Consider the following 56,849-nt stretch of genomic DNA (forward strand, 5'->3'; position numbering starts at 1 on the left):
AGCCATAGACGTAATCCAGCGCATCGGCGGCGGCGATGTTGCGCCCGCCCTTGCCGATCGCCAGCACCAGCTCGGCTTCATAGTGGAAGTTGGCGGTCTCGCTCGGATAGGCGACCGTCGTGCCGGTCGGCACCACGGTCTCGGCCCATTTGGTGAAGAAGAAGGGCGGCTCGCGGTCAGGGTCGCGACCCATCTCACGGGCATGCGCGGCATAGTTGCGGCCGATGCAGAAGACGCGGCGCACCGGGAAGAGGTTGCCGTCGCTGGTCGCGGCGAGCACCGGATCCTGGGGGGCGAAGAGAGTCGTCACGAATTCTGCTCCTTGTAGAGGTTCAGCTTTTCCTGCGCGGCCTTGTCCGAATAGCCGAACAGCACCAGCGTGCTGCCGGCAAGCAGGCGAAGCTCGTGCCACGAAGGCACGGTGAAGATGTCGCGCGGGTTGAGGGCGATTTCCTGCCCCTCGATCACCGCGGTGCCATTGCCTTCGACGACGACGAACACGGTGCCGTCGGTGCTGCGGCGCGGGCGCGTCTCGAAGCCGGCGGGCAGCAGCCGGACATGCGCCGCGATCGTCGGCATCACCGGGCCGCCATTGGCCGGGTTGAGGAATTCGAGCGCATGGCCGAGATGCGGATCGATCTCTGCCGACGCCGCCATCGCGTCGAGCGCCGGGCGCCACTCGGCATAGGGATAGTGGAACAGCGGCTGGTGCGCCGGGCGGCGATCGGCCAGCGATCCGCGCATCGGGCGCATGTTGTGGCCATAGCGCGCCAGCGTGTCGCCGGGCTTCACCGTTTCCGGATGCGCCTTCTCCTCGCCCTTCTCGGCGAAGCTGGCGTCGAAATGGCGGACGGTGGGGATGTCGAGCCCGTCGAGCCAGATCATCGGCGTAGTCGTCGGGTTGCCGTGGTCATGCCACTGCCAGCCCGGCGTGAGCACCAGGTCGAACGGGCGCATCACCGCCTTCTCGCCATCGACCGCGGTGAAGGCGCCGTCGCCCTCCATCACGAAGCGCAGCGCGGACTGGGCATGGCGGTGGCTGGGTGCAACTTCGCCGGGGAGGATCAGCTGAAGCCCGGCATAGAGGCTCGGCACGATCGCCGACTGCCCCTCCAGCCCCGGATTCTCGAGAATCAGCACGCGCCGCTCGGCCTGCTCGGCCGAGATCAGGTCGCCCGCGCGCAGCAGATAATCGCGCGCCGCGTCATAGCTCCAGCGATGCACCTGCGCCGGCGACTTGGGCTGCGGGCGCACCAGCTCGGCAAGCGATTCCCACAGCGGCGTCAGATGCGCGGGCGCCATCTCCGCGTAGAGCGCTTCGAGCTGGGTTCGCTGATCATTGGCGAGAGACATGCCCGATACTCACAAAAGAAGGTGTGCGGCGGGAGAGGGGTCCGCCGCACACATTCTCCATCAGGCAATCTATTGCATCATGTCAAACGATTTATCCGCTCCAGCCGAGCCTTTCGCTGACCTCGCGACAGGCCGCTCCAAGCTTGTCGAGCACTGCGCCGCTATCGTCGGCCCGGAACGCGCCAGGCACCAGCGCCGTGGCGCTCAGGATCGCGCGGCCCTGCAGATCGAAGATCGGGAAGGCGGCGGCGCGCAGCCCCGGGATCATCGTGCCTTCCACGCAGGCGCGTCCCTCGGCGCGGACCTGCGTCTTGATCGCCTCGACCGCTTCCATCGTCATCCCGCTTTCGGGCAGTTCGCGCGCGAGCAGCGGATCGATCTCTACCTCGGGCACGAAGCTCAGGAAGATGTGGCCGGTCGCCGAATAGAGCAAAGGCAGCACCGCGCCGACGCCGAACGAAGTCATCACCGCCGGCCGCCCCATGTGCCAGCGCACCACCGTGGGGCCTTGCGGCCCGAGTGCTGCGACCTGCACCGTGCGCCCGGTCTCGCGGACGAATGCCTCGATCGCGGTGTCGGCGACGCGGAAGGCATCGGTGCGCGACAGCGCGCTCAACCCCAGCTTGAGTGCGGCCGGGCCGAGATCGTAGCGCCCGGTCACCCGATCCTGCTGGGTCATCCCCGCCGCGGTCAGGCTGGCGAGATAGCGGTGCGTCTGCGAGCCCGAGAGCCCGCTCGCCTGCGCGATCGCGCCCAGCGTCGATGCCTCGCCCAGCGCCGCCAGCGCCTCGAGCACGCCGAGCCCGATCTCGACCGATTGAATACCCCGCCGACGCTTGTCGGCCTCGCCCTCTGTGCTTTCCGTCATTTGCGTAGTTTAGGGCGCACGATCAGCGATCGAAAGCCGTCGATTCACGCTCGATCACATCGAAGGGCATGCGGACCGACTGCACCGCGCCGGCATCGTCGCGCCCGGTGACGCGCGCGACCAGCAATTCGGTGGCGCGCTCGCCGATCAGCTCGACCGGCTGGCGCACGGTGCTGAGCGATGGCCAGATCTTCACGGCGATCGGCGCATCGTCGAAGCCCGCCACCGCAATGTCCTCCGGGATACGCAGGCCGCGGCGATGGACCACCGCCGACACGCCCGAGGCCATGTCGTCGTTCGAGGCGAAGATCGCAGTCGGCTTCTCCGCCAGGGCGAGCAGCGCCTCGCCCGCCTCCAGCCCCGATTCGAACGTGAAGCGCCCCGCCTGCACCAGCGCTTCGTCCCAGGGCAGGCCGGCAGCGACCACCGCGTCCCGGAAGCCGGCGAGGCGCAGCGGGCTCGAATCATGGCTGGGCGGCCCGGTGACGAAGCCGATCCGGCGATGGCCGCGCGCGATCAGCCGCTCGGCCATCGCGCGGGTGGCGGCGCGGTCGTCGACGCCGATCGTCGCCATGTCGGGCAGCTCGCCGCCATGCGCCACCGCGGCGACCGGCACGCCCAGCTCGGCGATTAGCCCCGAACCGCTGACCAGCTCGCCATAGGGCGGGGCGAGCAGGATCGCATTGGCGCCGCCGCGCACCAGCTGCCGCATCGCGCGCTCGGTATCGGCCATCACCGGTGCCTCGACCTTGCCGATCATCAGCTCGGCGCCGAGCCGCGAGGTGGCGTTGAGCGCGCCGACCAGCATCGCGCTGAGGAACGCGTTCTGCGAATTCTGATAGACGATGCCGATCCGGCAGGTGGCGGCGCTGGCCAGCGAGCGCGCGGCGACATTGGGCTGGTAGCCAAGCTCGCGCACCGCGGCGAGCACGCTCTCGCGCGTCGCCGCGCTCACTCGCCCGGTGCCGTTGACGACATAGGACACCGTCATCGCCGAGACACCCGCATGCTCGGCTACGGTCTGGATGGTGACGCCCGTCCCCTTGCGTCGTGCCCTTGCCATGTCCCCCCTTTACTCCGCTACTCGGCGCCCTGCGCCTGCCCCATCTGCGCGTGATAGCTACGCATGCCAAGCCAGAGGGCAAGCACCGAAAGCGGTGAGGCGAAACCGGCCACCAGCGCGATCGCCTCGGGCAGCCGCTGCGGATCGGCGAACCAATAGTCGGTGCACAGCGCGATCGCGGTGGGGCCGAGCGCGGCGCCGATCAGGTTGATCGTCAGCATGTAGAAGGCCGAGATGAGCGCACGCATTCGGTTGGGCGTCATCTCGAGCAGGGTGGCGAGGCCGCCGCCGAAGTTGAACCCGGCGAAGAAGTTCATCAGGCCGATCAGCACCAGCGCACCGGTGGCGCTGGGCATCAGCGGGAAGGCGATGGTGATCGGCACCAGCGCGACGAAGCCGAACAGCGAGGCCTTGAGGCTTGCGCCCGAACGCCCCGCCGCGCGCAGCTTCGAGGCGACGAGGCCGCCGGCCAGCGCGCCGCTGGTGCCGCACAGGAACACGATCGGGCCGTAATGGCTGCCGACCTGCGCCGTGGTCCAGCCATAGGTGCGCTGGAGGAAGGCCGGGATCCACACCGAGGTGCCGTTGCCGATGAAGATCATCAGCGCGAAGCCCAGGGTGATGCCGATATAGGCGCCCTTGCGCGCGCCGATATGCGCGAACAGCTCGGACAGCGGCACCTTCTCCTGCGCCACCGCCGCGCCTCGGCGCAGCGGCTCGCGCACCGTCAGCATCAGCGCGGTGAGGACAAGGCCGGGCAGGCCGAGCAGCAGGAAGACGAGCTGCCAGCCCTTGAGCGCACCGAAGACCGGCACCAGCACGGTCGAGGAAGGCGGGATCGCCGTCGAGATCAGCCCGCCGATGATCAGCGCCGAGGCGCCGCCGAGGTACAGGCCGATCTGATAGACACCCATCGCCGCGGGCAGCTTTTCCTTGGGGAAATAGTCGGAAAGCAGCGAATAGGCCGCCGGGGTCAGCCCCCCCTCGCCCGCGCCGACCATCACGCGCGCCGCGAACAGCCCGGCGAAGGAGCGGACCAGGCCGCAGACGCTGGTCGCGACACTCCACACGAAGATCGCGCCGGCGATGATGTTGCGCCGGTTCGATCGATCGGCGATCCGCGCGATCGGGATGCCTACCGCGACATAGAACAGCGTGAAGCTGAGCCCGTAGAGCAGGCTGATCGCGGTATCGTTGATCTGCAGGTCGGCCTTGATCGGCTGAACCAGCAGCGCCATCGCCTGGCGATCTACGAACGCCAGCGTGTTGGCCAGCATCAGCAGGATCGCGACGTACCAGGCGGTCGTGCGGGCGGGCCAGGGCGTGGTGTCGGCGGCGGTGGCTGCGTTCATGGTCATTCCGGCTTCTTGGGGAAATAGGGCTTGCCCGCCTGGTTCGCCTGGTTCTTGGCGTCGCTGTCGGGGAAGATGTCGTTCATCTTGGTCGGCAAATCAGCGGGCTTGTACCAGCCCGCCGGGAAGTCTGCGGCGTGCGTGCCGCCCTCGACCCGATAGACCACGCCGGGGCTGGTCTTCTCGGTATAGGGCACGGCATGCTGGCCCCTGGCGTTCGCCAGCTGGGCGAACAGCGCCTTGCGCAGCGTGACCTTGGCCTCGAAATAGGCGGGGTCGTCGATCAGATTGTGGCGCTCCTCGGGATCCCTGGCGAGGTCGTACAGCTCCTCGGTGTCCCACACGCCCTGATACTGGATGTACTTCAGCCCCTTGCGCTCGATCGCGAAGGTCGTCGGGGTCTGGGGGAAAGTCCATTCCCAATAATATTCGTAGATGAAGTCGCTGGGGTTCCAGTCGGCGAGCTTCACCTTGCCTTCGGCCAGCCCGAGGAAGCTCGAGCCCTCCATCTGCTTCGGCTTGGCGACATGCGCCGCATCGAGGAAGGTGGGTGCCAGGTCGAGGTTGCGCACCAGCGCGGGATTGGTCGCGCCCTTCGCCACGCCCAGCCCTGGCGCATAGACGACCATCGGCACGCGCACCGACGGCTCATAGGCGTTGCGCTTGTCGATCAGGCCATGGTCGCCGATCAGGAAGCCATTGTCCGAATAGAACACGATCATCGTGTTCTTCTCGAGCTTGTTCTTCTTGAGGTACGTCAGGATCCGCCCGAGGCTGTCGTCCACCGGCGACAGCGTGCGGTATATGTCGCGCACCCGCTCGGCCAGGTTCGGCTTGCCGGTATAGGGATTGTCGGCGCCGTGCCAGCTGTTGCGCTGGTTCTGCACCCAGAGCGGCTTGCCCGCATTGTTCTCCGGCGTGTTCGCCATCGTGTCGGGCAGCTTGATATCCAGGTCTTTATACTGGGCCTTGTAGCGCTCGGGCGGCAGCGCGTCCGAATGCACCGCCTTGTGGCTCAGATAGACGAAGAAGGGCTTCGACTTGTCCCGCCCCTTCTCCAGCCAGTCCATCGTATAGTCGGTCAGCTCGTCGGTGATGTAGCCGGTACGCTTCACTTCCTTGCCGTCGACATTGAGCATCTGGCGCTCGCCCGCGGCAAGCTGCGCCGGACTCAGCCGCTCGGTGGGGAAATAGGTACCCTGCCCCTTGAAGCTCACCCATTTGTCGAAGCCGGCACGCGGCGCATCGGTGTCGAAGCCCATGTGCCACTTGCCGAAGAACGCGGTCTGGTAGCCGGCCTTCTGCAGATAGGCGGGGAAGAAGATCAGCCCGTCTTCCGAGCTGTTGTTGTTGTCGACCACGCCGTGGTTGCGCGCGGTCTGCCCGGTGAGGATCGTCGCGCGGCTCGGGCTGCACAGCGAGGAAGTGACCACGGCATTGGGGAAATAGGTGCCGTTCTTCGCCAGGAAATCGATGTTCGGCGTCTTCAGCCCCGGATTGAGAAAGCCCATCATGTCGAAGCGCAGGTCATCGACCAGCACGAAGATGATGTTGGGCTGCTGCGCTTCCTGCGGCTGCGAGACAGGTGCGCCGGTGGGACCGGAAACCGCGGGCGCCGCCAGCGCCACGCTCGCCATGGCAGCGCAACCGGACAGGATGATGCGGCGGAGCTTGCCCATGGTCTTCAGTCCTTCAGGAACGCGTCGCGGTAGCGATCGAGCTTGCGGACATAGTCCGGGCCTTCTGACAGCGGGAGCGCGCCATATTTGCGCGCCTCCCGCTGCCATATCGCCTTGAGCTCTGAGACCTTGTCCGGATTGCGACCCGAGAGGTCTTCTGCTTCGGCGAAATCTTTGTCGGTATCGAACAGCGCCCAGTGATCCTGCTCGAACGAGGTGCCGAGCTTGTGGATCGCCACCGCACGCCACTTGCCGACGCGCACCGCCCGATTGCCGCGCAGCTCGAAGAACTGCACCGGCCGGGGATCGGGCGCGGTCGCGGAGAACAGCGCGCTGCGGAACGAGGCGCCGGCGACCGGAATCATCGCCTTGCCGTCCACCACCGTGTCGAAATGCGCGCCGGCCAGATCGGTCAGCGTCGGCGCGACGTCGACCGCATCGATGCGCTGGCGACGGATCGCGCCCTTGTTCGGCAGATGGCCCGGCCAGGCGACAATCAGCTGCGTGCGAACCCCGCCGGCATTGGGCCAGGCCTTGTAGCGGCGGAACGGCGTGTTGCTTGCCATGCCCCAGGGCCGCTGCATGCCGATCTCTGCGGTGCCGATGTCCTGCATGTGCGTTGCCAGTTCGGCGGCATCGAGATGGACCGGCGGATAGAGCTGACCGATCGATCCGGTCTGGCCATGCTCGGCGCTCGCGCCATTGTCGGAGAGCAGCACGAACACGGTATTGTCATAGTCGCCGCTCGCCTTGAGCGCCGCGATCAGCCGGCCGATCTGCTCGTCGGTATGCGTCAGGAAGCCGGCATAGGCTTCCATGAACCGCGCATAGACCCGCTTCTTGACCGGATCGAGCGGTTCCCAGGCATCGTCGCCCGGATTGGCGGGCGGCAGCTTCGTGCCCGGCGGCACGATCCCCATCGCCTTTTGCCGCTCGAAGCGCTCGGCGCGGATGGCGTCCCAGCCCTTGTCATATTGCCCGGCATAGGCGTCGATATAGGATTTCGGCACCTGAATCGGCGCATGGGTGGCGCCGAATGCCAGATAGAGGAAGTGCGGCTTGTCCGGCGCCGCCGCCTTGCTCTCGGCCAACTTGGCGATCGCGCGATCGGTGATGTCGACCGAGAAATGATAGCCGGGCGTGCTCGGCTTGCCGATCTTCGTGTTGTTCTCGACCAGATCGGGGTGAAGCTGGTCGCTCCAGCCGCTGACGAAGCCATAATAATAGTCGAACCCGCGCTGGCGCGGCCAGGAGGCGTTGTTGCCCGGGCTGCCGTCCTGGAATTCGGTGGCGAGGTGCCATTTGCCGATCGCCATCGTCGCATAGCCGCGCGCGCGCAACGCGGCGGGCAGCAGCTGGACATTGGGAGCAAGGTCACCGGCATCCTTGCCGGTGCCGGGCGGCTGGAACCGTCCCGAGGGCAGATCGGCCAGCCCAACGCTGTGGTTGTTGCGCCCGGTCAGCAGTGCCGCGCGGGTGGCGGTGCAGATCGCCTTGCTCTCGAAATGGTTGAAGCGCAGGCCGTCGGCCGCGAGCGCATCGATGTTGGGGGTGCGAATCTCCGCGCCGAAGCAACCGAAATCCGAATAGCCGGTGTCATCGAGCACGATCACCACGATGTTCGGCGGCTTGCGCTTGCTGGCCTTGCCTGGCGTGGCGGCGGCAAGCGCGCTGCTGGCAAGCAGCGCGCCGATCAGCTGGCGGCGGGACGATTTCATTGGGGGGATACCTCCACGATGACGCGGCGATAGCGGGTGATCGGCGGCGCGCCCTGGTCGCGCACCTCCAGGATCAGGTGCAGCGCGGTCGGCGCCTTGACCGTCGGCGCGACGAAGCTTGCACGCGACGTCACGGCATCGGCGATTTCCACTGCCGGCTGGCCCGGAATGCCGCCCACTTCGCGATATTGCCACCAGCGAATGTCGAGCGCGTCGCCATCGGGATCGCGGGTACCGGCGGCATCGAGCGTCACCGTCTCGCCGGCCTTCGCCCGGATCCGTACCGGCGCGAGCCCGCCCATGCCGTGCGCAACCACGACCGGCGCATGATTGGCCTTGGCATCGACGCTCCACGCCATCCGCGCGGCAAAGTCATTCTGGAACGCGGCGCGCCAGCGATAGACCGATGCCTGGTTGCCCGACCAGATCCGCCCGTCGCGGGTGAAGACGTCCTTCACATCGGCGAATGGCCCGGCCCCGTTCGGCGCGGCGTGCATATAGCGCCCGCCCCAGCCGCCCTGTTCGGGATGCTCGGGATCGTTGAGGCCATTGGGGACCAAATGGAGGAAGGAGGGCGTGTCGCCTTCCATGATGAATTCCGGCAGCGGATAGAGCGCGCCGAGCGGCCCGCGGCGGATATGCGCGCTCAACCAATCGTCGGTGACCATCTCACGATCCGGCCATTGCTCGGCATTGCGCCGGTCGCTCGAGATGCCGGCCCAGGTCGCCATGTTGTACTGGCCCCAGCCATGGATGCTGGCGATCCAGAACAATGCCGGGAAATTCTGCCGCGCCCAGGGGCCGGCATCGTCCTGATCCGAGATCGAATAGACGCGCAGCTTCTTGAGGAAGGCCTGCACCTGTGGCGGGCTGCGCGTGGCACGGACATGCCACAGCGCCTGGGCGAGATCGACTGCCCCGCCCCATACCAGCACCCAGACCGGGCGCTTGTCGGCCCGGTCGACGGCCTGGACAATCAGCGACGAGGCCGCGCTGTCCTTGCCCTCGCCAACGCCGGCCATGCCATAGGCGGCACGGCCCGGGCGGAGCACGGCCCGCAGTGCGTCGGCAGTGGGATAGGTCGGCGAATGGCGCAGCAGGTTCGGCCGGACCTTCTCATAGGCGTCGATCCGCGCCTGCATCAGCTGTGGCTGGACCTTGTCGCGCTGCCAGACCGAGGTGGTGGCGATCAGCCCCTCGACGTCGAAGCTGTCGGTGTAGAGCAGGAAGCGGACGAGCGATTCCGAATCGTCGGGCTCGTTGCCGATGTCGCTGAGCACGATCACGCGCGGGCGCTCGGCGGGGGCCGGCACAGGCTCGGCCGCCTGTGCCACATGGGCCGAAAGAAGGAAGGCGAAGGGAAGCATCAGCCGATTCCCCAATGCACGCACGGAAACAAAAAAACGGGGCGGGCTAGAGGGGATCGGCCCGCCCCATAGAGGGGTCTCTTAGAACCGGGCGCTGAAGGTCGCGCCGAAGTAGCGATCGGCGTCCTTGCTGACATTGGCCCAGAGGTCATAGGGGTTGGCTGCATTGGCCAGCAGCGTCCCATGATTCAGCTGGGTGTAGTAGGTCTGGTCGAACAGGTTGCGGACGAAGACCGTCACGCCGTAGCGGTCGTCGCTGGTGTGGATGCCCACGCTCGCATCGACGATCGCATAGCCCTGCTGGGTGAGCAGCGGATCCTGGTTGAGCGCGAAGCTGGTCTTGCTCTGATAGTTCAGGCTGATCTGGGCGAAGCCCGCGATCCCGCCGAAATCATGCTCGTAGCGCGGCGACACGCCGACACGGTAGCGCGGAGTCGCCGGCAGCTGGCCGCCGACCACGTCGATGATCGCGCTCGACAGCGTCGTCGTGCCGTTCACCGTGGTGCTGCGGACATAGCACTGGTTGACCGGGAAGTTGCTCGCATAGGTGCCGGTCGAGACGGTCTGCAGCGGGCAGCTCTGGCCGGGCACGTCGATGGTGGCGTCGACCAGGGTGAAGTTCGCCGAGATCGACAGCTCGCTCGACGGGCGGAAGTTCGCCTCCACCTCGAAGCCCTGCGAACGCGACTTGCCGGCATTGCCGAGCACCGTGATGAAGGTGCCCGCCGCCGGATCGCTCACCAGCGACTGGATCTGCAGGTTGGTGAAGTCCGAACGGAACAGCGCGGCGTTGACGTCGAACTTGCCGCCGGGCGCGATCCACTTGGCGCCGAATTCATAAGCGTCGACATGCTCGGGCGCGATGCCGGTCTGCGTGTCGAAGCGGGTCTGCGCGTCGATGTCGAGCGCGAAGGCCTTATAGCCGCGGGTGTAGCTGCCATAGATCTGGAAGTTGCGGCTGAACTCATAGCGCAGGCCGGCCTTGCCGGTGAGCGCACTGTCGTCACGCGAGCGGGTGCCGCTGTTGACCGTGATGCCCGGGAACAGCGCATCGCCGGTGACGAGCGGGCCATAGACGCGGCCGCTCACCGTCTGCTTCTCATACTGGCCGCGCAGGCCGGCGATGACATGCAGGCCACCGACGATCCGCCAGTCGACCTGGCCGAACAGCGCGTAGTTGTCGCTCTTGAAATTGCCTTCGAAGCCCGACGAGTCGGCGCTGGTCACGGTGCAGGCCTGGCCCAGCGTGCCCGCGGCGCAGCGCTGGCGGCGGCGGTTCAGCGTACGATCGAGATCGAGATGGTTGTAGAAGGCACCGACGACATAGGTGAAGTCGCTGCTGCCGTTCGAGCCGAGGCGCAGCTCCTGCGAATAGTTGTTGTAGCCCAGGTGCGTGGAGTTGTTGTTCCACTGCGAATAGGGGAAGGTGCCGACATAGCGCACCGGATCCGAGGCGATCTGGTCCGGCTCGAACTGGTCGTTCTGGCGATAATATTGCCAGGCGGTGATCGAGGTGACGGTGGCGAAGCCCAGGTCCCAGTCGCCCTGGAGCGAAACGGTCGACGACTTGGTGCGATAATAGCTCAGATCGTCGTTCGAGATCGTGCGGTTCTCAGGCGAAGCGACCACCGACGAGCCGAGCAGCGTCTTCATCGCCGGCGTGACGATCGAGACCGGCACGCGCGAGCAGCAATCGGCCTTGTTCTCGCGATAGTCGCCGGTGAGCAGGAAGGTCAGGTTCGAGGCGGCATCCCATTCGAGCTTGCCGCGCAGGCCCCAGCTCTCGTTGCCGTTGACCATCTTGTCCTTGGCGGCGTTGTAGATGTAGCCGCCGATATGGTTGAAATAGCCGCTCACCCGGGCGCGCAGCGTGTCGCTGATCGGGCCGCTGACCGAGCCCTTCACGCGATATTCGTTGTGCTCGGCGATCGTCGCCTCGACATTGCCGCCAAAGGTGCGCGAGGGGCGCGCGGTGACGATGTTGATCACGCCGGCAGTGGCGTTCTTGCCGAACAGCGTGCCCTGCGGACCGCGCAGCACTTCGACACGCTCGAGATCGGCGAGGTCGCTGAAGCCCTGGGCCTGGCGCGGCGCGACGACGCCGTCGACCACCACGGCCACGGCCGATTCGACGCCGAGGCTGAACAGCTGGGTGCCGACGCCGCGGATGCGGAAGCCGCTGTTGCCGGGGTTGTTGCCCTGCTGGAACTGGAGCGACGGCACCGCACGCGTCAGGCTGGCGGTGTCGTTGATCTGCGCGCTCGACAGCGTGTCGGCGCTCACCGCGGTGACGGCGACCGGCACTTCGACCAGGCGCTCGCTGCGCTTGTTGGCGGTGACGATGATCTCGCCCTCGGAAGGTGCATCGGCGGCGGGAGCTTCCTGCGCGGCGGGCGCGACAGCCGGCGCCGCGGCGTCCTGCGCGAACGCAGCGCCCGGCAGCAGCATGGCCACCGCGACCAGTGCCGACGCGCTGATGCCGCACTTAAGCTTCGTGATAGAGACGCTCATCAGTTCCTCCCACCTCGGCGGCCTTTTCCGAATCGGCCCGCCTTGTTCTCGTTAAGGAGCCCCGCAACCTGCGACCCGGCTCCCCGTTCAGTCGCTTCGGCATGTTTGCCTTAGCGCTAAATCTAGTCCCTGCTGAAACTTTACGGAAGCATTGTCAATAACGGAATGCGTTGGCTAATGCGGATTGCACATTCAGTGCGCGAACCGTGCCATTTTGGTCGCATCTGCCCGCAACGCGGGAAACCGGGGCGCTATCGCCGGAGCCGGCCGATGTCCGTCGATGCCCGTTCGACCAGCTTGAAGCCGACGCACATATCGGCCGCCCCGGCATCCGATTCGGGGTTGGCGATTCGCTCGATCAGCGCCGAGGTCGCCCGCTCCGCCATCTCGGCGATCGGCTGGCGGACGGTGGTGAGCGCCGGCCAGGTCTTCACCGCGATCGGCGTGTCGTCGAAGCCGGCGACGGCGAGCGCATTCGGTATGGCGAGGCCGCGGCGATGCGCAACCGAGATCACGGCGGCGGCCATGTCGTCATTGGCGGCGAAGATCGCGCTGGGCGGCTCGGCGAGATCGAGCAGCCGCTTGGCGGCATCGAGGCCCGATTCGAACAGGAAGTCGCCCGCCTCGATCAGCTCGGGCGCCTCGGGAAGCTGGTGCGCCAGCAGCGAATCGCGATAGCCCGCGAGTCGCCCCGCAGTGGAGCCATGGCCTTCGGGACCGCCGATGAACCCGATCCGGCGGTGTCCCTGGCGGATTAGCAGATCGGTCATCGCCTGCGCCGCCGCGCGATCGTCGACGCGCACGGTGAAGATGCCCGGTATCGGCCGCCCCGCCGCCACCGCCGCGATCGGCACGCCGAGCTCGGCCAGGATCGGCTGCCCGGCAACCAGCTCCGAATAGGGCGGCGGCAGCAGCAGCGCGTTCGCCCCGCTGCGCACCAGCGCGCGCAGCGCCTCTGCGAGCGCTTCATATTCCAGGTCGCCGCCATGCTGGACCATCAGCTGCGCGCCGCGCGCCGCCGCTGCGTGCAGCGTGCCGACCAGCATCGCGCTGAGAAAGGCGTTCTGCGGGTTGGCATAGACAAGGCCGATGCGCGCCGCGCCCGAACTGGCCAGCGCCCGCGCCGCCGCATTGGGCTTGTAGCCGAGCGCGTCGACTGCCTCGCGCACGCGTTCGCGCGTCGCATCGCCCATCTTGCCGGTGCCGTTGAGGAAGTTCGAAACGGTCATGGTCGAGGTGCCGGCACGCTCCGCCACCGCCTGGATCGTCACACCCGAACTACCGCGCCGCCGCGCCATCCCATCCTCTTCATCAAGTCCGTTCGTCATGACTCTATTGCCGAAATGCCAGCCGCAGCAAGCAAGGCTGCGTCGGCTTGACAACGCCTCATGTTCAAGTTTAGCGCTAAACTAAACCAAATCGGACAAGGTTGGGAGAGCCGCGGATGGCAAAGATCAGGCTGGGCATGACGGGCGGCGGCATCGGTTCCTTCATTGGGCCGATGCATCATCTGGGCGCGCATCTCAGCGGCCGGTTCGAACTGGTCGCCGGCGCCTTTTCGAGCGATCCCGAGCGCTCGCGTGCCGCGGGTGCCGGATACGGCGTCGACCCCGATCGCTGCTATGCCGATCACGACGCGATGATCGCCGCCGAGCGCGCCCGGCCCGACGGCATCGAGGCGCTGGCGATCGCCACGCCCAACCATCTCCATCTGCCCGCCGCGCTGGCGGCAATTCGCGCCGGGCTGCACGTGATGTCGGACAAGCCCGCCACCACCACGCTTGCCGAAGCCGAAGCGCTGCGCGACGCGCTCGCCGAGAGCGCCAGCCTCTACGCGCTCACCTTCACCTATTCGGGCTTCCCGATGATCCGCGAGGCGCGCGCGCGCGTCGCCTCGGGCATGCTCGGCGCGATCCGCAAGGTGATCGTCACCTTCAACCAGGGCTGGCTCGCCGCGCCGCTCGAACAGGCCGGCAACGCGCGCGCCGCCTGGCGGATGGACCCGGCGCGCTCGGGCGTGGGCGGCTGCATCTCGGACATCGGCACCCACGGCTTCCACCTCGCCGAATATGTGACCGGCGACACCGTGGCCGAGATGATTTCCGACGTGCGCACCCATGTGCCCGGCCGCGCACTCGACGACGATGCCAACATGCTGCTGCGCTTTGCCGGCGGCGCCTCGGGCGTGCTCGCCTCATCGCAGGTGGCGGTGGGCGAGCGGCTCGGCTTCACGCTGCAGGTGTTCGGCGAGAAGGGCGCGCTCCACTGGTATGCCGAACAACCCGAGACGCTACGCTTCGTCGCCGCCGACGGCGCCGTCTCGCTGCTCAGCCCGATGTCGCCCGGGCTGCTGGTCCGCGAGCCGCTGCCGCCGGGCTTCGGCGGATCGATCCTCGCCGGCTTCGCGGTCCAGTATCGCGATTTCGCCAAGGCGATCGACGGCGACGCCGCGCTGATCGGCAGCGTTCTGCCGGGGATCGACGCCGGGCTGCGCACGATGCGCTTCGTCGAGACCGCGGTGCAGGCCAGCGCTGCGCGCGCGGGCTGGACGCCGCTGGCATGACCGCGCCGCTGACCATCGGCATCCTCGGTGCCGGGCCAGTCACCCAGGCGATCCACCTGCCGACGCTGGCGCAGATGCCTGAGCTGTGGCGCGTGGCGAAGGTGATGGACGTCAATGCGGAGGTCGCGGGCATAGTCGCCGCGCGCTGCGGCGCCACCGGCGTCACCGATGCCGCTTCGGTGATCGAGGACCCCGCGGTCGACGTCGTCGCGATCTGCAGCCCGCACGGCTTCCATGCCGAGCAGCTCGTCGCCGCCGCGCGCGCCGGCAAGCGCGCCGCCCTGGTCGAGAAGCCGCTGGCGGTCAGCCGCGAACAGGCGGAGGAAGTCGGCCGCGTCGTCGCCGAGACCGGGATGACCGTGCTGGTCGGCACGATGCACTGGTACGATCCCGGCTTCCGCGCCGCGCTCGCCGCCTGGGAAGCCGAAGGCGGAGCCGCGACGCGCATCCGCTCGGCGATCTTCGTGCCGCCCAATGCGCAGTTCGTGAACGCCTCGACCGAAGAGGCCTTCCCTTCCCCGCCGCCGCCGGCCCCGCCCGCCGAGCAGCCGCCCGAATTCCAGCGCGAGCGCCTGCGCGCCACCGTGCTCGGCCTCGCCATCCACCATGTCCCGCTGATCCGGCGCTTCTGTCCGCACCTCGGCAAGGTGCTGGAAGCGCGGCGGCACCCGCCCTTCGGCTATTCGATCCTGATGCAGAATGGCGACCAGATCGCCGAGCTGCTCGCGGTGATGCCCGGCCAATGGCCGCCATCGTGGAGCTTCGAGGCATCGAATGCCGAGCGCCGGCTCCATGTCGATTTCGGCCCGTCCTACATTTCCGCGGGCTCGGGCCGCGCGACGCTGAGCGATGCGCGCGGCAGCACCGGATTCAGCCATGCAGATAACGGCTATGCCGCGCAGTGGCGCCACCTGCATGACGTCGTGACGCGCGGCGTGCCGCTCGACACCCCGTTCGATGTCGCAGTCGAGGATCTCGCCTTCGCGCTCGACCTTGCCGATGCCGCTGCCGACGTGATGGAGATCGTCGCATGAACCGGCTGCATGTAACGCCGGCCGACCAGCAGGCCGTGCTCGCCACCCTGCCCAATCGCTTCGTGATCGATGCGGCGGGTGCGGACGTGCAAACCCTGCGTGGCGACGCACTCGCCGATGCCGGCACCGGCGCGGTGATGATCGTCGAGCCCGGCCTCGCCTCGGCGGAAGCGCTGCGCAGCCTTGCCGCCACCGGCCGCCCGATCGGGCTGGCGCTCGCCGCCGCCGCGGCGCTGCCCGAAGCGGCGCTCGACAGCATCCGCACCCAGGCCGGCGACGTGCCGCTGATCGTCGATGCCGCCGCCGAAACGCGCGCGCCCCTGCGCGCCGCGCTGTTCGAGCTGCTGATGCTGCTCGACACGCTCGGCTGCCGCGCCGACGGCCTGCGCCTGCTCGCAACCACGCCGAACGAGATCGCGCTGGTGATCGACAGCGCCGATGGCTGGAACGGCACCCGGGTCAGCGCCCGGCGCAGCCTCCGCACCCGCTATGCGCTGGAAACCGTCTCGCGCACGCTGCGCCGCGAGATCGTCATCAACGACATCGCCGTCTCCACCCCGGCCGAAGTCCGCCTGTTCGACGCAACCGGCACCCGCACCGCACTCCCCCGCTACGAAGGCGGCCTGCGCGCATCGTGGAAGGCGCTGCATGTGCGGCTCACCGAAGGCGCCGGGGATGGCGGGCAGATCGAGACTGCGATCCGCCTGCTCGGTCTGCTGGATGCCGTCACCGTCTAAGGAAAGGGCTCCCCGGCGAGGGCCGGGGCCCAGTTGCCACATCGTTCGAGAGGTCTGACTTCCCTCTCCAGCTAAGCCGAGACTGGGCCCCGGCCTTCGCCGGGGAACCAATCGGTGAATTCCATACGGCGACTTTCGGCCCCGATGCTGAAAGGCCACTTTGGGTAGGAAGCGGACCAGCAGCTTTCGGCACCGCATCTGCAAATGCGGTCACTACCCGGAACCACCGCTCCATCGCTGGAGCCGTTGAAGCGCCCCCAGCAATTCGGCTGTCGTAACTTGCCCGTCCTCACCCAACCCTAGAAGGTTCGCAGCAGCCTCTCGTGCGAAAATGTCGTCGGGGTCTTCGTGGAGGAGCACCTTTAGATACGTTACGGCCCGACTATCACGGCGCACTCCTAGCCCAATTATACTTTCGTAACGAACATCAACGTCGTCGTCCGAAAGGGCCGCGGCGAGGGCTTCCCGTACCTGGTCTGTATCGGCGCCGCTTTGTCGCGCGATACCGAATGTCGCCCAGTTACGAACATCCGCGTCGCGATCGCTCATCAGCCTCAAAAGCACCCCTTCGGCCTCGGGCGTATCGACGGCACAGAGCCCAAAAGCTACGGCGTATCGAATGTCCTCGTCGTCATGATCGGCGAAAGGAATGATATGCGATGCCGCCCGCTCACGATCGACATGCGCAAGTGCATATATCGCGGCACGGATGACAGTCACCTCTTCGTCCTCGAGGAGAGGAAGCACCGCAGAAAACGACTCTTGGGGGAAAGTGCGCTCGGGTAGGCCTAGCTGGCCCAGAACGTCTGCACCGCGCCCTCGCGATGTTGGATCATTTGAACGCGTTAGGGCGACTGCGCGATCTAGGACTTCCTTGGAGCCACGCCATTGAAGAGCGGCGATCGCTCCCCAAGCGGCATCATCATTGGCCTCAAACGCCGCCGCGAAGAGGTCCGAAATGGGCCGGATGTCGTCGGCAGGTCTCTTCATGGGGTGAGCTTAAACATCCCGTCCGACGTCGGCTATCGATAACGCAACATCTGGGATCGAATTGCCGCAATTAGGGCGATAGCAGACTGGCCGGTTCCAGGGCCTTCCACCCAACTGAGGCACGCGCCTACCCCACCGGATGCGCGACATAGGCCAGCCATTCCCCATCCGGCGACCAGCTGTTGACGTTGATCGATCCCTGCCCGCCGAAGAAGCGCGCGATCGTCCGCACCGCGCCGCCCTCTACCGGCATCGTCCGCAGCTCGACCGACAGGTTGGGCGGATGGCCCTCCGTCCCCTCGGGGAAGCTGATATAGGCGATCGTCTCGCCGGCGGGATCGGGATGCGGGAACCAGTCGACCCGGTTGCCTTCGCTCCGCCGCTCGATCGCGCTGCCGTCGGGCCGCATCCGAAACAGGCTGGCATCGCCCGGCACGCTGGCTTCCAGCTCGCCATTGAACCAGATCCACGCGCCATCGGGCGACCATTCCGGCCCGTCGACCGGCGCCGGCCCTTCGAGCAATTGCCGCGCCGGGCCACCCGCTTCGGGCACGATCGCGATGCCCCAGTGCAGCGGCGCCCCCGGCCGGATCGTCGCGCAGGCGAGTGCGCTGCCATCGGGCGAAATGCCGTGGAGATAATAGGCCAGCCCGTCCTCAGGGCTCACCTGGCGCGGCGTGCCGCCAGTGACCGGCACCGCATGCACCTTGCGCGCTGCAGTGATGTAGAGCGTCTGGCCATCGGGGGAGAGGACATGATCGTTGTTCGCATCATCGATCCCGGCAATCGGAATCGGCTCGAGTACCGGAGCGGCATCGAGCGGCAAGCGGAACAGATGCCCACCGCCATTGACGATCAGCGCGCTGCCGTCGGGCGTCCAGTTCGGCGCTTCAAGCAGCCGGTTGGCCTCGAGTACCAGCCGGTCCTCGCTGCCGTCGCGGCTGATGATCCGCACCTGGGAGACCTGGCCAGGCAGCAGCGGACGGAACGGACCGTGCGCGGGATTGGCGCCGGGGGGTGCCTTGGATGCCGTCGTCATGCGCCTGCCTCTCCGCTATTTGACAATGAACGCGACCTATATGATTTAGCGCTAAATTAAACAAGGATCGGAGAGCGCATCATGGAGCTGGAAGCCATCGACCGCGAGGAGCAATCGCTCGCGTTGCAACGCTTCGACGCCGAGGATGCGTGGTGGCTCGGCTGCCATCTGCGCGAACGCGGTGCGGCGGCAGGCGTGCCGATCGCGATCGAGATCCGCCGCGCCGGCACCCGGCTGTTCAGCGCGCTGCTGCCCGGCGCCACGGCGGACAATCTCGGCTGGATCGATCGCAAGATCGCTCTGGTGATGCGCTTCGAGCGCTCGAGCTATGTGACGCGGCTGAAGTTCGACGCGGCCCCGCCCGGCGCTTTCGATCGCTTCGGGCTCGATCCGCGCACCCATGTCGCCGCGGGCGGCGCGGTGCCGATCCGGATCGCCGGCACCGGGGTGATCGGCGCGGTGGCGATCAGCGGCCTCACGCAGGAGGAGGATCATCTTTACGCCGTCGAGGCGCTCGCCGCGCTGAAGGCGCATCAGGAGAGCCGGGCATGACCGCGACGCCCGTCCGCTGGGGCATTCTCGGCCCCGGCACCATCGCCCGCGACTTCCTCGCCGGCACCGCCGGCTCGGCCACCGGCATCGTCGAAGCGCTCGGCACCCGCCACCCCGACAGGCCCGAGCTTGCCGAGCATTTCCCCGGCATCCGCGTCGTCCCCGGCTATGAAGCGCTGATCGCCGATCCACAGATCGACGCGATCTATGTCGCCACGCCGCACGTCCACCATGCCGACTGGGTCATCGCGGCGGCGCAGGGCGGCAAGCATGTGCTGTGCGAGAAGCCGATGGGCGTCTCGGCGACGGAGGTCGAGGCGATGTTCGCCGCCGCGCGCGCCGCGGGCACCTTTCTCGGCGAAGCCTTCATGTACCGCTTCCACCCGCTCGCCGGCCGCATCGCCGAGCTGATCCGTTCGGATGCGATCGGCGATGTCCGGATGATCCGCTCCAGCTTCGGCTTCGCAGTGCCCGAAGCGGCGCGCGCGAACCACCGGCTGTTCCAGCCCGAGCTGGGCGGCGGCGCGATCCTCGATCTGGCGGGCTATCCGGTATCGATGGCGGGATTGATCGCCGGCGCTCGCAGCGGCGGCGCCATTCCCACGCCCGATACGATCAAGGCCGTCGCCTATATCGGGCCGAGCGGCGTCGACGAATGGACTTCGGCGCTGCTCCGCTTCCCCGGCGGGATCACGGCGGACCTGTCCTGCTCGATCACCGTGCGCCAGGAGAATGTGCTCCACATCCTGGGCACCACCGGCAGGCTTGAGGTCGACCAGTTCTGGTTCGCCGGCGGCAAGACCGGCGGGACCAACACGATGCGCCTGATCCGCCCCGACGGCAGCCGCGAGGAGATCGCGGTCACCGAACCGCGCCACCTCTACAGCTTCCAGTTCGAAACCGCGAACCGCGCGATCCAGTCGGACGCCAAGGAATTCCCCCAGCCCGGCCTCGACGCGGCGGACAGCGTCACCACTGCCCGCATCGTCGATCGCTGGCTGGCGGAAATCAGAGCGTAACGCGCGTCTCGATCAGCTGGTCGGACGCACCGCCGACCAGCACGCGATACTCGCCGCCCTCCAGCCGCCAGCCATGCGTCGCCGGATCGCGCCAGCACAGGCTGTCGAGGCTGACGAACAGCTGCACGATCGCAGTCTCGCCCGGCACCAGCGCGACGCGGTCGAAGGCGCGCAGCAGCTTGACCGGCTGCTCGGCCTCGATGCCCGGTGCGCCGACATAGCATTGCACCACTTCCTCGGCGGCCATGGCGCCGTCGTTGCGCACCGCCACCGACACCTCGATGGCGCCGTCCACCACCCGTGCGGTCAGCCCGCGATAGGCGAAGCGCGCATAGGACAGGCCGTGGCCAAAGGCGTAGCGCGGCGTCATCTGATCCCGGTCGAGCTTGGTATAGCCGTGCCAGCGGTCATATTCGATCGCATCGGCATCGCGATCGAAGAACGGATAGTCGCCGGCATTGCGCGCGACGGTGAAGGGCAGCTTGCCCGAGGGGCTGACCTCGCCGAACAACAGGCTGGCCAGCGCATGGCCGCCTTCCATGCCGGCATAGAAGCTCATCAGGATAGCGTTCGAATCCTCACGCCATTCCTCGACCAGCACGGCCGAACCGACGACCAGCACGACCACCACCGGCTTGCCGCTCGCCGCCGCCGCGCGGATCAGGTCGACCTGCGCCTCGGGCAGGCCCAGCGACAGCCGGTCGCCGCCGATCGGCTCCTTCGAGATACTCGGGCGCCCCGGCTTGCCATCGGCACCCAGCGCGATGTCGCCGATGATGTACTCGCCTTCTTCCTTGGCGGTGAAGCCGGCGACGACCACCACGGCATCGGACTCGCGCGCCAGCTGGGTCGCAGCCTCAAGGTCTTCGCCGCTGGCATAGGCGACTGCATCGTCGCCTAGCAGCGCGCGCAGGCCCTGGAGCGGGGTGATGACATAGGGCGTGCGCACCCGGCTCGAACCATTGTCGCCGGTATTCTCCATATTGGCGAGCGCGCCGAGCACCGCGAGCTTGCGCACCTTGGCGCGGTCGAGCGGCAGCGTGCCGTCATTCTCGAGCAGCACCGCGCATTTCTCGGCGACTTCGCGGGCGAGCGCGCGGTGGCTTTCCTGCGCGATCAGGTCCTTGGAATAGCCCTCCAGCGGGTCTTCCTTCGCGGCGAAGCGGAACTGGGTGGTCAGGATGCGGCGGCATGCCTGGTCGATCACTTCGGGCTCGATCGTCCCGGCCTCGACCGCGGCGACCAGCTTCTCGCCGAACACCAGCGGCTCGGGATTCTCGACGTCGAGGCCCGCAGCGGCGCCATAGACCTTGTGCACGCCGCGTACCCAGTCCGAATGGACGAAACCCTCAAAGCCCCATTCGCCGCGCAGCACATCGGTGAGCAGCGCGCGGCTCTGGCCGCAAAACTCGCCATTCACCTTGTTGTACGCGGTCATCACCGTTGCCACCCCGGCATCGAGGCAATGCTTGAAGTGCGGCAGATAGACTTCGTGCATCGCGCGCTCGTCGGCGGTGACGTTCACCTTGAAGCGCGCATTTTCCATCGAGTTCAGCGCGAAATGCTTCACCGTGGCGACGACATTGTGCGCCTGGATGCCGGTGCCCATCGCGGCACCCATCACGCCGAGGTGCCAAGGATCCTCGCCATAGGTCTCTTGCGCGCGGCCCCAGGCCGGGTGGCGCAGCAAATTGATGCAGACCGCGCCCGAAAAGCTGCAATCCTGCGCACGCGCTTCCACGCCCATCACTTCGCCGACGCGCCGTTCGAGCGCCGCATCGAAGGTGGCGCCGCGCGCCATGGTGCAGGGGAAGCAGGTCGAGCCGACGCGGGTGACGCCGCGCGGGCCATCGGTGAACATCAGCGGCGGAATACCCAGCCGCTCGACGCCGCCGCCGGCGCGATAGGGCCGCGCGCCCCAGATCCGGTCATCCTCGGCCAGCGCATCGAAGAAGCCCTTGCCGGACATCATCGCGACCTTCTCGTCCAGGGAGAGTTCGGCGAGCACGCGCATCACCAGCGCATCGATTTCCGCCGGGCTCGCACCCTTGGCCGGCATCCAGGCCGATCGCGCGGCATCGTCCATGCCCGTGCCTGCCGGATCCGCGATCGATGTGCCTGCCACGCTTGCCCCTCTCCCTTTTCGCCTGCGCCGATTCAAGCGCTAGAATTAGCGCTAAAGCATACCTGCATGCGCTTGGAAAGATTGAAAAGCGACGAACGGGGACGATTGCGGGCCCAAGGCGGGATCGCGTGCGGTGGCGATGCGGGAGTTCGGACGGCGCCGATGCGCCGGCCGCGCCTGCGTCGCTAGGCTAGGTCACAGCTTCCGCGAGATGCAGCGAAAGCCGATATGGCTGGTCGCGCTGTCGATATGCTGGGGATGGCGCGCCGCCGGGCGGTAGCGCTGGCAGTAGTTGACTGCGCAGAGATGCGATCCGCCCTTGAGCACTCGCCGCCCGATCCTGGCGCCGGGCGCGCCCAGCTCGTAGCTGTCGCCGATCGTCGCGCCGCGCGGATTCACGGCCTCGCAGCAGCCACTCTTGCCCGGCTGCGGCGCGCCATACCAGTCGCGCGTCCACTCCCAGACATTGCCGATCATGTCGAACAGGCCATAGCCGTTCGCCGGGAAGCTGCCCGTAGCGCTGGTGCGATAGCGGCCGTCGGGCTTGAGCGTGGCGAAGGGGAACATGCCCTGCCAGTAATTGGCGAGGATCGCCCCGTCGGGCGCCAGCTCGTCGCCCCAGGCGAATTCCTTGCCCTCGAGCCCGCCGCGCGCGGCGAACTCCCATTCGGCCTCGGTCGGCAGCGCCTTGCCCGCCCATTTGGCATAGGCATCGGCATCCTCGAAGGCGATGTGGACGACCGGATGGTCCTCCAGCCCCTCGATCGAGCTGTCCGGCCCGGTCGGGTGCCGCCAGTCGGCGCCGGGGACGAACGCCCACCACTGGCCATGGTCGTCGAGCGACACCGGATGGGGGGTGCGCTGGAAGACGAGCGAGCCCGGCACGGCAAAGGCCGGGTCCATCCCCGGATAGTCCTTCGGATCGGGCGCGATCTCGGAGAAGGTCCGATAGCCGGTCGCCTCGACGAAGGCAGCGAAGTCGGCATTGGTCACCGGCTTCTCGTCGATCCAGAAGCTGTCCACCCGCACGCGGCGCAGCGGACGCTCCTCCTCGTAGAATTGCTCGGAGCCCATGGTGAAGCTGCCGCCCTGGATCAGCTTCATGCCCTGATGCGAGACTTCGCGGGCGGCGGGACGGGGCGCGACCTTCTTCATGATGGCCTCATATGCGGATCGCGCCCCCTTCCGATCAAGGCTTTAGCGGTGCGGCGATGTCGGCGAAGGTCTTCGCCGGCAGCTTCTCCACTTCGCGATCATAGGTGAGCATGCCGTTGAGCTCGCCCTCGACATCGGTGGTCTGGGTATAGACCGCGGCGCTCACCCCCGCCTCGCGATACTGGCGGATGACCTCGTCGAGCTTGCGCTTGTAGCGGGCGAGATAGTCGGCCTTGTCGCTGGCGGTCTGGTAGATCTTGTTGGTCCGCTCAGGGAACCAGATATGGCCGGGCACGAGCAGCCCCACCCCGCCATATTCGCCCAGCACCAGCGCGCGCTTGCCGTGCGGCTCGGGAGTCAGCGGCACTTCCTCATAGGTGTGGATGTCGTACATCGCCGAGACATCGCCTGCGACATCGAGCCAGCCGGTGGTCGCGTCGACGGGTCGGCTCGGGTCCATGCTGGCGACCATGCCGGCGACGGTGCGCGCATCATACTGGCCCCAGCCCTCGTTGTTGGTCACCCAGGTGACGATCGAGGGGAAGGCACGCAGCGCGCCGACGATGCGGGTCGATTCGAGCTGGAACTGCGCCGCCGCCTCGGAGGAGAACACCGCTTCCTCGTCGCTGGCGCGTCGCACCGCCTGGTCGTCGAGCCCGCCCGAGGGCATGTCCTGCCAGATCAGCATGCCGAGCCGGTCGGCATCGTAATAATAGCGCGCCGGCTCCACCTTGATGTGCTTGCGCAGCATGTTGAACCCGGCCTTTTTCAGCCAGACCATGTCGAACTTGGCGGCTTCTTCCGAAGGCGGCGTCAGCAGCCCGTCGGGCCACCAGCCCTGATCGAGCACGCCGTTCTGGAAGACGAACTTGTTGTTGAGCAGCAGCACCGGCTTGCCGGTCCTGGGATCGGCACCGATCGAGGTCTTGCGCATGCCGAAATAGGACGCGACCTTGTCGCCGCCCTGCGACACCGGCGTCAGCCCGGCATAGAGATCGGCCTCGGCCTTGCTCAGCGGCGCGGGCGGGCGACCTGCGGGCGGCGTCACCTTCACCAGTTCGGCCTCGAGGTCGTAGAGGAACGGATCCTCGGGCGACCAGAGATGCGCGTCGGGAATGGCGATGGTCGTGCGGCGGTTGCCGCGGATCACCGCAGTGGCGACGGTCTTGCCCTTGGCGCGGACGGTGAGCTTCACTGCGTCGGCCGGTGCGGCGGCGCCGCTCAGCGCCACCTGGACGGCGACCAGCCCCTTGTCGATGTCGGGCGTGGCGCGGACTTCCTGGATATGGAGATCGGGCACCGGCTCGAGCCACACGGTCTGCCAGATGCCGCTGACCGCGGTGTACCAGATGTTGCGCGGATCGAGCGTCTGCTTGCCGCGCGGCTGGCTGCCGGCCGAGGTGGGATCGGCGACCTGGACGACCAGCGCGTTGTCACCGGCCTTCAGATACCGGCTCACGTCGAAGGCGAAGGGATCGGAACCGCCCTTGTGGCTGCCGACCAGCGCGCCGTTGACCCACACGGTCGCCTCGAAATCGACCGCGCCGAAATGGAGCAGCGTGCGCTTGCCCGCCCAGCCGGCGGGCACCGCGAAGCTGCGGCGATACCAGATGCGGTCTTCGGGCAGCACCTTGCGCTGGACGCCGGAGAGCTGCGATTCGACGGCGAAGGGCACCAGGATCTTGCCGTCCATCCGGGTCGGCTGCGGCGCGTCGGCCTTGACGATCGCATAGTCCCACAGGCCGTTGAGGTTCTGCCAGGCCTCGCGGACCATCTGCGGCCGCGGATAGCTGCGCCAGGCATTTTCGGGGGTCACCGCCTTGCCCCATTTGGTCATAAGCGGGCCGGCATAGACCTTGCCCTCGGGCACGGCGGGCGTGGCGGCGGGCGCGGTCTGCGCAAGGGCGGGCGCGGCCAGGGTGAGGGCAAGGGCGGCGGCCCCAGCCAGGGCGTGTCGCAGGCGAGTCATGTTCGTCTTCCTTGGCTGAATGAAGGTTCGCGGATGGGCGGATCAGTCCGAGAAGCCGCCGGGTGCCGGCGGCTCGGCGCGCAGCTTGAGCCCGACCGACTTGGCCCAGCCCTGCCATTCGCCGGCCAGGCGGGCGGCGATCTCGGGATGCCGGGCAGCCAGGTCGCGCGTCTCGGTGCGGTCGCCGACCAGGTCGTACAGCGCCCATTTGCCATAGGGCTGGCCGGGGCCGTGCGGCGCGAGCGAGACGAGCTTCCACTGCCCGTCGATGACTGCACGGGCGCCGTAATGCTCGAAGAAGAACGGGCGCGGCCCGGGCAGCTTCTTGCCGGTCAGCGCGCCGGCGAAGGACTTGCCGTCCATCGGCGCGCCCTTTTGCGAGGGCGTGATTCCGGCGAGATCGAGCAGCGTCGGCGTGATGTCGATGATGTGCGTGCCCTGGGCGACCGGCTTGACCGCGCGGCCCTTCAGGGCGGCCGGCCAGCTGATGAAGAAGGGCGTGTGGATGCCGCCCTGATAGCTTTCGGCCTTCCACCAGTGGAACGGCGTGTTGGCCGCACTCGCCCAGTAGGAGCCGATACCGGTCTGGTTGAGCTCGGTGCCGATGCCGCCGGGATATTCGCCATAGCCGACCTTGCGGCCGTCGCGCGTCTCGCTCGGACGGTCATAGCCCGGCTTGATCATCACTTCGGGCGAGGCGCCGTTGTCGATCAGGAACATGACGACGGTGTTGTCATAGGCGCCGCTGTCCTTGAGCGCCTGGATCACCCGGCCGATGCCCTGGTCCATCACGTCGATCATCGCCGCATGCGTCGCCATCTTGCGGACTTGCTCGGCGCGGTGCTCCGGCGTCAGCGCCTCCCAGGCGGTGCGGCTGTTGTTGGCATAGTCGTCATCGAGCGGCGGCAGCGGATTGGTCTTGGGATCGACCAGGCCCAGCTTGACCTGACGATCATAGCGGCGCTTGCGCATCGCGTCCCAGCCGTCCTCGAAGCGCGGAAGATACTTCTGGATGACGTTCTCGGGCGCCATCAGCGGCCAGTGCGCGGCGGTATAGGCCAGATACATCATGAAGGGCTTGTCGCCCTTGCCCAGCTTGTTGACCTGCTCGACCGCATGGTCGCTGATCGCATCGGTCAGGTAGAAGTCCTTGGGCACGTCACGAACAGGGGTGAAGTTCTCGACCAGCGAGAAGGGGTCGTAATAGTCGCAGACGCCCCAGATGATGCCCCAGTGATAATCGAAGCCGCGCGCCGCCGGATAGGTGCGCCTGTCGCCGAAATCACGGTCCTGATAGGCTTGGTGGTTGACCCATTTCAGGTGCTCGGCGGGATCGGGCAACGGAGTCGCTTCGGTGAGGTGCCACTTGCCGACCATCGTCGTTGCATAGCCGCCGGCGCGCAGTTGCTCGGCCACGGTCGGCGTATCGAGCGACAGGCTGGTGCCGTTGCCGGTCATGTTCACCCGGTGCGGATAGCGCCCGGTGATCAGCGCCGCGCGCGACGGGCAGCAGCGCGACATGTTGTAGAAATTGTCGAAGCGGACCGAGCGGCCGGCCATCGCGTCGAGATTGGGCGTGTCGACGTCGCCGCCATAGGCGCCGAGATCGGAATAGCCGATATCGTCGCCCATGATCACGATCATGTTGGGCCGGGTATCGCGGCGTTTGGTCCAGGCCAGCGTCTTGCCCGCGCCGAACGCGGCGGCGGCCATCGCTCCAAGCGAAAGCCCGCCCTTCAGCGCCTCGCGGCGGTTCATGCCCATACCCGTCCTCTGCCTGTTCGCTTATTTAATAATTTTTATAAGACAAATGCAGGCCGGGTCAATCGTCCGCTATTTCGGGGTGGCGAAGCGCGCGCGGAAATCGGGCAGGTCGAAGCTGAAATCGTCGCGCGTCAGATAGTCGGCGTCGGAGAGCTTCGCCATGCCTTCATGCGCCTTGTACCAGCCGGCATAGCCCGGCATCTCGGTGCTGAACTTGCCATAGTGCGTCGACCAGGTGCGCACCCGGACATTGGGCCGGGGGCCGTCGAGCCGGAAGGTGAGCAGCCGCATCCAGCCGTCGCCGAGCGTCGCGCTGGCCTTCTTCCAGCCCAGGTCCTTCGCCACCTGCCAGCGGCCCTGATAGTCGGCGAGCATCTGGTGGACCTGGTGCCCGTACAGATTGCGGTCGACGCTGTAGCCCTGCCCGCCGATATGCCCGCTCAGCACCAGGAAGATCTGGTCGTTCTGGCTGATGAATTCGTCCCACACCATCTGCGGATTGTTGTCGCGCGAATCGAGGATGCTCTGGTCGAGCGCCGGGGTGTCGGCGCGCTGGCCGTCGCGATCGAGATATTTGTGCGTGCTGACGATCGTCGGCACCCCGGGGAAGCGGTGGATCACCCGCGTCGCCCAGGCGAGCGAGGCATCGGGCGCGTCGAACTGCAGCCCGATGTGCAGGAACCGGCAGCTGCCCGCAGTGAAGAGCTGCGCGCTGTCCGCCCCGCCATCGTGCGAGTCGACATACCAGGGCTGCCCCTTGAAGAAGTCGGACTGGTCCGAAAAGGCCGAGCGGAAGCCGTCGAGCCCGCCGAGATGGCGCAGCCCGATCTTGAGCGAATCGTCGCGCTCGGGCTGGGGCGGATGCGCGGGATCGGTCCACAGCGCGTCATAGTCGTGATTGCCGGGCACCACCGAAAAGGGCAGCTTGCCCTTCAGCAGCTCGAAGCCCTTGATCGCATTGGGAATCTCGAAGCCGCGCGTCTCGGCCCGCGGCCCCTCGGCGACTTCGGAGCTTCCCGAATTGGGCATCGACTTGAACCCGCGCAGTTCGTGCGCCGGGTCCATCCATGCCGAATAATGCTGCCAGACGTCGCCGACCTGGGTGGCGAAGACGATGTCGCCGCCCGCACTCCGGGCATTCGCGGCGATCCAGCGCATCTGCTCGAAGAACAGATCGACCCCGTCGATCGGATAGCCCGCCGCCTTCTGGTGGGTATAGTCGAGATAATTCTGCGTATCGGGGATCATCGCGACAGTGAATTCGCCGCAGCCGCCCCTGGCGAGCGCAGGCGTGGCGGCGAGCAGCGCGGTGGCAAGCAGCGTGAGCGTTCGGATCATTTGCGCCTCGCATTGGGGGACAGGTGGTTAGTGGCAAGGATCAGCGCCGTGACGTCCGCCGCTTCGGCGGGGGTGAGTATCCCGGGATCGTCCTGCGGCATTGAGCGCCTGATCTTGTCATAGAGCGCCTCGGGCCGGTCGCGCCACTTCGCCGCGAAGCGCGCGCCGGTCAGCGCCGGCACCGCGTCGACGCCTTCGAAGCCGCGGCCGTGGCAGTCGGCGCATTTCGCTACATAGACCGCCCTGCCCCGCTCGCCCGACAGCGGCGCGCGTGCCAGCGCTGCGGCGCACAGCGGCGCCGTCGCGGCGAGCAGCAGCAGGGGCGCCCCGCGCGCGGTCACTTCACCCGCTTGCGCACGCCCTTTTCCTGCACCGGCAGCTGCTGCTCGGCGCCGGGGATCGGCGGGTTGGGCAGGTTCGCCGCGGCATAGGTGGCGCGCTCGAGCATCTTCCCGGTGCCCGGCATCGGCGGATATTTCCCCTTGGGCTGGTCGAAGCGGAAGGCGGCGGTGAGGTCGCCGAACGCCTGGCGGCGCCAGGCGCTGATGTTCGGCTCGCGCACCCCGGTGACCAGCTCGCAGAATTGCAGCACGGAGGTGTGGTCGAAATCCTGGCTGCACACCCAGCCGCCCGCGGTCCAGGGCGAGACGATGATGCAGGGCACGCGGAAGCCGCCGCCGATCGGCAGGCCCTTCACGAATTCCTGCGGCGTGCCCTCGGGCGGCACCGGCGGCGCGACATGGTCGAACAGCCCGTCATTCTCGTCATAGTTGAGGATGAACACGGTCTTCGCCCACACCTCGGGATTGGCGGCGAGCTCGTTCAGCCGGTCGGCGATGAACTTGGCGCCGGCGGCCGGCATGTTGTCGGGATGCTCGTTGGCGATCGCGCTCGGGAAGATCCACGAGACCGCGGGCAGCCGATCGTTCAGCACATCGTGCGCGAAGGCGGTCTCGTCGGTATCGGGCATGCCCTTGATCGCCAGCGGCGAATCCGCCGGGGCATCGCGGAACTGCGCGAAATATTTGAGCAGGCTGTGCGCGCGCTTGCCCTGTTCGCCATATTGATAGACGCGCCACGGCACTCCCGCCGCCTCGAGCCGCTCGGCATAGGTGGTCCAGCGAAAGCCTTCGGGCGGCGCCTTGTTGCTGACCACGGGGCCGCCGCCGGTCGCGTCGGGATCGATCATGCCGGTCAGCCAGTAGAGCCGGTTCGGCCAGGTCGGGCCCAGCACCGAGCAGTGATAGGCGTCGCAGATCGTGAAGGCTTCGGCCAGCGCATAGTGGAACGGGATGTCCTCGCGCGTGAAATAGCCCATCGTATAGGGGCCGTCGGCGCCGTCGGCGCCGCGATGCGCGGGCAGCCACTGGTCCATCTTGCCGCCGTTCCACGCCTGGTGCTGCACCTTGCGGGCATGGCTGGTCGAGGGCAGCTTCTGCGCGTTGGTCGTCCGGGTATCGAGGTGGAAGGGCAACAGATGGCCGGCCGGGTTCTCGGCGTCGGGCTGGTGGAACACGCTCTTGCCGTTGGCCAGCTTCAGCGCATCGGGATCGTCAAAGCCGCGCACGCCCGAAAGCGTGCCGAAATAATGATCGAACGACCGGTTCTCCTGCATCAGCAGCACGACGTGCTTCACGTCCTTGATCGAGCCCGCCCTGCCCGCCCCGGCGGCCAGCGCCTTCTGGACGTTGGGCGGCATCAGCCCCGCCGCGGCAGCGAGCGAGGCGAGCTGTGCGCCGTCGGCGATCAGGCGGCGGCGCGTGAACTGGGGCGTGTCTGCCATGCTATGCTCCGGTCGATCGAGGGTCAGAAGCGCGCGCGGATGCCGAACGTGCCGGTGCGGCCGTTCTGCACGTAGATCGCGCTGTGGTTGGGGAAATTGCTCACGCTGGTGGCCAGTTCGCCGGGCACCATCACGTTGTACGGCTGGCTCAACAGGTTGTTGACCGAGAAATAGGCCTCCCAGTGCTTGACAAGCTTGATCCGGCCCGAGACGCTCAGGTCGGTACGCGCCTGGAACCAGCTCGGCGTGGTCGAGCGATATTTGTCGTCGTTCCACAGCAGGTTGACGAACAGCTTCACCGGCCCCTTCTCGTACATCACTGCCGCCGATCCGATGTTCTTGCCGACGCGGGTGATCGGCTCGCTCGGCTCGTTGTGCATGAATGCGCCGCGCACAGACAGGCCGTTGAACGGCGCCGGCAGCCAGCTGAACGCATGCTGGAACGACGCCTCGATGCCCTTGATGCTCACCACGCCGAGCTGGCGATAGGTGGTGTAGGTGTAATCGGCATAGAGCGGGTCCTCGGCATAGCCCGCGGCGGGCGCGCCGATCTCGGCGGCGCTCAGCCCTTCCTGCAGATCGGCCAGGCCGTCGATCCGGTTGTAGTAGAAGCCGATCGTGGCGAGGCCGACCGACCTGAAATAGTGCGAGGCGCGCACCGAGATATTGTCCGACATCGCCGGGGTCAGCGCCGGATTGGGGACCGATATCTCCTTGTTGGTATCGTCCACGCTCGCGCTGCCGGCGATCGCGTTCAGGCCCGGGCGCAGGATGGTGCGGCTATAACCCACTTCCATGTCGGTGCTGCGGCCGAGCGTGAACTTGGCCGAGGCGCTGGGATAGAGCTTGAAATAGTCGCCCTTCGACGACCCATAGCCGTTGGTGCGGAACTGATAGTCGACGCAGGGAATGGTGGTGGCGATGCCGGTCGAGGCGGTGACCGCGCACTTCACGCCGTCCACCGTCGCCGCCTTCACTTCGGTGGCCGAGAGCGGCGACCAGCCCCAGCTGGTATTGGCGGTCCATTCGGCGCGCAGGCCGGCGCGGAGCTTGAGCTTGCCGATCTGCGCCGTGGCCATCGCATAGGCCGATTTGATGTTCTCTTCGAAGCGCGTGTCGTTCGAATAGAAGGCCGCGGCGTAATTGGCCGCGCTCAGCGTGTGCGTCCACTCGTTCTGGTGGTTGATGTAGAGGTCGTAGAGCTTCGACAGGTCGATCATCGGCACATAGCTGGAGCCCGAGATCGACGTGAAGCTGGCGTTGCTCTTGTCCCAGGAAGTGCGGGTGTAGGGCCCGGTCACCGCCGCCAGGAAATCGGCGTTCGAGAGGCCGCCGGTATAGGTGTAGAGATTGTTGCCCGAGGTATCGCCGAACCGATAGACGGTGTCGGTGACCTTGAAGCCCGCCTTGAAGGTGATCGGCACGGTGCCGATCTGCGCGTCGTAGCTGGCGTTGAGCGCGCCCGACTTCTCGTAGATGAACGCATTGGCGCCGCTGGTGGTGCGGATCTGCGGCGCGGCCGAAAGCGTGTAGGAGCCGATCCTGCTCCAGTCCGGCCCGCTCACCTGAGTGACGTTCCAATCGGTATTGGCCAGGCTCGAGCTGCCCTTCACTGCCGAGAAATTGCCGGTCGAGGTCACCGTCGGGATGAACGAAGTGACCTGGCCCATGTGCGGGCTGTCGTAATAGGATTTGGAATCAGAATAGGCGAAATAGCCGTCGAGATGGACACGGCCGTGGTTCCACTCGAAGCTGGGCGCGATGATGTTGCCGTTGTTGACCTTGTACTGGGTCGAGTTGGCGGCCTGGAAGGTCTTGGTCGTCGCCGGATTGAGCGTGGTATAGTCGCTCAGCATGTCGCCGCTCACACCGTTGGTGCGCGCGCCGGTGGTGAAGGTCGCATCCGACTGGTTCTGATAGACATTGCCGCGATAGGCGATGCCGAGCAGCGAGAAGGTGAGCCGGTCGTCCGCCTTGAAGTCGAGCAGCAGCGAGCCCGTGCGCCGCGTCGTCTGGCGCGCCGAGGTCTCGAACTCCATCGCGGTGAAGGCGAGCGGATCGGCGCTCTTGGCGGTGGGCACGTAGTTGCGGCTCATCGTGAGCTGCTCGCGCTCGATATAGCTGTTGTTGTAGCCGAGCGAGAAGGTCACGCCGAGGCGGCGGTTGAAGAAGCTGTTGGCATAGAAGAGCGAAAGCTCGGGCAGGAAGCGGTCCTTGCCATAGCCCTGCGGATCGGGCCCGGTATGGCTGGTGCCGTCGAGCATGTTCTCGTGCGTGAAGCCGCCCGCCGAGATCACCAGCGCCTGCTTCTTGCGGTCATAGGCATGCTTGGTGCGCAGATCGATGATGCCCGCCGGCGCGTCGGCATTGTTGTCGGCGCTGACCGTCTTGTACACCGTCACCGAATCGATCGCCGACATCGAGATCGATTCATAGCTGAAGATGCGTGCGGCGGCGGCGGAGTTCGCATAGCCGGTCGGCGCGTTGGCGTTGGCCGAGACCACGTCCATGCCGTTCAGCTGGGTGCGGGTATATTCCGCCGGCAGGCCGCGCAGGAATGCGTAGATCGCAGAGCCGTTGGTGCCGTCGACATCGATGCCGGGCATGTATTTCAGGAACTCGGCCGGGTTTCCCCCGGCGATGTCGCCATAGGCTTCGGTGGACAGCACATCGACGATGTTCATCGATTTGCGTTGCGCCATGATGTCCTGCGCATAGTCCTCGCGTGCGCCGTTCACGACGATCTGGTTCTCTGCCCGCGCGCCGTCCTCGCCGCCTTCGCGCAGGCTGAAGTCGAGCTTGGCGGTCTTGCGCGAATGGACCTCGATCTCGGCCACCTGCGGCGCATAGCCGGTGAAGCGCGCGGTCACCGTGGCGGGACCGGCAGGCACGTCGTTGAAGCGATAGGCACCCGCCTCGCCCGAGCTGGCGGTGCGGCGCTCGCCATTGGCCGCGACCAGCTCGACATCGGCGGCGCGCAGATATTCGCCGCTCGCCGGATTGATCACCTGGCCCGCCACGGTGCCCCGGCCGCTCGTCTGCGCGGACGAGTCCTTGCCCGGCGCCCGGCGCGAGCGCAGCGTGATCACCTGGCCATCGTCGCCGGCGATCTCGAGCGGCGTGCCCGCGATCAGCCGGCGCAGTGCGGCGCGCACGTCCATGCTGCCCTTGATCGCCGGGGTGCGCACGCCCGACAGGTCTCGCGCCGAGGCGATGACCTGGATCTGCGCCTGGCGCGCGAACTCCGGAATCGCCTTCACCGCCGGGCCGGCCGGCACGTCGAAGCTGCGGACCTGCGCCTCTGCGGGCGCCGCCGCGACAAGCGAGGCGACGATCGCCGTGGACGACAGGATGACCTTCCGGGAAACCATGCTCGAAACCCCCATTTCGCGCGCGGCGTGTCGCCGCGGCCTTCACGGGCTGAGAGGCTTTGGGCGGAAGGTTCCGCCATTCCGGTTGTAAATTTTTAGGGCTGGTCGGCGCGGCGGCGGAGAATGACGACATCGCCGCGCCGCTCCATCTCGGCGCCGAACAGCTGCGCCACCGCCCGGCTGAACCCGACGGGGTCGCTGGCGGAGAACAGCCCGGCGACCGGCTCGCGCGCCAGCGCCGCGTCGGGGATCTCGATCCGGATCCGGCTGTAGCGCGCGAACGCGGCCGCGGCCTGGTCGAGCGGCTCGCCTTCGAACGCGATCTTGCCCTCGCGCCAGGCCAGCTCGCGCATGATCAGATCGGGTGCGACGGGCTGGGGGGTCGGCAGCGCGACGGGGGGCAGGTCCGGCGGCACGACCAGCCGGGTGCCCGCCGGGATCGTCAGCGGCGCGGGCAGCTGCGCGGCGGCCAGCGCCAGCTCGCCCTGGTCGACCAGCACGTCGACCGGCCTGCCCTCCAGCTTGCGCACCCGGAAGCGCGCGCGGGTGGCGCGCAGCCGCGCCCCCGTCACGTCGACGAAGAAGGGCCGGTGTGCATCGGCGACGATCGTGAAGAAGGCCTCGCCATAGAGCAGCGCCACGCGCCGCTCGCGCGCGCCATAGTCGACCTGCACGCTGGTCTGCGTGTTGAGCATCATGGTCGAGCCGTCGTCGAGCGTGACCAGCCTTACCTCGCCCAGCCCGGTGGTGATCGCCGCCGCCGGCAGGCTGAAGCCGATCGCGGCGAGCGCGGCGACGGTGCCGCCGGTGCCGGCCAGCGCGATCAGCGTGCGGCGCGACAGGCCGCGCGGCTTTTCGGGGGCGGCGAACCGGCGAGGATCGAACTGCGGCCCGAGCGCCTGGGCGGACTCGCTCAGCATCGCGGCGGCATCGGCGCGCAGCAGCGCCCCGCGCCGGCGGGGATCGCCCTGCAGCCAGGCCTCGAACGCCTGGTTCTCGTCTTCGGACAGCGGCCCGCGGTCGAGCCTGGCGATCCAGTCGGCGGCCCTATCGTCAATGGATCGACTGGTTTCTCGCTCGGCCGTCAAAAGAGGCTATCTCCCTGTCCCTGTCCCTAGAGGCTTCTGCCAGCGCGTTTCCGCCATGGCCAAACCAATCGATCAGGAAGCGAAGCCCGCGTGCGATGTGTTTTTCAACCGTATTCTCCGAAATGGCCATGCGAGCGGAGATTTCACGCTGGGATAGCCCCTCCACGCGGCGCAGTACGAATGCCTCCTGCATCTTCGCCGGCATCGCGCCGATCGCAAGGGCAAGGCTGCGCAACTCGTCGCGGTCGATGGCGACCTGCTCGGGCGAAGGGCGCGCATCGGCATGCCCCAGTTCGGACAGGTTCTCGACGCTGTGGATCGGCACCACCCTGGCCCGGCGGACGTGCCGGGTGATCACCGATCGAGCGACCTGGAAAAGATAGGCGCGCGGATTGCGGATGCCCTCCACGCTCTCCAAGTCGGCCAGGATCGCATAGGATTCCTGGAGAATGTCGTCGACATCGAGGCCCACCGGCAGGCGGCGGCCCAGCCAGCTGCGCAGCGCCGGTTCGTGCGGCAGCACATTGCGTAGGAACCACCGCGTCCGGTCCCGATCGATCGCGCGCATCAGCTATCCCTGAACGGAGCAACCCAAGGATGCCGCGCCGAGCCTTGTCGGGGCCGGTCGCGGCGAGTCGGGCTTCCGTTAGGCGGCTAATGTGACAGTCTTTGTGTGCCCCGGGGCCTGTCGCTCAGGCCGTCCAGGCTGCGATGTCGTCCTGCTGGCCGATCAGTGCCAGCCCGTGCGCGATCGAAGTGAGCTCGCCGCCAGTGGCGAGCCGTTCCGCGCCGAAGCGCTCGGCAAAGAGCCGGCGGACGCGCGGGGTGAGCGAGGTGCCGCCGGTGAGGAAGATGCGGTCGATCGCCGCCGCGCCCACGCCTGCCCGCTCCAGCGCGCGGTCCACCGCGGCTTCGATCCGCGCCATGTCGGGCGCGATCCACGCCTCGAATTCGGCGCGCGTCACCTCCGCCTCGATCGCCAGCGCGCCGCCGGCGAAATGGAAATGCGCGGCTTCCGCGTCCGACAGCGCTCGCTTAAGCGCGCCGACCGCATGGTAGAGCTGATAGCCAAGTTCGCCGTCGATCACCGCGATCATCCGCCCGATCGCCTCGGGATCGAGCGCGGCGCGCTTGAGCTTGTCGAGCTCAGCCAGCGTCCTGCGGTTGCGCATCAGCGCGAGCCGCGACCAGTCCGAGAAATCGGCGAACCAGCCGGCAGGGATGTCGAGGACCTTGTCGAACGAGCGATAGCTGCTGCCCTTGCCGAGTAAGGGCAGCACGAGATGCTCGACGATGCGCTGGTCGAACCGGTCGCCGGCGATGCCGACGCCGGCATGGGCGAGCGGCGTGCAACGCTGCGCCGCGCCCGGCGCCTCGATCCGCACTACCGAGAAGTCGCTGGTGCCGCCGCCGAAATCGGCGACCAGCACCGTCGCCGGATCCTCGATGCGCGCGGCATAGCTGAACGCCGCGCCAAGCGGCTCATAGACATAATGAATCTCGGCACCAAAGCCGGCGAACATCGCGTCGTAGCGCTGGCGGGCGAGCGCCTCGTCGGGGCGGCTGCCCGCATATTCGACCGGACGGCCGACCACCACGCGTCGCGCGCCGCCGTCGAGCGCGCCCTTCGCCCGTGCCGCCATCAGCGCCAGGAAGCGCCGGCCGATCTCCTCGAAGCGGAAACGCCGCTCGAACACGATCGCATGCTCGAAGCTAGCACTGGCCGCGACCGACTTGAACGACTGGAGGAAGAGGCTGCCTTCCGGGAAATCGAGATATTCGGCAATCGCCCAAGGGCCTGCCGCCGCCCCCAGCCCGCCGCGTTCGCCCGAATCTTCCCAGAAGCACAGCGCCGACCGGAACACCGGATCGGCATGTTCGGGCCCGTCGAGCTGCACCAGCGCGGAGCCGGCTTCGTCCGCAAGCGCCGCGACCGAGTTGGTGGTGCCGAAATCGAAGCCGAGGGCGGGAAGCGAAGCCATGGTGGGGCGCCCCTACCTGCCTGCACCCTATCTGCACAACCTCTCCACGGCCACCGCCGCCCGGGCTGGACGCCGCGGCACGATCTGCGCTCCCGAACCTGGGAGACCCGCATGGCCCGCACGACACGCTTCAGCTTCCTGATCAAGATCCCCGCCGTCATCCTGGCGATCATCGCCGCCGACCATCTCTTCCTGGGCGGCGGTATGGGTTCGTGGCTCGGCGCGCTCGCGTTCGGCTGGGCCCTGCTGCTGCTCGCCGTCCGCCCGGCGCTACGCCGGCGGCCGAGCCTGATCGCGCTGCTCATCGCGACCGGCTTCGCCGGCGTGCTGACGCACGACCCCGGACTGCTCGGCTGGGTGATGTTCTGGAGCACGCTGTCGATCGCCGTGCTGATGCCGCGCGTCGGCCGGTTCGACGATGCCTGGCGCTGGAGCCTGCGCCTGCTCTGCCACGGACTGAGCGGCCCGCTGACGCCGATCCTCGACATGATCCGGCTTTCGCGCGCGCGCCCGCAGCGCGGGCGCCGCAACCTTGCCGGACTCGCCACGCTCCTCGCGCTGCCGCTGGGCATGACTGCGCTCTTCGTCCTGCTGTTCGCCGCCGCCAATCCGATCCTGGCCCAGGCGCTTTCGCAGATCCGCCTGCCCTGGTTCGGCGAGATGCTGTTCTGGGGGCTGACGCTGGCGGTGGTCTGGCCCAGCCTGCGCCCCGCACGCTGGGCGACCCGCGTCACGACGGACCTGCGCACCGATATCGAGGTTCCGGCGATCCCCGACGCATCGCTGCTGCTCTCGCTCCTGCTCTTCAACGCGGTGTTCGCGATCCAGAACGGCCTCGACCTCGCCTTCCTGTGGAGCGGCGCGCCGTTGCCCCAAGGCGTCACGCTCGCCGACTATGCCCATCGCGGCGCCTATCCGCTGATCGTCACCGCGCTGCTCGCCGGGCTGTTCGTGCTGGTCGCGCTCAGACCCGGATCGGCCCGCGCCGCCAACCCGGCGATCCGCCGGCTGGTGGTGCTGTGGGTCGCCCAGAACCTGCTGCTCGTCGCGTCCTCGATCCTGCGCACGCTCGACTATGTCGAAGCCTATTCGCTCACCGGCTTCCGCATCGCGGCGCTTGCCTGGATGGCGCTGGTCGCGATCGGGCTGGCATTGATCTGCTGGCGGATGCTTGCGGGCAGGAGCGCCGCCTGGCTGATCAACGCCAATGCGCTCGCAGCGGCGCTGGTGCTGAGCGCAGCGAGCGTGGTCGATCTCGACGCGAGCGCCGCCGCATGGAACGTGCGCCATGCCCGCGAGGCCGGCGGACGCGGGGTCGAGCTCGATCTTTGCTACCTCTCCTCGAACGGCGATTCCTCGCTCCTTTCCCTGATCGCACTCGAGCGCCGCCCGCTCGCCCCGAATTTCCGCGACCAGGTGCGCTTTGTCCGCGGACAGCTGATCGCCGACATCACCCGCCGCCAAGCCAGCTGGCGCAGCTGGACGTGGCGCGGCAGCTATCGCCTGGCAGAGGCCCGCCGCCTGCTCGGGCCCAATCCGCCTGGGGAGGCACCCACACCCCCGGGGATGACGCGTGACTGCGGCGGCGCCCTCTATGCCCTTCCCACCGAGCCCGCCGCACCCGCTGCGCCGCCCTCCCCTGCGCCCGCAGCGCAGGCCACCGACGAGGCCGTCGCCAATGCGATCGCCAATGCCACTCCGCCGTTGACCGGAGCACCCCGGCAGTGATCCAATGCCCCATGCCCCGCACCATCCTCGTCGCCGATGACGATCCCCACATCCGGCAGCTGCTCGTCTTCGCCCTCGCCAAGGCGGGGCTGGAAACGATCGAGGCCGGGGACGGCGAGGAAGCGCTGCACCTTGCCGAGACTCGCGCGCCCGACCTGATCGTGCTCGACATCAACATGCCGCGGATGGACGGGCTCGAGGTCTGCCGGCGGCTGCGCGCCGAGGGCGGGCTGCCGATCCTGTTCCTCTCCTCGCGCGACGACGAGATCGACCGGATCATCGGCATCGAGCTGGGCGCCGACGACTATGTCACCAAGCCCTTCTCTCCCCGCGAGGTGGTGGCGCGGGTGATGGCGGTGCTGCGCCGTACCGCCGCCCATGCCCCCGATGTCGAGCGCGCCGGTGCGGTGATCCGCCACGGCAAGCTCAGCCTCGACCCCGAAAGCTGGGAAGCGAGCTGGGCAGGCGCCGCCGTTCCGCTCACCGTCACCGAGTTCGGCATCCTGCGCACTCTCGCCGGCTTCCCGTCCAAGGTGTTCAGCCGCGACGCGCTGATCGATCGGCTGCGCGGGCCCGGCTTCGCGCTCACCGACCGGACGATCGACAGCCATGTCCGCAACCTGCGCGCCAAGTTCGGCCAGGCGGGCGCGGACGACCTGATCGAGACGCGCGCCGGCATCGGCTATCGCATCGGCCCGTGCTCGGGCGCCTGACCGAGGCGCTCAAGGCGCCGGTGCGGCGCCACTGGCCGCGGCTGAGGCTGCGGACGATCCTGCTCGTCACCTTCGTGTTCGTGGCGGCGCTGCCCGGCGTCGGCGCGCTGTTCCTGCGCGTCTATGAGAACACGCTGGTGCGCCAGACCGAAGCCGAGCTGATCGCCCAGGGCACGGCGCTTTCCGCCATTACCAGCGCCGAGTGGCCGGGGTCGCATGGCCCCGAACTGATCCCGCGCATCTCGAACGGCATTGCCGGCGGCCCGCTCTCGACGATCGATCTCGGCACCAGGCCGCAGCCCGAGCGCCCGGAGCCGGCGAAGCTGCCCGGCACCGCCGCGCCCGATGCCCAGGCCGCCGCAGCGAAGCTTGCCCCCTTGTTCGACACAACGGCGGACTCCACGCTCGCCTCGATCCTGCTGCTCGCCCCCGATGGCCGCATCCTGATCGGCAAGGACCAGGGCAAGAGCCTTGCCGGCCTGCCCGAACTGGCGAAGGCGTTGCGCGGCCGCCCTGAAACGGTCTTGCGCCGCAATGGCGACTATCATCCCGAATATGCCTTCGAATGGCTGAGCCGCGCCTCGGGCCTGCGCATCCATCATGCCCGGCCGGTGGTGGTGAACGGCAAGGTGGTTGCGGTGCTGCTGCTCTCGCGCTCGCCGCGTGCGCTGTTCCGCGGCCTCTACGAGGATCGCGGCAAGATCCTGTTCGGCATCGGCGCGATCTTCGCGACGCTCGTGGCGCTGAGCGGACTGCTGTCGCGCGGCATCGCCCGGCCGATCGAGATGCTGAGCCAGGCGACGCGCGACGTCGCGCGCGGCGGCGGCGCCGTGCCCGAAGCGCCGCGGACCGCCGCGATCGAGATCCAGGCGCTCTACAGCGACTTCGCGACGATGGCCGACGCGATCGACCGCCGCTCGCGCTATCTGCGGGACTTCGCCCATGCGGTGAGCCACGAGTTCAAGACCCCGCTCGCGGGCATCCGCGGCGCGATCGAGATCCTCGAGGATCACCATGCCGGGATGGACGAGGCGGATCGCCGGCGCTTCCTCGCCAATGCCGGCGCCGATGCCGATCGGCTCGCCCAGCTCGTCACGCGCCTGCTCGAGCTGGCCCGCGCCGACATGGCCGAGGCCGAGGCCGATGCGGCGACCGATGTCGCGCTGCCGTTGCGCCGGATCGCCGATGCCTGGGCCGATCGCGGGCTGGCGATCACGATCGACCTGCCCGAGACGCTCTCCCGCGCCGCGATGCCGGGCGCAATGCTCGAGGCGATCGTCGAGAGCCTGGTCGAGAACAGCCGCCAGGCCGGCGCCGGCAGCGTGCGGATGGCAGCGGCAGCGACCGAGGGCGAGATCCTGCTGACCATCGCCGATGACGGCCCCGGCATCCCCGAGGCCGACCGCGCGCGCATCTTCGAGCCCTTCTTCACCAGCCGCCGCGCCGCCGGCGGCACCGGGCTGGGCCTGCCGATCGCGCGCTCGCTGCTCGCCTCGCATGGCGGGACGATCACCCTGGCGACGTCAGCGCAGGGGACCGGCTTCGATATCCGCCTGCCGGTCGCCTAGCGCGGAGCCGCCAAAGTACACGAAGTACACGCCAAGCGCGGAAACGGGCCCGGAATAAATCCTATAGATCAGATCAAAGCCCGGCGATCAGCTCCAGCCGCCGCCCAGCGCCTTGTAGAGCGCCGTTGCCGCCTGCGCCTTGGCGGCGCGGGCCTGCTGGTCGCGCTGCTGCGCCGACAGCAGCGACTGGCGGGCGCGTTCCAGCGTCAGCCGATCGTCCTCGCCGCGATCCGCACGCTGCTGGGCAAGCCCGAAGGCATTCTGCTCGCGCGCCAGCGACGCGGCCGCGTCCTCGGCGGCGGCGCGGGCATTGAGGAAGCGGTTGATCGCCGCCTCGCTGTCCGACAGCGCGCCGATCACCGCCTTTTCATAGCGCGCCGCCGCCTGATCGGCGCGGGCATCGGCGGCGCGGATCTGGGCGCGGATCGTGCCGCCCTGGAAGATCGGCCAGGAGAAGCTAGGCCCGACCTGTAGGCGGAAGGAATCGCCCGAGAACAGGTCGCCGGGGGTGCGCGCCTGCTGGCCGAGGCTGCCGAGCAGGCTGAAGCGCGGGAAGAGATCGGCGGTGGCGACGCCGATATCCGCCGTCGCCGCCGCAAGGTCGCGCTCGGCACGGCGCACATCGGGGCGGCGCTCGAGCAGCTCGGAGCGCAGCCCGACCAGGATCGCGTCGGGGCTGGCGGGAAGCGGTGCCGGCGCCTGCAGCTCGGGCACCACCTGCTCGGGCGGCACGCCGACCAGCGTGGCGATGCGGTACGCCGCGGCGCTCGCCTGGGCCCTGGCATTGGGCACCGCCGCGGCGCTCGCTTTGGCCGCCGCATCGGCGCGGTCGAGCTCGAGCCGCGAGGCTTCGCCGGCATCGAAGCGCAGCCGGGTGAGCCGTGCCAGCTCGGCATTGGAAGTCGCCTGCGCCTCGGCGGTGGCGCCGTCCGCCTGGGCAGCGCGCAGGTCCATATAGCTGCGCACCACCTCGGCGATCAGCGTCAGCATCACGTCGCGCTTCGCATAGGTGGCGCTTTCGAGCCGCGCGGTGGCGCCCTGCATCTGGCGCGTGCGCCGGCCCCAGAGATCGATCTCCCAGCTCGCATCGAAGCCAAGATCGTAGAGCGGGAATTCGCGCTGGAAGCCGGGGATGTTGCCGATCGGCAGCTGGCCGTTCTTGCTCAGCACATTCTCGGTCGCCGATCCCTTGGCAGTCACGCTCGGCAGCCGCCCGCCCGCGATCGCCTCGCGATTGGCGCGCGCCTCGGCCAGCCGGCCCTCGGCCTCCTTGAGATCGGGGCTGGAGGCGACGGCACGCTGGACGAGCGACGACAGCTGCGGATCGCCGAACCGGTCCCACCATTGCAGATCGACCTGGCCGGGGGCGCCGGCCTCGAGCCATGCGGGCGCGGCCCTGGTCTCGGGCGCATGATAGTCCGGCCCCACCGTGCAGGCCGAAGCCAGCAACAGGGGCAGCAGGGACAGCGGAAGCGAACGGTGCATCGGGTTACTCCATGCGCGCACGGAAGAGCCAGGCCGAGGCGGAGAGCGCCACGCAGGCGATCAGCGCCAGCGGCCAGAGCTGGTGGAACACGGCGCCCGCCGGCATCGCCTTGAGGAACAGCCCCTGGACGATGACGAGGAAATAGCGGGCGGGATCGAGATAGGTGATCGTCTGCAGCCAGTCGGGCATGTTGTCGATCGGGCTGGCATAGCCGGAGAGCAGGATCAGCGGCGTGGTGACCAGGAACACGCCGAGGAATGCCTGTTGCTGGGTCTGCGACGCGGCCGAGATCAGCATGCCCAGCCCGATCAGCGCGAGCAGGTACATGCCGAGCGAAAGGAAGAAGAGCAGGTAGGAACCGGTGAACGGCACGCCGAAGACGAGCGGCGCGATCACCAGATAGACGCTGCCGTTGATCATGCCGATGATGAAGGGCGGCACCATCTTGCCGATCAGTATCTCGTGGATCCGGAGCGGCGAGACCATCAGCTGGTCGAACGTGCCCAGCTCGCGTTCGCGCGCCACCGATTGCGAGGTGACCGCGAGCCCCGCCACCGACGTGATGATCGCGACCAGCGAGGGGAGCGTGAACCAGATATAGTCGAGCGCCGGGTTGTACCAGTTGGTCACCACGCTGCCGCCGGCGCTGCCGCGCAGCTGGGCAGGGGCAAGCTCGGCACCCATCGTGCCGGCGATGTTGGTGATATAGCCGGTGACGATCTGCGCGGCGTTGGAGCGGCGGCCGTCGAGCACCAGCCCGATCGTCGCGCTTTCGCCGCGCGCGAGGCTGCGGTCGAAATCCTCGTCGATCACCAGCGCGGCGATCACCTTCTGGTTGTCGATCGCGTATTTCAGCTCCTTCGGCGTCGCCAGCCGCTCGATGTGGCGGAAATTGGGGCTGCCGGCGAGGCGCTGGACCAGCTCGACCGAATGCGCGCCCGAGCTGCGATCGAGGATGCCGATATCGACATTCTTCACGTCGAGCGTGGTCGCATAGGTGAAGATGAAGAGCTGCATCAGCGGCGGCACGAACAGCACCAGCCGCGACTTGGGATCGCGCAGCACCGCCCACATCTCCTTGACCATCATCGCGAGCAGGCGGCGCATCAGTCGAGGCTCCTGCGGGTGACGCGGAAGGAGAGCGTGAAGAAGACCATGCCGAAGACGAGCATGATGCCGATATTGGGCAGGATCAGCCCCCATTGGTCGCCGGCGAGGAACACCGTCTCGAGGCTGGGGATCAGGTAGCGTGCGGGGACGATATAGGTGAGCGCCTGGATCGGCCAGGGCATGGATCCGATCTCGAAGATGAAGCCCGAGAGCAGGAAGGTCGGCAGGAAGGCCGAGAGAAGCGCCACCTGGCTGGCGACGAACTGGTTCTTGGTCGCCGCCGAGATGAACAGCCCAAGGCCCAGCGCGGGCATCAGAAAGGCGGAGGAAATGGCCAGCAGCGCGAGGATCGAGCCCCTGAACGGCACCCCAAACACCCAGACGCCGATCACCGCGCACAGCGCCATCGAGGCCTGGGCCAGGAAGAAATAGGGGATCACCTTGCTGGCGATGAACTCGGCCATCGAGATCGGCGTGGCCATCATCGCCTCCATCGTGCCGCGCTCCCATTCGCGGGCGACGACCAGCGCAGTCAGCAGCGTGCCGACCATCGTCATCACGTTCGCGATCGAGCCGGGGACGAGGAAGAATTTGCTCTTGAGCTCGGGATTGTACCAGTAGCGCGCCGAGACGATGACGGGCGCATCCCGGGCGCCGGGATTGCGCTCCAACCCCTCGGCCGCGGCCCAGGATGCGCGGACGCCTTCGCCGTACGCCGCGGCGAAATTGGCGGTGTTGGGCTGCGAGCCGTCGGTGACGATCTGGATCGGCGGCATCTTGCCGCGCTTCACGCCCTGGCCGAAGTCCTGGGGGATGACGATCAGCGCGCGCAGCTCGCCATCGACCAGCTTGTCGCGCACCTCGGCCACCGTGCGCGCCTCGGTCACCTCGAAATAGCGCGAGCTGCGATAGGCCTGCGCCAGGCGGAGCGCCGGGGCGCTGCTGTCCTGGAGCACCAGCCCGACCCGGGTCCGCGTGCTGTCGAGCGACACCGCATAGCCGAACAGGAAGAGCAGGATCATCGGCAGGACGAAGGCGATCAGGAAGGTCGAGGGATCGCGCAGGATCTGCGCCCCTTCCTTGCGGACCAGCGCGGCGAGGCGCCGGAGATCGAAGCGGAAACTCATGCGGCCTCCTTCGCCTCGCGCTTGCGGTCGAATTCCTCGATCAGCGCGATGAAGGCGTCCTCCATCGTCGGATCGTCGGCGCCGGTGAGGCGCGCGGCCTCGGCCTTGAGCTCGTCCGGCGTGCCGGTGGCGATCTGCTCGGCGCGGTAGATCAGCGTCGCGCGGTCGCAATATTCGGCTTCGTCCATGAAGTGGGTGGTGACCAGCACGGTCACGCCCTTTTCGACCAGGCCGTTGATATGCATCCAGAATTCCCGACGCGTCACCGGGTCGACACCCGAAGTGGGCTCGTCGAGGAAGAGGACCGGGGGCTCGTGCATCACCGCGCAGGCCAGCGCCAGGCGCTGCTTGAAGCCGAGCGGCAGGGTGCCGGCATTGACGTCGAGCTTGTCCTTGAGCTCGAAAATCTCGGTCATCGCCGCGATCGCGCGCTGCGCCTTGTCGCGCGGCAGATCGTAAGCCCCTGCAAAGAAATCGAGATTCTGGCGGACCGAGAGATCGCCATAGAGCGAGAATTTCTGCGCCATATAGCCGAGCTGGGCGCGGGCGGCGGCGGCGGAATGGCGGAGCGACTTGCCCGCGACCGCTCCAGTCCCCGAGGTGGGCGAAAGTAGCCCGCAAAGCATCTTGAAGGTGGTCGACTTGCCGGCGCCGTTCGGCCCCAAAAGGCCGAATATCTGTCCCCTCGGGATGCGGAAGTTCATATCCTTGGCCGCGGTGAACTCGCCGAAGACCTTGGTGAGGCCCTTGGCCTCGATCGCGCAGGCCTCGGTCTCGGGGATGGTGCGGTAGCGTTCCGCGAGCGCGGAGGTGCCCTTGGGGCCGCCGCCGAGCCGCTCGATGAAGCCGTCCTCGAAGCGCGGATCGGCGGCGTCAACCCTGGTGTCCGGACCGGCCGAAAAGGCCGCCGCGTCCGGAACCGGCTTGCCGTCGCCGACCAGCAGCCGCACCGAGCGGCCCTGGATCGTGCCGTCGATCACGTCGTCGCGGTCGAGCGCATGGGTGAGGAAGCGGCGGCGGCGCTCCTCGAAGCCGGTGACGCGGATCACCCGGTCCTTCACCCGGCCGGTCAGCTCCGCCGGCGGCCCGTCGAACAGCAACTGGCCTTCGTTGAGCAGATAGACGGTGTCGCACTTCTCCGCCTCGTCGAGATAGGCGGTCGACCACAGCACGCCGATGCCCTGCTCGGTGAGATCGCCGACCATGCTCCAAAGTTCGCGGCGGCTGATCGGGTCGACGCCGACCCCGGGCTCGTCGAGCAAGAGCACCTTGGGCGTCTTCACCAGCGCGCAGGCCAGGCCCAGTTTCTGCTTCATCCCGCCCGACAGCTTGCCCGCCAGCCGATCCTGGAAACGTGCGAGATCGGTGAACTCCATGAGCTTGTCGAAGCTCGCCTGCTGCTCGTCCCGGGGCAGCCCGCGCACTTCGGCGTACAGCTTGAGGTTCTCGATGACCGAGAGATCCTCGTAGAGGCCGAAGCGCTGGGGCATGTAACCGAGATCGTCGAGCTTCGCCCCGGGCTTGCCGCCCAGCACTTCAACGGTCCCCGAAGTTGGCGCCATCAATCCGGCGAGGATGCGGATCAGCGTGGTCTTGCCCGCACCGTCCGGCCCGACCAGCCCGGTGATGCGGCCGGGCTCGATCGCCATCGACACGCCATCGAGCGCGCGGTTGGCGTCGAAACACTTCACGAGGTCGGTGGTGTGGGCGAGCGCGGTCATGCGGCGCAGCTCCGATCCTCCGGACCAAGGCGCGTAGCGGCTTGGTGGAGGGGGAACGCCGCGGGCGATATCGCCTGAGGCATGCCCCCTCCACCACCGCCTTCGGCGGCGGTCCCCCTCCGGGGGAGGATCTGAAGAAGCGGCGCCACGTTCCTCAATCCTTGTGCTTGGGGCGGGCGCCGGGGACGGCGACGCTGACCGGCTGACCCTGGCGCAGGCCGTCATCGGGATCGTCGACGATGATGCGCAGCTGATAGACGAGATCGGTGCGCAGATTCTCGGTCTCGACCGTCTTGGGCGTGAACTCGGCGCGGGGCGAGATATAGCCGATCGTGCCGTGATAGGATTTGGGATTGCCGTCGGCGGTGACGACCACCTTCATCCCCGGGCCGATCCGCGAGAGATCGCCCTCGGCGACATAGGCGCGCACCCGCAGCGGCCGCATGATCGCCAGCGTCAGCACCGTCTCGCCGGGCTGGACGATGGCGCCGGGCTCGCGCGCGCGCGTGACGACGGTGCCGTCGGTCGAGGCGAGCAGGCGGGCGTCGCCGAGATCGGTGGCGGCGCTCTGCCGGGCGGCGATCGCCGAGCGGACATCGGCGGCGGCGGCGGCAATATCCTCCTGCCGGCTGCCGGCTGCCATCAGCGACAGCGCCTGCTGGGCCTGTTGCAGGTCGGCGCGGGCCTTGTCGCGGCTGGCCACCGTCTGCTCCCACAGGTCGCGGCTGATCGCGCCGGGCTCGACCAAGGGCTGGCGGCGGGCATAGTCGCGATCGGCATCCTGGGCGACCGCCGCCGCGGCGGCGACGCGGGCTCGGGCCTGGGCGACATCCTGGGCGCGGTTGCCGTTGCGGAGCTTGGCGAGCTGCGCCTCGGCCTGCGACACGCGGGCATCGGCCTGGGCGATGCGGCTGTCGAGCGTGGCGGCATCGAGCGTGGCGAGCAGCTGGCCCTGCTTGACCCGGGCACCCTCCTCCACCGCGATCCCCGAGATGCGGCCGTTCACCCGGAAGCCGAGATCGACTTCCCGGATATCGACATTGCCGTTCAGCTTGAGCGCGCCATCGTCGCGCGCCTTGAACAGGCCGAAGCCGCTGGTGGCGATCGCGACGATCACCAGCACGACGATGACAGCGATGATCGCGATACGGCGACGGTTCATGCAGGATTCTCCGACAGGATGCAGAGGGCATTGGCGCGCAGGCGGGCGCGGAGCAGCTTCTGGGTGGGCTCGTCGATCGTCTCGACCGATAGGATGCGGGTGACGGCGGCGCGGCAGACGCGCAGCACCAGGCACTGGCCGAACAGCATCAGCCCCATGGCGAGCACCTCGCGCTCGGGCAGATCGGTGCGGACGCGCTTGAGCGCGGCGACGAAGCTGTCGACCACGCCCTGCATCACCCCGGTGTAGAGCCGGTCGAACGCCTCGGTCGGCGCCTGCTGCTCGCGCGTGATGAACAGCGACCAGGCTTCGGTCTGCGGGCTGATCATCATCAGCGCGAAGCCGTCGAGCAGGGCGAGCAAGGCCTCGATCGCCTGCTCGCGCGTGCCGGTTTCGGCAATCTCGCGCACCGCGGCGATCGCCGGCCCCTGGATCTCGCGGACACAGGCGGCGATGTGGTCGGCTGCGGCGAGATAGAGGCCGTGCTTGCCGCCGAAATGATAGGTGATCGACGACATCGCCGTACCCGAGGCGCGCGCGATCTCCCGCGTGCTCGCGCCCTCGAAGCCGTGGCGGCCGAACTGGTCGATCGCCGTCTCGATCAGGATCTGGCTGGTCATGCTTCCGAATCTTGTTCGTTCGAACGAACTAATATTGCAGGATGACGCATATGACAAGCCCCGCCACGCTGAACGCGACGGGGCCTTCGAGGTTCAACGAGCCGTGTGGAAATCAATGATGATGGTCGCGGCCGTGATCGTCGTGAGGATGATCGCCACGGTGGTGGTGCCGATCCCCATTGTAGCCGGGACGGTTGCCATAGCAGCCGGTCAGCGCGACCGAGGCCAGCGCCAGCACGCCGGCGATACGCAGGATTCGCATGCTCTTCTCCTTGTGGGCTTGGACAACGCATGACTTTGGCGCCCTATCCGCCTAATCTCGACGCACTCGCGTGACTGGCGACTGGATGGAGCACCATCGGGAAGCGCGGGGCATTGACGCCGCATCGCCTGGGCACCCCTCGCACCCTGGAGGACCGCATGCCCGAACCGCTGCACATCGCCTTTCTGCTGTTTCCCGACGTGACCCAGCTCGACCTGACCGGCCCGGCGCAGGTGCTGTCGCGCATGGGGAATGTGACGCTCGACCTGGTGGCCAAGACCCGCGATCCGGTGCGCACCGATGCGATGTTCGACCTGCTGCCGACCGCGACCTTCGCCGACGTGCCGCGCACCGACATCCTGTGCGTGCCCGGCGGGTTCGGCACCGTGGCGGCGATGGAGGACGCCGAGACGCTCGCCTGGTTGCGGCAAGTGGCCGTGGGCGCGACCTGGGTGACCAGCGTCTGCACCGGATCGCTGCTGCTCGGCGCGGCCGGACTGCTCAAGGGCTACCGCGCCGGCTGCCACTGGGGATCGCGCGACCAGCTCGCCTGGTTCGGCGCCGAGCCGATTGCCGAGCGCGTGGTTTTCGACCGCAACCGCGCCACTGGCGGCGGGGTGACCGCAGGGATCGACTTCGCGCTGGCGCTGACCGCGGCGATCCGCGGCGAGGAGCATGCACGGTTCGTCCAGCTGAGCCTGGAATATGATCCGCATCCGCCGTTCGACAGCGGATCGCCCGAGCGGGCCGATGCCGAGACGGTGGCGCGCTACCGGGCGATGGTGGAGCGATTCGCCCCCGGGCGGGAGGCGAAGGTTCGGGGCATAGCCGAACGGTTGGGGTTTTAGTTCCTTAGATCCTCTCCCGGAGGGAGAGGGGGACCGCCGCCGAAGGTGGTGGTGGAGAGGGCCGGCCCCAAGCGGCGTCGCCCGTGGCGTGCCCCCCTCCACCAGCTTCGCTGGTCCCCCTCCCCCTCCGGGGGAGGATTTAGGAAATCGCCTTCGCCGCGCGCTTCAGGTCCTCGACGAACGCGGCATATTCGTCCTCGGCCCTTGCCCGGTCCGGCAGGCGGAGGAGGTAGCTCGGGTGGATCGTCACCCAGCCAAGGCCGCCTTCGGGAAGCTCGAGCACACGCCCGCGCGTCGCGGCGATCGTCACCGCCTTGCCGAGCATCTGGCGCGCGGCGGTGGCGCCGAGCGCAAGCGTCAACTCGGGTTTCACCAGCAACCGTTCCTGCGCATACCACCAGCGGCACGCCTGGACCTCGCCGGCATCGGGGCGGGAATGGATGCGGCGCTTGCCGCGCTGCTCGAACTTGAAGTGCTTGACTGCATTGGTGAGGTACACGCCAGCCCGATCGATCCCCGCCTGTGCCATCGCCCGATCGAAGACCTCGCCCGCAGGGCCGATGAACGGGCGGCCGGCCAAGTCCTCCTGATCGCCGGGCTGCTCGCCCATGATCATCATCCGGGCATCGACCGGGCCCTCGCCGAACACCGTCTGGGTGGCGTGGCGATGCAGATCGCAGCGCGTGCAGTGCGCGGCCTCGTCGCGCAGCGCGGCCCAGGCCGTCTCGATATTGCCGCCGGGCCGGATCGTCGTTTCCACCATTGCCGTCTCCCGCTGGCGCGCGCCGGCGACCAGCTCCCGGACCAGCGCGGTCTCGGGCATGTTCTTCCAATATTTGCGCGGCATCTCCTTGAGCATCGCGCCGGTCTTCAGCCGCGCCGGATTGAAGATCGAGGCGTAATAGGTCTTCCAGATATCCTCGACCGGATCGTCGCCGGGCGCATCGGCCCGAGTGGCGCCGGGGCCTTCGGAGAGCGTCTCGGTATCCCAGTGGAGCGAGAGCTCGGGCGTGAGGATCGACCAGCGCATCGACGTGAAGCGCTCGACGAAGAAGCGGGCATTGGCGCGGACGATGTGGTGGCTGGGCTCGAACCAGGCGACATAGCGGGTGTTGGGCTCGCCCGTTCCGGGCAGGGGCATGCTGTCCTGCACTTCGCGGAAGCGGACAAATGCGCGCATCTTGTGGATGTCGCGGCGGACCTCGCGCGCCATGCCCTCGAGCCGGCGGACCAGCGGATCGGCCTGGTCGGCGATACGGTGGGGATCGCCGGCAAGCAGCGCGTAGAGCAGGGCGAAGCGCTCGGGGTCCGAATGGAGGATCGCCGACTGGGCGAGGTCGAGAAAGGCGCGCGGCACCTTGAGCGGGCGCGGCGCGGCTGGCGGCATGACGGCTTCGTCGGCGAACAGGTCCGCCGGCTGCGCGCCCACCTGCCAGAGGATTTCGGATGCAGGGACGCCCGCCTGGGCGAGCCCGCGCGCGGCATCGCGCCATCCGGTGAAATCATCCTCACTGGCCAAGCTTATGACGCGCACACTCACTCCCGATTCGTCACCCCGGCGAAAGCCGGGGTCTCGTGCGGCGTATTCCTGCTGCCTGAGATCCCGGCTTTCGCCGGGATGACGGTCATTAACGCGCCGGAGCCGATTTCGGCATCTTCTCGATCCATTCGCGGACCAGCGCGACGCCTTCCTTGTGGACGGTGGCGCGGCCGAGCTCGGGCATGGCGATGCCAGGATCGGTCGATTGCATGCGGTAAAGCAGGATCGAAGCTTCGGAATCGCCCGGGACGATATCGAAGTCGCGGGTACCCGCGCCGCGGCCGGCGGCGGTGGGGCGCTTGAACAGGCCGCGCTGCTCGGGATCGCTGCGCGCGAGATCGAGGAACAGGCCCGAATTGGAGGCGGCGCCCTGGGGATTGTGGCAATGCGCGCAGTTGATCTCGAGCCAGGCGCGGGCGCGCCGGTCGAGCGGGGCGGAATTGTCGTCCCAGCGGGCGACGCGCGGGGCATCGGGCGGCAGGCGATCGAGCATGCCGGCGGCAAGCATCTTCTCGAGCTGGCCGCCATGGTTGAGGTAGCGGACCTTGACGCCGATCGGGGTGACCTGGCCGGCAAGGCCGTGGCAGTCCTTGCACTGGTTCTGGTTGGGCACGGCATAGGAGATGCGGTGCGCCTCGCCGGAGGGATCGGTGAAGCTGACGGGGATGCGGGTGCCGGCGCGCTTCACATCGGCGTCGGTCCCCCCGGCGTTCCAGACATAGGGGATCGGCGTCCAGCCGCCGGCGCGGTGGAGGAGGACGCGCGTCTCGAGCGGCTTGAATGCGCCGTTGACCCGGTAGCCGAAGGTCTTGACCAGCGCGGCGCCGATCGGAAGGTCGAGCGGCTTCTCCGGATCGTATTTCGCCTGCGCGCCGGCAGGGAGATAAAGATAGCGCTCCTTCTCGGCATAGTCGGAGAATAGCGGGGTCTCGAGATCATAGGGCATCAGCCGCTGGGCCGGGGCACGCGCCTTCAGATCGGTGAAGAAGCCATAGTCCGACAGGTGCGCCGGCCAGCCTTCGCCGGTGATCGCGGCGTCGTTCACCCCGCCGGGGCGGCCGAGCAGCGCGGCGGCGAACAGGGCTGCCGCGCCGAGCAGCGCCTTCATTTGGCGGCGGCCTCCATCGCGGGCGGAAGCCTGAGCACCGGCCAGGGCGGCGGGATCTCGTCGACCAGCGCGATCATCTGCGGCTTCGCGGTCTCGATCCCCGCGCCGAGCGCGAGGCCGAGGGTAAGGACGGGTGCGTCCTTGCCGGTCAGGCGGACCTTGTCGCCGCCGGTGCCGTCCCAGAAGATCGGCGGCAGCGTGCCGCCCAGCGCCGCGGCGAGTTGCTTGCCGCCGGGCATGGCGGGCGCGAAGCCGGCGCGGCCATGCTTGTTGCCGGCGATATAGATGTTGCGCGGATAGGGATCATAGGCCTTGTCCGCGAAAGGCTGGCGATAGGCGACGACCATGATGTTGGCGGTGCCGTTGCCGCGCAGCTCGTTGGCGACGACCTGCACGTCGTTCTCGGCCATCACCAGCACGCCGGTGCCGGTGGGAACGGTGGCGACGGTGTTGCCCGGCGGCGCGAAATTGGGGGTGTCGTTGTCGATCACCCGGTTGCGGCTGACCGTGACCCAGCCGGCACCGCGCTTCGGCAGCGCGGGCAGATCGAACACCAGGATGCCGCCGCTATTGTGCGTGGCGAGGTTGCCGGTCACCTCGGCATGGCCGCTATTCTCGATCTCGATGCCGGCGACATTGTACATCGCAGTCGAATTGCGGACGATGATCCGGTCGGACTGTCCGACATAGATGCCTGCGTCCGACGCGCCCTTCACGGTGACGCCGTCGATCAGCACGTCGCTGCTCTCCACCGGATAGACGCCGTACGCGCCGTTGCTGGCCTTGGGCCCGCCGGTCCATTCGACGCGGACATTCTTATAGACGATCCGGTCCGCCCCCTTGGACTTGATGCCGTCGCCCTTCGAATCCTCCACCGCGAAATCGCGGAGAACGACGTCATCGGAGGTGACCAGCAGCCCCTCACCGGCACCGAGCTGGCCCTTGAAGCTGAGCACGGTCTTGAACTGGCCGGCGCCGCGCACGGTGACGCCGTCGACGTCGAGGCTGAGCCCGTCGGTCAATTCGAAGCGGCCGGCGCCGATGCGGACGGTATCGCCGGGCTTCGCGTCGAGCAGCGCGGCCTGGAGCCGCTCCTGGGCATTGGGCCCGGCCTCTACGACCAGATCCTTCGCCAGAGCCGGCGTGGCGGCAAGCATCGCGGCAAGCAAACCGAGTCGAAGCATCCCTCTCTCCCTGTTTTCGGGAGATGATACGCCGATCGGATTGAATTGACAGGCCTGTCAGTTACTCGCGTTCATCGCCGGGAGGATTGGCTTCGGCCCGCGCGAGTTCCTTCGGCTTGCGCTGTTCGAACAGCTTGCCGAGCCGTTCTTCCTGCGCCGCGCTGAGATGCTTCGCCGCGGTGGGGAACATCTCTTCCTCTTCCTCGTCGATATGGTGGAGATAGCGGTGGCGCATCTCCTTGAACTTCACCAGCCAGCCGGGCGAGGACATGTCGGTGTCGATCAGTTCGCCGAGATAGTCGTCGACTTCCTTGTGCTCCGAGACCGAATGGCGGGCATCCTCGCGCAGCTCGGGATCGGCGAGCATCGTCGCGTACAGTGCTTCCTCCTCGGCGGCGGCATGCGCCTGCAATTCGAGGCGGAGCTGCTCGAACAACTCGCGGCGATCCTTGCTGTCACCCGAGGTCTCCCCCACCCGCTCGAGAAGATCGCGCTGGCGGTCGTGATCGGCAATCAGGTCGGCGAAGATGCGGGCATCGGCCATGTTTCTCTCCTTGGTCGGGAGCGAAAACCGATCAGGCGGCAAATAGCTCCAGCTGCTCGCGTTTCGGGGCGACAAGGCTGCGCAGATCGGCGCGATCGGCCAGCGCCACCGGGCGCCAGTCCTCGGCGACCAGGAACGGGCGCACCTTGGCGATCGAGGCGGTGAGCCGCGCGACATCGGCCAGCCGCAACCGGCGCCAGCGGCGCGTGGCGAGGATCGCGTCCACCGCCTTCACCCCCAGCCCCGGCACGCGCAGCAGCGCCTCGCGCGGCGCCCGGTTGACGTCGACCGGGAAGCGCTCGCGGAACTTGAGCGCCCAGGCGAGCTTGGGATCGATATCGAGCGGCAGCATGCCGGTAGCCGGATCGGCAGCCGCCGCGACTTCCTTCGGCTGGTAATCGTAGAAGCGCATCAGCCAGTCCGACTGGTAGAGGCGATGCTCGCGCATCAGCGGCGGCCTTTGCAGGGGAAGCACCGCGCTGGCATCGGGGATCGGGCTGAACGCCGAATAATAGACGCGGCGGAGCTGGAAGCGGTCGTAAAGGCCAGCGGCGCGGGTGATGATGTCGCCATCGGTGGCGGCATCGGCGCCGACGATCATCTGGGTCGACTGGCCGGCGGGCGCAAACTTCGGTGCGGACTTGTAGCGCTTGCCGGCATCGGCGGTGTCGTCGATCGCGGCGCGCACCTCCCGCATCGCGCCTTCGATCCGCGGCGCCGATTTCTCGGGCGCCAGCCGGGTGAGGCCCGCGACGGTGGGCAGCTCGACATTGATCGAGACGCGATCGGCATAGAGGCCGGCCTGGTGGACCAGCTCGGGATCGGCATCGGGGATCGTCTTCAGATGGATATAGCCGCGGAAATCATGGACCTCGCGCAGCAGCCGCGCGACGCGGACGATCTGCTCCATCGTATAGTCGGACGAGCGGATGATGCCCGAGGAGAGGAACAGCCCCTCGATATAGTTGCGCCGGTAGAAGCTGAGCGTGAGATCAACGACCTCCTCGGGCGTGAAGCGCGCGCGGCGGACGTTCGAGCTCTTGCGGTTGATGCAATAATGGCAGTCGAAGATGCAGCTGTTGGTCAGCAGGATCTTGAGCAGCGAGATGCAGCGGCCGTCCGGCGCATAGGCGTGGCAGATGCCCATGCCCTCGGTTGAACCCAGCCCGCCCTTGCTTCCGGCGGAGTTACGCTTTGCCGTGCCGGAGGATGCGCAGCTCGCATCGTACTTGGCGGCATCGGCGAGGATGGCGAGCTTGGCGCGGAGATCGAGCTGCGGCATTTGTTCCTTCTATGTTCCTGATATTGCAGTGTCCAGCGGCTTGTGGGAGAGGCGCGGCGAAGGGAGCCTGCAATGCGACTGAAGCTGGACCGGCATTTGCGCGCTTTGCTGATCGTGCTGGCCGTGACCTGCGCGCTGGGCTTCGGCTTCAAGCAGCATTGCATGCCCGGCGGCTGGACCCATTCCGAGCAGTATATCACCGGCTGCTATAGCGACGCCGTGCCCTTCTGGAGCGCGCGCCAGATCGACAAGGGCAAGATCCCCTATCTGCAGACGCCGATCGAATATCCGGTGCTGACCGGCGCCGCGATCTGGATCGAGGGCGCGGCGACGCACCTGATCTTCCGGCGCCACGCCAATGACGGCGATTTCCTGGGCGTGGTGACGGCGGTGAACATCGCCCTCGCCTTTCTCGTCCTGTGGATGCTGTGGCGCGCCGGGCTCGACCGGCAGCGGCTGTGGTGGTGGGCGGCAGCGCCGCCGCTGATCCTCTATGTCGGGCACAACTGGGACATGATCGCAGTGACGCTTGCTGTGGCGGCGCTGCTCCAGGCGCGCGAGAACCGGCTGGTGCGCGCAGGCGCGCTGGCCGGGCTGGGCGTGGCGGCCAAGCTGTTCCCGATCGTGATCCTGCCGCTGCTGGGGCTTTCGGCGCTGTTCGAGCGCGAGCGGAGCTGGCCGCAGCGGCTGCGCCGCGCCGCGCTGGTGACGCTGGCGGCGATCCGCGCCTGGACCGCGGTGAACCTGCCGGTCGCGCTGGCGGCGCCGGACAATTGGGCGGAATTCTACCTGTTCTCGCAATCGCGCAGCGGCACCGCCGCGGGGAGCTGGGACGTGCTGGGGGTGCTCGGCTGGCTGCCGCTCGGCACGCCCGAGAAGAATCTCTACGCCACCCTGGCCTTTGCGATCGGCGGGGCAGCGATCGTCGCGCTGGGCTGGCGGCGGCACCGCGACCGGCTGTGGCTGCTCGCCACGCCGCTGCTCGGCTGGTTCCTGCTGACCAACAAGGTCTATTCGCCGCAGTTCGACCTGTGGATCTGGCCGCTGCTGGTGATGACCGCGCCGCGGCTATGGCCGGTGGCGCTGTTCGCGATCACCGGCATCTTCGCCTATTTCGCCGAGTTCTGGTTCTTCGCCGGCATGGACGGGGCATGGCCCGCTGCCAGCACGATCGACATCGCCTTCGCGGCGATGGCGCGGGCGCTGGTGCTGCTGTGGATCATCGCCGATTGCCTGCGGAAGAGCCCACCGGAATGGGTGGGGCGGTGGCCGGTGCGGGACTGAACATATGCGCGTCATCCCCGCGAAAGCGGGGACCCATCTCGTGAACTATCCGCAATCACTGCCGTCGAATTTGCCGCGCGTGCAGGAGCTGGGCCCCCGCTTTCGCGGGGGTGACGGCAAAAGGGCTCACGGCAGCGGCAGATTCTCTTCGGCCTTCTTGCGGGCGCGATAATCGGCCTTGGCGGCGGTGGCTTCCTTGACGAAGCAGCCGGTCTGGCCGCCGACGCCCGCGGTGGTGCAGCTGCCGGTGCCGAAGCTGCCCGCAGTGACCGCGTCCTGCGCGCGCACCGCCCAGCTTTCGGTCTTCTGCGGCGGGCCGCCCTGCTCGCGCAGGGTGGACGGGATGCGATAGCGCTCGGCCTCGTCGACGCGCTTGCAGACGACGATCTCCTCACCGTTGCTGTTGGTCGGGCACTTGTCGTTGCCGTAGATCACCAGCACGCCGTTCTGCGGCGCGTTCTGCGCATGCGCGGCGGCAGGCATCAGCATCGGAAGGGCGGCGAGCGCGCCTGCGATCACGATCTGGTTCAACATCGGCTTACTCCTCTGCGCCGTGCTTCAGCGAAAACGGCTGAACGGGGGCTTTATATCCGTTTCGACACCGCAATGGCAGCCCGGCAGCCGGCGCGGATCAATCCGGAAAGAACGGGATAGGCAGGGGCCTGCTCGGCGCCATGCTCGAGCGCGGTATCGCGATGCTCGAGCTCTTCGTCGCGGAAGCGGGCCACCGCCTCGGCAAGCTCGGGATCGCCGCTGCCCAGCTCCTCGAGCTGCTGCTGGTAATGGAGATCGATCTCGGTCTCGATCGCGGCGGTGCAGGCCATCGCCGCCTCGGGCCCGATCGCCGCGGTGACGGCGCCCAGGGCGAAGCCGGCGACATCCCAGAAGGGCTGGAGCGCGGTGGGGCGCACGCCGCGCCGGGCAATCATCGAATCGAAGAAGGCGCGGTGGCGCTCTTCCTGGCTCGCCATGCCGGCGATCATCCGCGCCATCGGCGTGCGATCGCCCATCACCGCCAGCTGGCCGGCATAGATGCGCGTCGCGCCATATTCGCCCGCCTGATCGACGCGGACCATCGAGGAGGTCCCCTCGCGCCGGTCGCCGGGCTTCCAGCTCATGCGCGGCGCCCCTTGCGGGCGGCG

The 56,849-nt window shown here is 67.9% G+C and carries 48 protein-coding genes and 1 riboswitch (2 of these 49 running past the window's edge); of the genes, 10 read left to right on the forward strand and 38 right to left on the reverse strand.

The window, feature by feature from the left end; translation table 11 throughout:
• The 10 genes from P6144_RS07390 to P6144_RS07435 form a co-directional block, all read right to left on the reverse strand.
• Positions 1–310: the 5' portion of a fumarylacetoacetate hydrolase family protein gene (locus P6144_RS07390; RefSeq protein WP_277767089.1), read on the reverse strand. Its footprint begins 389 nt before the window's first position; only the first 310 of its 699 coding nucleotides appear in the window; the start codon lies at positions 308–310; the stop codon falls past the left edge of the window.
• Positions 307–1,353, reverse strand: coding sequence for a gentisate 1,2-dioxygenase (gene gtdA, locus P6144_RS07395; protein WP_277767090.1), 1,047 nt, complete (start codon positions 1,351–1,353; stop codon positions 307–309). Before gtdA ends, P6144_RS07390 begins: the two co-directional genes overlap by 4 nt.
• A 91-nt stretch (positions 1,354–1,444) precedes the next feature.
• Positions 1,445–2,221 carry an IclR family transcriptional regulator gene (locus P6144_RS07400; RefSeq protein WP_277767091.1) on the reverse strand — a complete coding sequence of 259 codons (777 nt, stop codon included), beginning with the start codon at positions 2,219–2,221 and terminating at the stop codon, positions 1,445–1,447.
• 22 nt (positions 2,222–2,243) lie between these two features.
• On the reverse strand, positions 2,244–3,284 hold the full coding sequence (locus P6144_RS07405) for a LacI family DNA-binding transcriptional regulator (protein WP_277767092.1): 1,041 nt from the start codon (positions 3,282–3,284) through the stop codon (positions 2,244–2,246).
• 17 nt (positions 3,285–3,301) lie between these two features.
• On the reverse strand, positions 3,302–4,642 hold the full coding sequence (locus tag P6144_RS07410) for an MFS transporter (protein WP_277767093.1): 1,341 nt from the start codon (positions 4,640–4,642) through the stop codon (positions 3,302–3,304).
• Positions 4,639–6,315, reverse strand: coding sequence for a sulfatase (locus tag P6144_RS07415; protein WP_277767094.1), 1,677 nt, complete (start codon positions 6,313–6,315; stop codon positions 4,639–4,641). The genes P6144_RS07410 and P6144_RS07415 overlap by 4 nt, the downstream gene beginning before the upstream one ends.
• Positions 6,316–6,320: 5 nt before the next feature.
• On the reverse strand, positions 6,321–8,033 hold the full coding sequence (locus P6144_RS07420) for an arylsulfatase (RefSeq protein WP_277767095.1): 1,713 nt from the start codon (positions 8,031–8,033) through the stop codon (positions 6,321–6,323).
• Positions 8,030–9,400 (reverse strand): nucleoside hydrolase-like domain-containing protein, encoded by a 1,371-nt coding sequence (locus tag P6144_RS07425; protein WP_277767096.1) that lies wholly within the window; start codon positions 9,398–9,400, stop codon positions 8,030–8,032. Before P6144_RS07425 ends, P6144_RS07420 begins: the two co-directional genes overlap by 4 nt.
• An 81-nt stretch (positions 9,401–9,481) precedes the next feature.
• Positions 9,482–11,911, reverse strand: coding sequence for a TonB-dependent receptor (locus P6144_RS07430; RefSeq protein ID WP_277767097.1), 2,430 nt, complete (start codon positions 11,909–11,911; stop codon positions 9,482–9,484).
• 251 nt (positions 11,912–12,162) lie between these two features.
• On the reverse strand, positions 12,163–13,239 hold the full coding sequence (locus P6144_RS07435; RefSeq protein ID WP_277767098.1) for a LacI family DNA-binding transcriptional regulator: 1,077 nt from the start codon (positions 13,237–13,239) through the stop codon (positions 12,163–12,165).
• Positions 13,240–13,355: 116 nt separating this feature from the next.
• On the opposite strand from P6144_RS07435, the gene P6144_RS07440 reads away from it, so the two are divergent.
• From P6144_RS07440 to P6144_RS07450, 3 genes are read left to right on the forward strand one after another with little or no spacing between them, the layout of a single operon-like run.
• Positions 13,356–14,474: a Gfo/Idh/MocA family oxidoreductase gene (locus P6144_RS07440; RefSeq protein WP_277767099.1), complete on the forward strand. Its 1,119-nt coding sequence runs from the start codon at positions 13,356–13,358 to the stop codon at positions 14,472–14,474.
• Positions 14,471–15,508 (forward strand): Gfo/Idh/MocA family oxidoreductase, encoded by a 1,038-nt coding sequence (locus tag P6144_RS07445; protein ID WP_277767100.1) that lies wholly within the window; start codon positions 14,471–14,473, stop codon positions 15,506–15,508. Before P6144_RS07440 ends, P6144_RS07445 begins: the two co-directional genes overlap by 4 nt.
• The gene (locus P6144_RS07450) at positions 15,505–16,245 is read left to right on the forward strand and encodes a hypothetical protein (protein WP_277767101.1); all 741 of its coding nucleotides are present in this window, start codon (positions 15,505–15,507) and stop codon (positions 16,243–16,245) included. Before P6144_RS07445 ends, P6144_RS07450 begins: the two co-directional genes overlap by 4 nt.
• A 213-nt stretch (positions 16,246–16,458) precedes the next feature.
• Here P6144_RS07450 and P6144_RS07455 read toward each other — a convergent pair whose 3' ends face one another.
• Both P6144_RS07455 and P6144_RS07460 read right to left on the reverse strand, forming a co-directional pair.
• Positions 16,459–17,235 (reverse strand): HEAT repeat domain-containing protein, encoded by a 777-nt coding sequence (locus P6144_RS07455; RefSeq protein WP_277767102.1) that lies wholly within the window; start codon positions 17,233–17,235, stop codon positions 16,459–16,461.
• Between the two features lie 127 nt (positions 17,236–17,362).
• Positions 17,363–18,274, reverse strand: a complete 912-nt coding sequence (locus P6144_RS07460) for a hypothetical protein (RefSeq protein ID WP_277767103.1) — start codon at positions 18,272–18,274, stop codon at positions 17,363–17,365.
• 81 nt (positions 18,275–18,355) lie between these two features.
• On the opposite strand from P6144_RS07460, the gene P6144_RS07465 reads away from it, so the two are divergent.
• A complete protein-coding gene (locus tag P6144_RS07465; RefSeq protein WP_277767104.1) occupies positions 18,356–18,826 on the forward strand; it encodes a heme-degrading domain-containing protein in 471 nt (156 codons plus the stop codon).
• Entirely contained in the window at positions 18,823–19,845 is a 1,023-nt protein-coding gene (locus tag P6144_RS07470; protein ID WP_277767105.1) for a Gfo/Idh/MocA family oxidoreductase, read from the forward strand. Before P6144_RS07465 ends, P6144_RS07470 begins: the two co-directional genes overlap by 4 nt.
• Here the strand turns inward: P6144_RS07470 and P6144_RS07475 are convergent.
• The 11 genes from P6144_RS07475 to P6144_RS07525 form a co-directional block, all read right to left on the reverse strand.
• Positions 19,835–21,970 (reverse strand): glycoside hydrolase family 3 C-terminal domain-containing protein, encoded by a 2,136-nt coding sequence (locus tag P6144_RS07475; protein ID WP_277767106.1) that lies wholly within the window; start codon positions 21,968–21,970, stop codon positions 19,835–19,837. The genes P6144_RS07470 and P6144_RS07475 overlap by 11 nt on opposite strands.
• Before the next feature lie 195 nt (positions 21,971–22,165).
• Positions 22,166–23,074, reverse strand: a complete 909-nt coding sequence (locus P6144_RS07480) for a formylglycine-generating enzyme family protein (protein ID WP_277767421.1) — start codon at positions 23,072–23,074, stop codon at positions 22,166–22,168.
• An 85-nt stretch (positions 23,075–23,159) separates the two neighbouring features.
• Entirely contained in the window at positions 23,160–25,094 is a 1,935-nt protein-coding gene (locus P6144_RS07485) for a sugar-binding domain-containing protein (protein WP_277767107.1), read from the reverse strand.
• Positions 25,095–25,136: 42 nt separating this feature from the next.
• Entirely contained in the window at positions 25,137–26,852 is a 1,716-nt protein-coding gene (locus P6144_RS07490) for an arylsulfatase (RefSeq protein WP_277767108.1), read from the reverse strand.
• 75 nt (positions 26,853–26,927) lie between these two features.
• Entirely contained in the window at positions 26,928–28,196 is a 1,269-nt protein-coding gene (locus P6144_RS07495; protein WP_277767109.1) for a serine/threonine protein phosphatase, read from the reverse strand.
• Positions 28,193–28,537 (reverse strand): cytochrome c, encoded by a 345-nt coding sequence (locus tag P6144_RS07500; RefSeq protein ID WP_277767110.1) that lies wholly within the window; start codon positions 28,535–28,537, stop codon positions 28,193–28,195. The genes P6144_RS07495 and P6144_RS07500 overlap by 4 nt, the downstream gene beginning before the upstream one ends.
• Positions 28,534–29,979, reverse strand: a complete 1,446-nt coding sequence (locus P6144_RS07505; protein ID WP_277767111.1) for an alkaline phosphatase family protein — start codon at positions 29,977–29,979, stop codon at positions 28,534–28,536. Before P6144_RS07505 ends, P6144_RS07500 begins: the two co-directional genes overlap by 4 nt.
• Positions 29,980–30,002: 23 nt before the next feature.
• A complete protein-coding gene (locus tag P6144_RS07510; RefSeq protein WP_277767112.1) occupies positions 30,003–33,350 on the reverse strand; it encodes a carboxypeptidase regulatory-like domain-containing protein in 3,348 nt (1,115 codons plus the stop codon).
• Between the two features lie 95 nt (positions 33,351–33,445).
• Entirely contained in the window at positions 33,446–34,438 is a 993-nt protein-coding gene (locus P6144_RS07515) for a FecR domain-containing protein (RefSeq protein WP_277767113.1), read from the reverse strand.
• Complete coding sequence (locus P6144_RS07520) at positions 34,404–35,006, reverse strand: RNA polymerase sigma factor (protein ID WP_277767114.1); 603 nt, start codon at positions 35,004–35,006, stop codon at positions 34,404–34,406. Before P6144_RS07520 ends, P6144_RS07515 begins: the two co-directional genes overlap by 35 nt.
• Positions 35,007–35,130: 124 nt before the next feature.
• Positions 35,131–36,420, reverse strand: a complete 1,290-nt coding sequence (locus P6144_RS07525; RefSeq protein ID WP_277767115.1) for an Hsp70 family protein — start codon at positions 36,418–36,420, stop codon at positions 35,131–35,133.
• A gap of 111 nt (positions 36,421–36,531) precedes the next feature.
• Between P6144_RS07525 and P6144_RS07530 the strand changes: the two genes are divergently transcribed.
• The 3 genes from P6144_RS07530 to P6144_RS07540 are packed head-to-tail and all read left to right on the forward strand — an operon-like array spanning position 36,532 to position 40,429.
• Complete coding sequence (locus P6144_RS07530; RefSeq protein ID WP_277767116.1) at positions 36,532–38,148, forward strand: DUF4173 domain-containing protein; 1,617 nt, start codon at positions 36,532–36,534, stop codon at positions 38,146–38,148.
• 11 nt (positions 38,149–38,159) lie between these two features.
• Complete coding sequence (locus P6144_RS07535; protein WP_277767117.1) at positions 38,160–38,861, forward strand: response regulator transcription factor; 702 nt, start codon at positions 38,160–38,162, stop codon at positions 38,859–38,861.
• On the forward strand, positions 38,846–40,429 hold the full coding sequence (locus P6144_RS07540; RefSeq protein WP_277767118.1) for a HAMP domain-containing sensor histidine kinase: 1,584 nt from the start codon (positions 38,846–38,848) through the stop codon (positions 40,427–40,429). The genes P6144_RS07535 and P6144_RS07540 overlap by 16 nt, the downstream gene beginning before the upstream one ends.
• An 87-nt stretch (positions 40,430–40,516) precedes the next feature.
• Here P6144_RS07540 and P6144_RS07545 read toward each other — a convergent pair whose 3' ends face one another.
• The 7 genes from P6144_RS07545 to P6144_RS07575 form a co-directional block, all read right to left on the reverse strand.
• On the reverse strand, positions 40,517–41,914 hold the full coding sequence (locus P6144_RS07545; protein WP_277767119.1) for an efflux transporter outer membrane subunit: 1,398 nt from the start codon (positions 41,912–41,914) through the stop codon (positions 40,517–40,519).
• A 4-nt stretch (positions 41,915–41,918) separates the two neighbouring features.
• A complete protein-coding gene (locus tag P6144_RS07550; protein WP_277767120.1) occupies positions 41,919–43,022 on the reverse strand; it encodes an ABC transporter permease in 1,104 nt (367 codons plus the stop codon).
• A complete protein-coding gene (locus P6144_RS07555; protein WP_277767121.1) occupies positions 43,022–44,152 on the reverse strand; it encodes an ABC transporter permease in 1,131 nt (376 codons plus the stop codon). The genes P6144_RS07550 and P6144_RS07555 overlap by 1 nt, the downstream gene beginning before the upstream one ends.
• Positions 44,149–45,873: an ATP-binding cassette domain-containing protein gene (locus P6144_RS07560; protein ID WP_277767122.1), complete on the reverse strand. Its 1,725-nt coding sequence runs from the start codon at positions 45,871–45,873 to the stop codon at positions 44,149–44,151. The genes P6144_RS07555 and P6144_RS07560 overlap by 4 nt, the downstream gene beginning before the upstream one ends.
• 154 nt (positions 45,874–46,027) lie before the next feature.
• Entirely contained in the window at positions 46,028–47,035 is a 1,008-nt protein-coding gene (locus tag P6144_RS07565; protein WP_277767123.1) for an HlyD family efflux transporter periplasmic adaptor subunit, read from the reverse strand.
• Positions 47,032–47,655, reverse strand: coding sequence for a CerR family C-terminal domain-containing protein (locus tag P6144_RS07570; RefSeq protein WP_277767124.1), 624 nt, complete (start codon positions 47,653–47,655; stop codon positions 47,032–47,034). Before P6144_RS07570 ends, P6144_RS07565 begins: the two co-directional genes overlap by 4 nt.
• Positions 47,656–47,767: 112 nt before the next feature.
• A complete protein-coding gene (locus tag P6144_RS07575; RefSeq protein WP_277767125.1) occupies positions 47,768–47,917 on the reverse strand; it encodes a hypothetical protein in 150 nt (49 codons plus the stop codon).
• 60 nt (positions 47,918–47,977) lie between these two features.
• A riboswitch (ZMP/ZTP riboswitch) is annotated at positions 47,978–48,058 on the forward strand.
• A gap of 17 nt (positions 48,059–48,075) precedes the next feature.
• On the opposite strand from P6144_RS07575, the gene P6144_RS07580 reads away from it, so the two are divergent.
• Positions 48,076–48,765, forward strand: coding sequence for a DJ-1/PfpI family protein (locus tag P6144_RS07580; RefSeq protein ID WP_277767126.1), 690 nt, complete (start codon positions 48,076–48,078; stop codon positions 48,763–48,765).
• A gap of 139 nt (positions 48,766–48,904) precedes the next feature.
• On the opposite strand, the gene P6144_RS07585 is transcribed toward P6144_RS07580, so the two are convergent.
• From P6144_RS07585 to P6144_RS07605, 5 genes are all read right to left on the reverse strand, one after another.
• A complete protein-coding gene (locus tag P6144_RS07585; protein WP_277767127.1) occupies positions 48,905–50,299 on the reverse strand; it encodes a UdgX family uracil-DNA binding protein in 1,395 nt (464 codons plus the stop codon).
• Between the two features lie 94 nt (positions 50,300–50,393).
• On the reverse strand, positions 50,394–51,413 hold the full coding sequence (locus P6144_RS07590; RefSeq protein WP_277767128.1) for an SO2930 family diheme c-type cytochrome: 1,020 nt from the start codon (positions 51,411–51,413) through the stop codon (positions 50,394–50,396).
• On the reverse strand, positions 51,410–52,597 hold the full coding sequence (locus tag P6144_RS07595) for a parallel beta-helix domain-containing protein (RefSeq protein WP_277767129.1): 1,188 nt from the start codon (positions 52,595–52,597) through the stop codon (positions 51,410–51,412). Before P6144_RS07595 ends, P6144_RS07590 begins: the two co-directional genes overlap by 4 nt.
• A 61-nt stretch (positions 52,598–52,658) precedes the next feature.
• Positions 52,659–53,141, reverse strand: coding sequence for a hemerythrin domain-containing protein (locus P6144_RS07600; RefSeq protein ID WP_277767130.1), 483 nt, complete (start codon positions 53,139–53,141; stop codon positions 52,659–52,661).
• Positions 53,142–53,172: 31 nt separating this feature from the next.
• Entirely contained in the window at positions 53,173–54,423 is a 1,251-nt protein-coding gene (locus P6144_RS07605) for a putative DNA modification/repair radical SAM protein (RefSeq protein ID WP_277767131.1), read from the reverse strand.
• Positions 54,424–54,495: 72 nt separating this feature from the next.
• Between P6144_RS07605 and P6144_RS07610 the strand changes: the two genes are divergently transcribed.
• Positions 54,496–55,707 carry a glycosyltransferase 87 family protein gene (locus P6144_RS07610; protein ID WP_277767132.1) on the forward strand — a complete coding sequence of 404 codons (1,212 nt, stop codon included), beginning with the start codon at positions 54,496–54,498 and terminating at the stop codon, positions 55,705–55,707.
• Positions 55,708–55,833: 126 nt separating this feature from the next.
• Here the strand turns inward: P6144_RS07610 and P6144_RS07615 are convergent, their stop codons facing one another.
• The 3 genes in view from P6144_RS07615 to P6144_RS07625 are tightly spaced (at most 50 nt apart) and all read right to left on the reverse strand, a layout consistent with a single transcriptional unit that may run on beyond the window.
• Positions 55,834–56,241 (reverse strand): hypothetical protein, encoded by a 408-nt coding sequence (locus tag P6144_RS07615; protein WP_277767133.1) that lies wholly within the window; start codon positions 56,239–56,241, stop codon positions 55,834–55,836.
• A 50-nt stretch (positions 56,242–56,291) separates the two neighbouring features.
• Positions 56,292–56,825: a demethoxyubiquinone hydroxylase family protein gene (locus P6144_RS07620; RefSeq protein ID WP_277767134.1), complete on the reverse strand. Its 534-nt coding sequence runs from the start codon at positions 56,823–56,825 to the stop codon at positions 56,292–56,294.
• A protein-coding gene (locus tag P6144_RS07625) for a disulfide bond formation protein B (protein ID WP_277767135.1) crosses the window boundary here: on the reverse strand, positions 56,822–56,849 show its end. 458 nt of this gene lie beyond the right edge of the window; only the last 28 of its 486 coding nucleotides appear in the window; the start codon falls outside the window, past its right edge; the stop codon is at positions 56,822–56,824. Before P6144_RS07625 ends, P6144_RS07620 begins: the two co-directional genes overlap by 4 nt.

Origin of the sequence: Sphingomonas sp. HITSZ_GF, assembly GCF_029543155.1 — a bacterium.
In the GTDB taxonomy this organism is placed as follows: domain Bacteria; phylum Pseudomonadota; class Alphaproteobacteria; order Sphingomonadales; family Sphingomonadaceae; genus Sphingomonas.

What these genes read in the sequence shown, in the direction of transcription:
- gtdA (WP_277767090.1), bottom strand. Translation starts at nt 1,353, where the DNA reads ATGTCTCTCGCCAATGATCAGCGAACCCAGCTCGAAGCGCTCTACGCG.
- P6144_RS07400 (WP_277767091.1), bottom strand. Translation starts at nt 2,221, where the DNA reads ATGACGGAAAGCACAGAGGGCGAGGCCGACAAGCGTCGGCGGGGTATT.
- P6144_RS07405 (WP_277767092.1), bottom strand. Translation starts at nt 3,284, where the DNA reads ATGGCAAGGGCACGACGCAAGGGGACGGGCGTCACCATCCAGACCGTA.
- P6144_RS07410 (WP_277767093.1), bottom strand. Translation starts at nt 4,642, where the DNA reads ATGACCATGAACGCAGCCACCGCCGCCGACACCACGCCCTGGCCCGCC.
- P6144_RS07415 (WP_277767094.1), bottom strand. Translation starts at nt 6,315, where the DNA reads ATGGGCAAGCTCCGCCGCATCATCCTGTCCGGTTGCGCTGCCATGGCG.
- P6144_RS07420 (WP_277767095.1), bottom strand. Translation starts at nt 8,033, where the DNA reads ATGAAATCGTCCCGCCGCCAGCTGATCGGCGCGCTGCTTGCCAGCAGC.
- P6144_RS07425 (WP_277767096.1), bottom strand. Translation starts at nt 9,400, where the DNA reads ATGCTTCCCTTCGCCTTCCTTCTTTCGGCCCATGTGGCACAGGCGGCC.
- P6144_RS07430 (WP_277767097.1), bottom strand. Translation starts at nt 11,911, where the DNA reads ATGAGCGTCTCTATCACGAAGCTTAAGTGCGGCATCAGCGCGTCGGCA.
- P6144_RS07435 (WP_277767098.1), bottom strand. Translation starts at nt 13,239, where the DNA reads ATGACGAACGGACTTGATGAAGAGGATGGGATGGCGCGGCGGCGCGGT.
- P6144_RS07440 (WP_277767099.1), top strand. Translation starts at nt 13,356, where the DNA reads ATGGCAAAGATCAGGCTGGGCATGACGGGCGGCGGCATCGGTTCCTTC.
- P6144_RS07445 (WP_277767100.1), top strand. Translation starts at nt 14,471, where the DNA reads ATGACCGCGCCGCTGACCATCGGCATCCTCGGTGCCGGGCCAGTCACC.
- P6144_RS07450 (WP_277767101.1), top strand. Translation starts at nt 15,505, where the DNA reads ATGAACCGGCTGCATGTAACGCCGGCCGACCAGCAGGCCGTGCTCGCC.
- P6144_RS07455 (WP_277767102.1), bottom strand. Translation starts at nt 17,235, where the DNA reads ATGAAGAGACCTGCCGACGACATCCGGCCCATTTCGGACCTCTTCGCG.
- P6144_RS07460 (WP_277767103.1), bottom strand. Translation starts at nt 18,274, where the DNA reads ATGACGACGGCATCCAAGGCACCCCCCGGCGCCAATCCCGCGCACGGT.
- P6144_RS07465 (WP_277767104.1), top strand. Translation starts at nt 18,356, where the DNA reads ATGGAGCTGGAAGCCATCGACCGCGAGGAGCAATCGCTCGCGTTGCAA.
- P6144_RS07470 (WP_277767105.1), top strand. Translation starts at nt 18,823, where the DNA reads ATGACCGCGACGCCCGTCCGCTGGGGCATTCTCGGCCCCGGCACCATC.
- P6144_RS07480 (WP_277767421.1), bottom strand. Translation starts at nt 23,074, where the DNA reads ATGAAGCTGATCCAGGGCGGCAGCTTCACCATGGGCTCCGAGCAATTC.
- P6144_RS07485 (WP_277767107.1), bottom strand. Translation starts at nt 25,094, where the DNA reads ATGACTCGCCTGCGACACGCCCTGGCTGGGGCCGCCGCCCTTGCCCTC.
- P6144_RS07490 (WP_277767108.1), bottom strand. Translation starts at nt 26,852, where the DNA reads ATGAACCGCCGCGAGGCGCTGAAGGGCGGGCTTTCGCTTGGAGCGATG.
- P6144_RS07495 (WP_277767109.1), bottom strand. Translation starts at nt 28,196, where the DNA reads ATGATCCGAACGCTCACGCTGCTTGCCACCGCGCTGCTCGCCGCCACG.
- P6144_RS07505 (WP_277767111.1), bottom strand. Translation starts at nt 29,979, where the DNA reads ATGGCAGACACGCCCCAGTTCACGCGCCGCCGCCTGATCGCCGACGGC.
- P6144_RS07510 (WP_277767112.1), bottom strand. Translation starts at nt 33,350, where the DNA reads ATGGTTTCCCGGAAGGTCATCCTGTCGTCCACGGCGATCGTCGCCTCG.
- P6144_RS07520 (WP_277767114.1), bottom strand. Translation starts at nt 35,006, where the DNA reads ATGCGCGCGATCGATCGGGACCGGACGCGGTGGTTCCTACGCAATGTG.
- P6144_RS07525 (WP_277767115.1), bottom strand. Translation starts at nt 36,420, where the DNA reads ATGGCTTCGCTTCCCGCCCTCGGCTTCGATTTCGGCACCACCAACTCG.
- P6144_RS07530 (WP_277767116.1), top strand. Translation starts at nt 36,532, where the DNA reads ATGGCCCGCACGACACGCTTCAGCTTCCTGATCAAGATCCCCGCCGTC.
- P6144_RS07535 (WP_277767117.1), top strand. Translation starts at nt 38,160, where the DNA reads ATGCCCCGCACCATCCTCGTCGCCGATGACGATCCCCACATCCGGCAG.
- P6144_RS07545 (WP_277767119.1), bottom strand. Translation starts at nt 41,914, where the DNA reads ATGCACCGTTCGCTTCCGCTGTCCCTGCTGCCCCTGTTGCTGGCTTCG.
- P6144_RS07550 (WP_277767120.1), bottom strand. Translation starts at nt 43,022, where the DNA reads ATGCGCCGCCTGCTCGCGATGATGGTCAAGGAGATGTGGGCGGTGCTG.
- P6144_RS07555 (WP_277767121.1), bottom strand. Translation starts at nt 44,152, where the DNA reads ATGAGTTTCCGCTTCGATCTCCGGCGCCTCGCCGCGCTGGTCCGCAAG.
- P6144_RS07560 (WP_277767122.1), bottom strand. Translation starts at nt 45,873, where the DNA reads ATGACCGCGCTCGCCCACACCACCGACCTCGTGAAGTGTTTCGACGCC.
- P6144_RS07565 (WP_277767123.1), bottom strand. Translation starts at nt 47,035, where the DNA reads ATGAACCGTCGCCGTATCGCGATCATCGCTGTCATCGTCGTGCTGGTG.
- P6144_RS07570 (WP_277767124.1), bottom strand. Translation starts at nt 47,655, where the DNA reads ATGACCAGCCAGATCCTGATCGAGACGGCGATCGACCAGTTCGGCCGC.
- P6144_RS07575 (WP_277767125.1), bottom strand. Translation starts at nt 47,917, where the DNA reads ATGCGAATCCTGCGTATCGCCGGCGTGCTGGCGCTGGCCTCGGTCGCG.
- P6144_RS07580 (WP_277767126.1), top strand. Translation starts at nt 48,076, where the DNA reads ATGCCCGAACCGCTGCACATCGCCTTTCTGCTGTTTCCCGACGTGACC.
- P6144_RS07590 (WP_277767128.1), bottom strand. Translation starts at nt 51,413, where the DNA reads ATGAAGGCGCTGCTCGGCGCGGCAGCCCTGTTCGCCGCCGCGCTGCTC.
- P6144_RS07595 (WP_277767129.1), bottom strand. Translation starts at nt 52,597, where the DNA reads ATGCTTCGACTCGGTTTGCTTGCCGCGATGCTTGCCGCCACGCCGGCT.
- P6144_RS07600 (WP_277767130.1), bottom strand. Translation starts at nt 53,141, where the DNA reads ATGGCCGATGCCCGCATCTTCGCCGACCTGATTGCCGATCACGACCGC.
- P6144_RS07605 (WP_277767131.1), bottom strand. Translation starts at nt 54,423, where the DNA reads ATGCCGCAGCTCGATCTCCGCGCCAAGCTCGCCATCCTCGCCGATGCC.
- P6144_RS07610 (WP_277767132.1), top strand. Translation starts at nt 54,496, where the DNA reads ATGCGACTGAAGCTGGACCGGCATTTGCGCGCTTTGCTGATCGTGCTG.
- P6144_RS07615 (WP_277767133.1), bottom strand. Translation starts at nt 56,241, where the DNA reads ATGTTGAACCAGATCGTGATCGCAGGCGCGCTCGCCGCCCTTCCGATG.
- P6144_RS07620 (WP_277767134.1), bottom strand. Translation starts at nt 56,825, where the DNA reads ATGAGCTGGAAGCCCGGCGACCGGCGCGAGGGGACCTCCTCGATGGTC.